Annotated in this window: 48 protein-coding genes, 3 tRNA genes and 5 pseudogenes (1 of these 56 running past the window's edge); 14 read left to right on the top strand and 42 right to left on the bottom strand. The window is 59.9% G+C overall.

Going from position 1 to position 57,671, the window contains the following annotated elements:
• Window positions 1-2,714: the 3' portion of a conjugative transfer ATPase gene (locus HBO10_RS28365; RefSeq protein WP_010567730.1), read on the top strand. 40 nt of this gene lie to the left of the window's left edge; only the last 2,714 of its 2,754 coding nucleotides appear in the window; its start codon lies off the left edge, out of view; it ends in the stop codon at window positions 2,712-2,714.
• A 41-nt stretch (window positions 2,715-2,755) separates the two neighbouring features.
• Here the strand turns inward: HBO10_RS28365 and HBO10_RS28360 are convergent, their stop codons facing one another.
• A complete protein-coding gene (locus HBO10_RS28360; RefSeq protein WP_034128270.1) occupies window positions 2,756-3,013 on the bottom strand; it encodes a LasR-specific antiactivator QslA in 258 nt (85 codons plus the stop codon).
• Between the two features lie 167 nt (window positions 3,014-3,180).
• Between HBO10_RS28360 and HBO10_RS28355 the strand changes: the two genes are divergently transcribed.
• The 5 genes from HBO10_RS28355 to HBO10_RS28335 all read left to right on the top strand — a co-directional run bounded on the left by HBO10_RS28355 (window position 3,181) and on the right by HBO10_RS28335 (window position 7,752).
• Window positions 3,181-3,435 (top strand): helix-turn-helix transcriptional regulator, encoded by a 255-nt coding sequence (locus HBO10_RS28355; RefSeq protein WP_010567732.1) that lies wholly within the window; start codon window positions 3,181-3,183, stop codon window positions 3,433-3,435.
• A gap of 117 nt (window positions 3,436-3,552) precedes the next feature.
• The gene (locus HBO10_RS28350) at window positions 3,553-4,509 is read left to right on the top strand and encodes a TIGR03756 family integrating conjugative element protein (protein ID WP_034115542.1); all 957 of its coding nucleotides are present in this window, start codon (window positions 3,553-3,555) and stop codon (window positions 4,507-4,509) included.
• On the top strand, window positions 4,506-5,888 hold the full coding sequence (locus tag HBO10_RS28345; protein WP_034115543.1) for an integrating conjugative element protein: 1,383 nt from the start codon (window positions 4,506-4,508) through the stop codon (window positions 5,886-5,888). The genes HBO10_RS28350 and HBO10_RS28345 overlap by 4 nt, the downstream gene beginning before the upstream one ends.
• A 3-nt stretch (window positions 5,889-5,891) precedes the next feature.
• A complete protein-coding gene (locus HBO10_RS28340) occupies window positions 5,892-6,200 on the top strand; it encodes a hypothetical protein (RefSeq protein WP_034115544.1) in 309 nt (102 codons plus the stop codon).
• A gap of 10 nt (window positions 6,201-6,210) precedes the next feature.
• A complete protein-coding gene (locus HBO10_RS28335) occupies window positions 6,211-7,752 on the top strand; it encodes a conjugal transfer protein TraG N-terminal domain-containing protein (protein ID WP_010567736.1) in 1,542 nt (513 codons plus the stop codon).
• Here the strand turns inward: HBO10_RS28335 and HBO10_RS28330 are convergent.
• Complete coding sequence (locus HBO10_RS28330; protein WP_010567737.1) at window positions 7,741-8,139, bottom strand: DUF3742 family protein; 399 nt, start codon at window positions 8,137-8,139, stop codon at window positions 7,741-7,743. The two genes, HBO10_RS28335 and HBO10_RS28330, sit on opposite strands and share 12 nt — an antisense overlap.
• Window positions 8,140-8,594: 455 nt before the next feature.
• Here HBO10_RS28330 and HBO10_RS28325 point away from each other — a divergent pair, with 455 nt between their 5' ends.
• Together HBO10_RS28325 and HBO10_RS28320 are read left to right on the top strand one after the other, a co-directional pair.
• Window positions 8,595-8,924 (top strand): hypothetical protein, encoded by a 330-nt coding sequence (locus HBO10_RS28325; RefSeq protein ID WP_010567738.1) that lies wholly within the window; start codon window positions 8,595-8,597, stop codon window positions 8,922-8,924.
• A gap of 132 nt (window positions 8,925-9,056) precedes the next feature.
• Window positions 9,057-10,019: a zincin-like metallopeptidase domain-containing protein gene (locus HBO10_RS28320; protein WP_010567739.1), complete on the top strand. Its 963-nt coding sequence runs from the start codon at window positions 9,057-9,059 to the stop codon at window positions 10,017-10,019.
• A 132-nt stretch (window positions 10,020-10,151) separates the two neighbouring features.
• Here the strand turns inward: HBO10_RS28320 and HBO10_RS28315 are convergent, their stop codons facing one another.
• Complete coding sequence (locus tag HBO10_RS28315; RefSeq protein WP_034113511.1) at window positions 10,152-10,349, bottom strand: hypothetical protein; 198 nt, start codon at window positions 10,347-10,349, stop codon at window positions 10,152-10,154.
• Between the two features lie 224 nt (window positions 10,350-10,573).
• Here HBO10_RS28315 and mobH point away from each other — a divergent pair, with 224 nt between their 5' ends.
• Window positions 10,574-12,298, top strand: coding sequence for a MobH family relaxase (gene mobH / locus HBO10_RS28310; RefSeq protein ID WP_034128271.1), 1,725 nt, complete (start codon window positions 10,574-10,576; stop codon window positions 12,296-12,298).
• A gap of 582 nt (window positions 12,299-12,880) precedes the next feature.
• Complete coding sequence (locus tag HBO10_RS28305; protein ID WP_169922178.1) at window positions 12,881-13,498, top strand: hypothetical protein; 618 nt, start codon at window positions 12,881-12,883, stop codon at window positions 13,496-13,498.
• Here HBO10_RS28305 and HBO10_RS28300 read toward each other — a convergent pair.
• From HBO10_RS28300 to HBO10_RS28230, 14 genes and pseudogenes are all read right to left on the bottom strand, one after another.
• A protein-coding gene (locus tag HBO10_RS28300) for an IS3 family transposase (RefSeq protein WP_152612702.1) occupies window positions 13,429-14,591 on the bottom strand; the annotation gives its coding sequence in 2 pieces (ribosomal slippage) (window positions 13,429-14,336 and window positions 14,336-14,591; 1,164 coding nt in all). The two genes, HBO10_RS28305 and HBO10_RS28300, sit on opposite strands and share 70 nt — an antisense overlap.
• 219 nt (window positions 14,592-14,810) lie before the next feature.
• Window positions 14,811-15,011: pseudogene (locus HBO10_RS31080) on the bottom strand (PDZ domain-containing protein); the annotation flags it as partial.
• 82 nt (window positions 15,012-15,093) lie between these two features.
• Window positions 15,094-15,582 (bottom strand): phosphate-starvation-inducible PsiE family protein, encoded by a 489-nt coding sequence (locus HBO10_RS28290; RefSeq protein ID WP_004152114.1) that lies wholly within the window; start codon window positions 15,580-15,582, stop codon window positions 15,094-15,096.
• Window positions 15,583-15,705: 123 nt separating this feature from the next.
• Complete coding sequence (locus HBO10_RS28280) at window positions 15,706-16,623, bottom strand: GGDEF domain-containing protein (protein ID WP_176707302.1); 918 nt, start codon at window positions 16,621-16,623, stop codon at window positions 15,706-15,708.
• Window positions 16,620-18,326 (bottom strand): cation:proton antiporter, encoded by a 1,707-nt coding sequence (locus HBO10_RS28275; RefSeq protein WP_034113490.1) that lies wholly within the window; start codon window positions 18,324-18,326, stop codon window positions 16,620-16,622. Before HBO10_RS28275 ends, HBO10_RS28280 begins: the two co-directional genes overlap by 4 nt.
• A 3-nt stretch (window positions 18,327-18,329) precedes the next feature.
• A complete protein-coding gene (gene trx-GI / locus HBO10_RS28270) occupies window positions 18,330-18,770 on the bottom strand; it encodes a heat resistance system thioredoxin Trx-GI (RefSeq protein WP_000787151.1) in 441 nt (146 codons plus the stop codon).
• On the bottom strand, window positions 18,760-19,905 hold the full coding sequence (locus HBO10_RS28265) for a hypothetical protein (RefSeq protein WP_029611654.1): 1,146 nt from the start codon (window positions 19,903-19,905) through the stop codon (window positions 18,760-18,762). Before HBO10_RS28265 ends, trx-GI begins: the two co-directional genes overlap by 11 nt.
• A gap of 98 nt (window positions 19,906-20,003) precedes the next feature.
• On the bottom strand, window positions 20,004-20,615 hold the full coding sequence (locus tag HBO10_RS28260) for a DUF308 domain-containing protein (RefSeq protein WP_000993372.1): 612 nt from the start codon (window positions 20,613-20,615) through the stop codon (window positions 20,004-20,006).
• A gap of 85 nt (window positions 20,616-20,700) precedes the next feature.
• The gene (locus HBO10_RS28255) at window positions 20,701-21,588 is read right to left on the bottom strand and encodes a YfdX family protein (RefSeq protein WP_016782891.1); all 888 of its coding nucleotides are present in this window, start codon (window positions 21,586-21,588) and stop codon (window positions 20,701-20,703) included.
• A gap of 102 nt (window positions 21,589-21,690) precedes the next feature.
• Complete coding sequence (gene yfdX1, locus HBO10_RS28250) at window positions 21,691-22,599, bottom strand: heat resistance protein YfdX1 (protein ID WP_016782890.1); 909 nt, start codon at window positions 22,597-22,599, stop codon at window positions 21,691-21,693.
• 21 nt (window positions 22,600-22,620) lie between these two features.
• Window positions 22,621-23,079, bottom strand: a complete 459-nt coding sequence (gene hsp20-GI, locus HBO10_RS28245; protein WP_016782889.1) for a small heat shock protein sHSP20-GI — start codon at window positions 23,077-23,079, stop codon at window positions 22,621-22,623.
• Between the two features lie 146 nt (window positions 23,080-23,225).
• Window positions 23,226-26,075: a heat shock survival AAA family ATPase ClpK gene (gene clpK, locus HBO10_RS28240; RefSeq protein ID WP_034126244.1), complete on the bottom strand. Its 2,850-nt coding sequence runs from the start codon at window positions 26,073-26,075 to the stop codon at window positions 23,226-23,228.
• Between the two features lie 105 nt (window positions 26,076-26,180).
• Window positions 26,181-26,750, bottom strand: coding sequence for a small heat shock protein sHSP20 (hsp20, locus tag HBO10_RS28235; protein ID WP_034126243.1), 570 nt, complete (start codon window positions 26,748-26,750; stop codon window positions 26,181-26,183).
• A gap of 43 nt (window positions 26,751-26,793) precedes the next feature.
• Entirely contained in the window at window positions 26,794-27,066 is a 273-nt protein-coding gene (locus HBO10_RS28230) for a helix-turn-helix domain-containing protein (protein WP_034126242.1), read from the bottom strand.
• Window positions 27,067-27,371: 305 nt separating this feature from the next.
• On the opposite strand from HBO10_RS28230, the gene HBO10_RS28225 reads away from it, so the two are divergent.
• Together HBO10_RS28225 and HBO10_RS28220 are read left to right on the top strand one after the other, a co-directional pair.
• Entirely contained in the window at window positions 27,372-27,635 is a 264-nt protein-coding gene (locus tag HBO10_RS28225) for a transposase (protein ID WP_001446199.1), read from the top strand.
• Window positions 27,592-27,744: pseudogene (locus HBO10_RS28220) on the top strand (transposase domain-containing protein); the annotation flags it as partial. The gene HBO10_RS28225 and the pseudogene HBO10_RS28220, both read left to right, overlap by 44 nt.
• A gap of 293 nt (window positions 27,745-28,037) precedes the next feature.
• Here HBO10_RS28220 and HBO10_RS28215 read toward each other — a convergent pair.
• The 23 genes and pseudogenes from HBO10_RS28215 to leuC all read right to left on the bottom strand — a co-directional run.
• Window positions 28,038-28,136: pseudogene (locus tag HBO10_RS28215) on the bottom strand (ATP-binding protein); the annotation flags it as partial.
• A 91-nt stretch (window positions 28,137-28,227) separates the two neighbouring features.
• Window positions 28,228-28,557: pseudogene (locus HBO10_RS28210) on the bottom strand (Tn7-like element transposition protein TnsE); the annotation flags it as partial.
• Between the two features lie 514 nt (window positions 28,558-29,071).
• A pseudogene (locus HBO10_RS28205) lies at window positions 29,072-29,433 on the bottom strand (transposase); the annotation flags it as partial.
• A 509-nt stretch (window positions 29,434-29,942) separates the two neighbouring features.
• Window positions 29,943-31,256, bottom strand: a complete 1,314-nt coding sequence (locus tag HBO10_RS28200; RefSeq protein ID WP_010567522.1) for an integrase arm-type DNA-binding domain-containing protein — start codon at window positions 31,254-31,256, stop codon at window positions 29,943-29,945.
• Between the two features lie 233 nt (window positions 31,257-31,489).
• A tRNA-Asp gene (locus HBO10_RS28195) sits at window positions 31,490-31,566 on the bottom strand.
• Window positions 31,567-31,671: 105 nt separating this feature from the next.
• Window positions 31,672-31,748, bottom strand: a tRNA-Asp gene (locus HBO10_RS28190).
• Between the two features lie 55 nt (window positions 31,749-31,803).
• A tRNA-Val gene (locus tag HBO10_RS28185) sits at window positions 31,804-31,879 on the bottom strand.
• Between the two features lie 107 nt (window positions 31,880-31,986).
• A complete protein-coding gene (locus HBO10_RS28180; RefSeq protein ID WP_003192533.1) occupies window positions 31,987-32,751 on the bottom strand; it encodes an SDR family oxidoreductase in 765 nt (254 codons plus the stop codon).
• 11 nt (window positions 32,752-32,762) lie between these two features.
• Window positions 32,763-33,974: an O-succinylhomoserine sulfhydrylase gene (locus tag HBO10_RS28175; RefSeq protein WP_014719150.1), complete on the bottom strand. Its 1,212-nt coding sequence runs from the start codon at window positions 33,972-33,974 to the stop codon at window positions 32,763-32,765.
• A gap of 65 nt (window positions 33,975-34,039) precedes the next feature.
• Entirely contained in the window at window positions 34,040-35,545 is a 1,506-nt protein-coding gene (gene purF, locus HBO10_RS28170; protein ID WP_003192537.1) for an amidophosphoribosyltransferase, read from the bottom strand.
• Window positions 35,546-35,586: 41 nt separating this feature from the next.
• On the bottom strand, window positions 35,587-36,144 hold the full coding sequence (locus tag HBO10_RS28165) for a CvpA family protein (protein ID WP_003192538.1): 558 nt from the start codon (window positions 36,142-36,144) through the stop codon (window positions 35,587-35,589).
• Window positions 36,145-36,386: 242 nt separating this feature from the next.
• Entirely contained in the window at window positions 36,387-37,055 is a 669-nt protein-coding gene (locus HBO10_RS28160; RefSeq protein WP_034126240.1) for an SPOR domain-containing protein, read from the bottom strand.
• Window positions 37,039-38,346: a bifunctional tetrahydrofolate synthase/dihydrofolate synthase gene (gene folC, locus HBO10_RS28155; protein ID WP_034126239.1), complete on the bottom strand. Its 1,308-nt coding sequence runs from the start codon at window positions 38,344-38,346 to the stop codon at window positions 37,039-37,041. The genes HBO10_RS28160 and folC overlap by 17 nt, the downstream gene beginning before the upstream one ends.
• Entirely contained in the window at window positions 38,343-39,263 is a 921-nt protein-coding gene (gene accD / locus HBO10_RS28150) for an acetyl-CoA carboxylase, carboxyltransferase subunit beta (RefSeq protein ID WP_003192545.1), read from the bottom strand. The genes folC and accD overlap by 4 nt, the downstream gene beginning before the upstream one ends.
• A 245-nt stretch (window positions 39,264-39,508) precedes the next feature.
• On the bottom strand, window positions 39,509-40,141 hold the full coding sequence (locus HBO10_RS28145; protein ID WP_034126238.1) for a phosphoribosylanthranilate isomerase: 633 nt from the start codon (window positions 40,139-40,141) through the stop codon (window positions 39,509-39,511).
• Between the two features lie 63 nt (window positions 40,142-40,204).
• The gene (gene truA / locus HBO10_RS28140) at window positions 40,205-41,029 is read right to left on the bottom strand and encodes a tRNA pseudouridine(38-40) synthase TruA (RefSeq protein ID WP_003192549.1); all 825 of its coding nucleotides are present in this window, start codon (window positions 41,027-41,029) and stop codon (window positions 40,205-40,207) included.
• Window positions 41,030-41,271: 242 nt separating this feature from the next.
• Window positions 41,272-43,791, bottom strand: a complete 2,520-nt coding sequence (locus HBO10_RS28135; protein WP_034126237.1) for a FimV/HubP family polar landmark protein — start codon at window positions 43,789-43,791, stop codon at window positions 41,272-41,274.
• Window positions 43,792-43,952: 161 nt separating this feature from the next.
• The gene (locus tag HBO10_RS28130) at window positions 43,953-44,963 is read right to left on the bottom strand and encodes an aspartate-semialdehyde dehydrogenase (protein WP_034126236.1); all 1,011 of its coding nucleotides are present in this window, start codon (window positions 44,961-44,963) and stop codon (window positions 43,953-43,955) included.
• Window positions 44,964-45,190: 227 nt separating this feature from the next.
• Entirely contained in the window at window positions 45,191-46,303 is a 1,113-nt protein-coding gene (asd, locus tag HBO10_RS28125; protein ID WP_003192554.1) for an aspartate-semialdehyde dehydrogenase, read from the bottom strand.
• Between the two features lie 64 nt (window positions 46,304-46,367).
• The gene (leuB, locus tag HBO10_RS28120) at window positions 46,368-47,450 is read right to left on the bottom strand and encodes a 3-isopropylmalate dehydrogenase (RefSeq protein ID WP_003192555.1); all 1,083 of its coding nucleotides are present in this window, start codon (window positions 47,448-47,450) and stop codon (window positions 46,368-46,370) included.
• 53 nt (window positions 47,451-47,503) lie between these two features.
• Window positions 47,504-48,268, bottom strand: a complete 765-nt coding sequence (locus tag HBO10_RS28115; RefSeq protein WP_034126235.1) for a class I SAM-dependent methyltransferase — start codon at window positions 48,266-48,268, stop codon at window positions 47,504-47,506.
• Between the two features lie 144 nt (window positions 48,269-48,412).
• On the bottom strand, window positions 48,413-49,057 hold the full coding sequence (gene leuD, locus HBO10_RS28110) for a 3-isopropylmalate dehydratase small subunit (RefSeq protein ID WP_014719160.1): 645 nt from the start codon (window positions 49,055-49,057) through the stop codon (window positions 48,413-48,415).
• Between the two features lie 10 nt (window positions 49,058-49,067).
• Window positions 49,068-50,486, bottom strand: coding sequence for a 3-isopropylmalate dehydratase large subunit (gene leuC, locus HBO10_RS28105; protein WP_034126234.1), 1,419 nt, complete (start codon window positions 50,484-50,486; stop codon window positions 49,068-49,070).
• A 140-nt stretch (window positions 50,487-50,626) separates the two neighbouring features.
• On the opposite strand from leuC, the gene HBO10_RS28100 reads away from it, so the two are divergent.
• Together HBO10_RS28100 and HBO10_RS28095 are read left to right on the top strand one after the other, a co-directional pair.
• Complete coding sequence (locus HBO10_RS28100) at window positions 50,627-51,517, top strand: LysR family transcriptional regulator (RefSeq protein WP_034126233.1); 891 nt, start codon at window positions 50,627-50,629, stop codon at window positions 51,515-51,517.
• Between the two features lie 66 nt (window positions 51,518-51,583).
• Window positions 51,584-54,862: an EAL domain-containing protein gene (locus HBO10_RS28095; protein WP_034126232.1), complete on the top strand. Its 3,279-nt coding sequence runs from the start codon at window positions 51,584-51,586 to the stop codon at window positions 54,860-54,862.
• Between the two features lie 86 nt (window positions 54,863-54,948).
• On the opposite strand, the gene HBO10_RS28090 is transcribed toward HBO10_RS28095, so the two are convergent.
• Window positions 54,949-55,881 (bottom strand): hypothetical protein, encoded by a 933-nt coding sequence (locus HBO10_RS28090; protein WP_080757714.1) that lies wholly within the window; start codon window positions 55,879-55,881, stop codon window positions 54,949-54,951.
• 88 nt (window positions 55,882-55,969) lie between these two features.
• On the bottom strand, window positions 55,970-57,484 hold the full coding sequence (locus HBO10_RS28085; protein WP_169922177.1) for a hypothetical protein: 1,515 nt from the start codon (window positions 57,482-57,484) through the stop codon (window positions 55,970-55,972).
• Window positions 57,485-57,671: the final 187 nt, after the last annotated feature.

The following is a 57,671-nucleotide window of genomic DNA, read 5'->3' as shown; positions in this document are numbered from 1 at the left end:
AAGCCTGGCGCCACCCATTGCGCCCTCGCGCCACCTTGGCCGATGAAGCTGCACTCTATGCGCATAACCCCAGCTTCACCGATCACCTGCCATGGGTCGAATACCTCGACACCGAGCAGTGTTTTCTACTGGATGACAACCGCTCGGTGGGTGCCGTGTTCGAGTTGCTGCCCATTGGCACTGAAGGGCGCGAACCCGATTGGTTGATGGCCGCCCGCGATGCCCTCGAGGATGCCCTGCAGGATAGCTTTGACGAGCTGGACCAAGCGCCGTGGGTGGCGCAGTTTTTCTGTCAGGACGACAACGACTTCTCCCCCTACCTCAATCGGCTCACTAGCTATATTCAGGACAGCGCGCGAGGCACCGTCTTCACCGAGGCGTATTTGCAACTCAGCCGCCGTCATCTGAAGGCCATCGCCAAGCCGGGTGGGCTGTTTGAGGACAAGGTGGTGACGCGCCTGCCCTGGCGTGGCAACAACCGCCGGGTGCGCCTGGTGGTTTATCGCTGGCTCGGGTCTGGCGATGAGGAGACGGGACTCAGCCCGGTGCAATCCCTGCAACAGGCTTGCGAACGTATCGGTGCTTCGTTGCAGGCGTGCGGGGTGCAATCGACACGAGTCGATGGCCGAGGCCTATATGCCTGGTTAGTGCCCTGGTTCAATCCAACCCCCAAGCTCACCGATGAATCGCCCGAGGAGTTCTATCGCCGCGTGGCCTACCCGGAGTCGGGCAACGATGAGTCGCTGGAACTGCCCTTCGATCACGATTTCGCCGAGCGGTTGTTCTTCAATGAGCCGCGTTCGGATGTGCCGCACGGATTCTGGTTTTTCGACGATCAACCCCATCGGGTGATGGTGGTGGACAAACTGCGGCGGGCGCCACTGATTGGCCAACTCACTGGCGAAACCCGCAAGGGTGACGCGGTGAATGCGCTGTTCGACCAGTTACCCGAAGGTACGGTGATGAGCCTGACCCTGGTGGTCAAACCGCAGGATGTGCTCGAAGAGCAGTTGAACCGCCTAGCGCGCAAAGCCATCGGTGAAAACCTGGCCTCGACCCAAACCCGCCAGGATGTCGAAGAGGCTCGCGCGATCATCGGCCGCCAGCACAAGCTGTACCGTGGCACCCTGGCGTTCTACGTGCGCGGTCACGATGAACAGCAGTTGCACCAGCGCTCGGTCAGCCTGGCCAGCGCGCTGCTGGGTGCGGGGCTGCAACCAGTACGTGAAGGCGACGAGGTCGCCGCCTGCAACAGCTACCTGCGCTGGTTGCCAATGGCGTACAACCCGGCCTGCGACACGCGCAACTGGTACACCCGCCTGATGTTCGCCCAGCACCTGGCGAATCTGGTTCCGGTGTGGGGCCGCAGCACGGGCACCGGCCACCCGGGCATAACCCTGTTCAATCGTGGTGGCTCGCCGTTGAGTTTTGATCCGTTGTCACGTCTGGACCGGGCCATGAACGGTCATCTGCTGTTGTTCGGCCCCACCGGTGCCGGCAAGTCGGCCACCCTGGTCACCCTGTTGATGCAGGTCATGGCCGTGTACCGCCCTCGCCTGTATATCGTCGAGGCCGGCAACTCATTCGGTTTGCAGGGCGACTACTTCGCGACACAGGGCCTGTCGGTCAACAAGGTCCAATTGAAACCTGGCGCCTCGGTCAGTCTCGCCCCGTTCGCCGATGCCTGGCGCCTGGTCGAGCAGCCGGATCAGGTGGCGAGTCTGTCGATCGATGAGCTGGACGATGAGGCGGTAGCCAGTCGCGAAGACCAGCGCGATGTTCTCGGCGAATTGGAAATCACCGCTCGCCTGATGATCACCGGTGGCGAGGCCAAGGAAGAAGCCCGCCTGAGTCGAGCCGATCGTAGCTTGATCCGCGAATGCATCCTGGATGCGGCGCAAACGTGTGTCGCGGCGGGTCGCCAGGTACTGACCCGTGACGTGCGCGACGCCTTGCTGCACGTCGCCGCTGACACGCACTTGCCGGAGAAGCGTCGTGAGCGTGCCCAGGAAATGGGCGAGTCCATCGACCTGTTTTGCCAGGGTTTCGAAGGGGAACTGTTCGATCGCGAGGGCACGCCTTGGCCCGAGAGCGATGTGACCATTGTCGACCTGGCCACCTATGCTCGCGAAGGCTACGAAGCCCAGATGTCCATTAGCTACATCAGCCTGATGAACACCGTGAACAACCTTGCCGAGCGCGACCAGTACCTGGGTCGACCGATCGTCATGGTCACCGACGAGGGCCATATCATCACCAAGAACCCGCTGCTGGCGCCATTCGTGGTCAAGGGCACGAAGATGTGGCGCAAACTCGGTGCCTGGTTCTGGCTCGCCACACAGAACCTGGCCGACTTCCCCACGGCCGCGCAGACCATGCTCAACATGATCGAATGGTGGATTTGTTTGAACATGCCGCCCGCGGAAATCGAAGAAATCGCACGGTTCAAGAAACTCACGCCGGCACAGAAAGCCTTGTTGCTCTCCGCCAGCAAGGAGCCGGGAAAATACACTGAGGGGGTCGTGCTATCGAAGAAGCTCGAAACGCTGTTTCGGGCCGTGCCGCCAAGTCTTTATCTCGCCCTGGCCATGACGGAGCCCGAGGAAAAAGCCGAGCGCTGGACACTGATGCAGGAGAACGGCTGCTCTGAGTTGGAAGCGGCGTATCGGGTAGCGGAACTGATCGATAGAGCGCGAGGAATAGAACTCGCATAGGGGAATCTATTCAGGCCTCTCGCTCTAAAGCGAGTGATCGGTTATTGCGGTACGCCCCGGAGCCGCTGCTGAATCCTCAACAAGAATCCGGCTTCGAAGGCATCCTGGCAGTCACCGACAGGAAAGGTCTTGCGGGTTTGCGCCAGCTCCCACCACAGGGGAATCTCGCCGGGCGTATCAAGCCAAGCCTGAGCACATTGCACGCCACGTTCGATCATCGAGGCAAACTCGTTGCTCCATGGTGTCAGAAGACTTGGGCAACCATCCGCCGCAGGAATTGAAATGTAGTTTTCGTCCATACACACCCTAGATTTCTGATTTATTGTTAGACGCGGAGTACAGCCTCGAAAATCCTAACGAAGCCAAATGAAAGCTCGATAACAGGCATGAGCATCAAATAGCCTAGATATGCCAATGTAGACTATATCCCGTGGATTGAGAGTCCCTCAAGGCGCAATTTGCGCGCATGACTCAAGACTACGAACAGCTTCGTCTGCATCTGGCGGAAAACATCCGCTTGATGCGACGCGTGAAAAACCTTACCCAAGAGCAACTTGCGCTCATGGCCGAGGTGGATCGCACCTACGTCAGTCAAATCGAACGATGCACGGGCAATCCGTCGCTGATGGTCCTGTGCAAACTCGCCAATATTCTCGAAATCACGACGGATCAGCTCCTCACTGAGTCAGACACCCTTCGCCGTGCATTGAGCATCGAATAGCTACCTCGTCGCCCTGCAAATCCTTGTAAACCGACAACGCCAGCTTCAGCTTTATCACTGACGGTGTACGTTCAATCATCGAACGTGTCCAGGCCATTAGCCCAAAGAGCCTGGATCATGCCTGTCGTATGCCCATCAATTGCGCCCCAGAAGTTACGACCTTTGGCACTGAGCCTCCTGCTGGCGTGCGGGCCAAGCGTGGCGCTGGATACCGGCAGCATCACGTCCTCGGTGTTGTCGCCAAATTGCCTCGCCTACAGGGTCGTCGGCATTTGTTTCTGGCTGCTCTGCACGCCCTTCGGCTGCAAAGTCAAAACCTCGACCAAGGTGCGTCATTTCATTCCTGAGCTGGTGGTCTCGAGCTACGCCACTACGGGCAATAATCCATGGTCCGAGATGGCCACCCTCTCCTCTCCCATTGGCGGTGCGGAAGGTGGCGGCAACCTGATCACGCCGAACAGCCACCGCGACAACCTGCCTCGCTTCAAAAACGTTGATGGCATCGGTCATCCAGGTGGCTGGGCCGCCACTCAACTGGCCTCGCATTCCGGCTACGCCTGCGCCAGCGGCGCTACTGCGTTCATGCCCTACTACCTGAGCACCCTGGACTCGCTGGCCTGGCGCCATGGCATACCGGAAAGTCTTTACCCCGAGTCGCTCATGCCGGGGATCCGTGAAATCGGTCGGCAGGCCTTGGGAAACATGTGGGGCAACGTCTATCCCCGGCAGGGTTTTCTGGTACAGCCCGACGATTTCAAGGCGGCCGCGGTGATGGCGCAACGGGCCGGCGATGTCATCACCCGTAACGGGCAACCACATGTGTACTTGCCGCTCACACCCGCACCACGCGACGGCTACTGGCCGCCGGGTCCGATCGTTGAAAACGATGCTTCAACCCACAAATGGCAGTTGCTCTCCCCCCAGATTCAGCCCACGTGTGCCATCTTCCCCAGCGATCCGGTGCAGAGCGCTGATGGCGGCTACGCCTGGGCGCTGTGGCGCCCCTATAGCTGTTGCAAACGTGAGGGACAGACCTTCCTGTTCAGCATCGACTTCGAAGGTGGTGTTTCATGAGTCGGCTTCTCGCACGACCATGGCTGGGCCCGATGAGTCTGTTGCTCTGCGGACTGCTCTCCATTGCCACGCATGCCCACGCCGCCGAGGGCGATTACCGCCTGGGTACTCACGGCGAAGTGCTCGACGACCGGGTGATGTACACCATTGGTGGCGGCTCGGCAGTCGGCTCACCGAGCTCGCTCTACCGACCCAGTGGTCTCGGTGTCGGCGGGTCCTGGCGAGCGAACATGATGTGCGGAAACATGAGCCTCACCAATACCCTGCAAAACCAGCTGAACGGTGCCACTGAGGGTTTCCAGCAGATCATGGGCAGCGTTGTGCAGAACGCGACCCAAGCGGTGATGTCGCTGCCAGCGTTGATCATCCAGCGCGCCAACCCCGGCCTTTATGAGTTGTTGAGCAACGGGGTGATGCAGGGCCGTATCGACTTCGATCGCTCCAAACTGACCTGCCAAGCCATGGCCGAGAAAATGGCGGACAAGGTCGGCCAAGCCGGCTGGGGTGCGCTGGCCAAGAACCAGGAGATGCAGAGTAATCTGGAGCAAACCGGCGGTGATGCAGTGGCCACGGTGAAAAATACCGAGTCCCAAAACGGCAACAATGGGGTGTCCTGGGTCGGCGGTTCGAAGGCTGGTGGGAATGGGCAGACACCCATTCGGGTGACCTCCGACGTAGTGCGCGCGGGCTACAACTTGCTGCATAACCGGACGGTGGCTGACAGTACGTCGATCAGTAGCAGCGACTGTTTGGGTGGAGCCATTTGCCAGACATGGGCTTCGCCCCAGGAGGAATCCGAATGGGCCGTTCGGGTGTTGGGCGAGAGCGAAGTCGCGACCTGCGACAGCTGCGAAACCCTGCGTGCTGCCGCTGGCAGCGGATTGACGCCGCTGATCCAGGAGGCCTACAGCGAACGCCTCAAGGCCCTGCAAGGGCTGCTGTCCGGTTCACTGTCGCCTACCCCTGACAATCTGGCTAAAGCCTCAAGCCCAATACTTCCAGTGACCCGTGGCGTGATCGAAGCCTTGCGCGACGATCCCGACCAGGATCTGCTGGCGCGACGCCTGGCCAGTGAAACGGCCTTGTCCAGCGTGCTCGACAAAGCGTTGCTGCTACTGCGCACCCTGCTGGCAGGCAGTCACGAACCGAACATCGCTTCAGCCGAGCCGGCCCAGACCGCCTTGACGAAAAATATCGACGCCCTGGAGCGCGAAATACGTCTGCTACAAACCGAGCTGCAGGTCCGGCAGATGCTCGCAACCAATACCGCCAGCCTGGTGCTCGATCGACATGCGGGTGGTGCCGATGCTTCGCGTACCGTCGAGCAAGGCGACCCTGAGCCGGGCCGACTCAATGATGCTGACGCTAGGCGCAAGTGAGCCATGAAACGCTCACCGCTATTCACTCTGCTTTCAGGTCTGAGGATTGCCGCGGTGATGATCCTGACCGCCGCACTGGTCGCCTGGATCGGCCGCACTGCGCTGGGTAGTTTCGAGGTCTGGCAGCAGGCATTCGAATCGGCACGACCTTATCTGCGGTGGTGGCGCGCCCTGCTCTACGCCGCCCTCTTTGCGCTCTGGTGGGATCTGCTTCGGCGCTACCGACATCGACCACAGCATCGACTGCGCGTGAAACGCATTGGAGCGTTAGGGCTCGTGCTCTTTACCTGCGTCGAACTCACCCGACTGTGAGGTCACCACCATGCTCATGAGCACCAACAGCTACCTGGAGTTTTACCTCTCTCTGCTGGCCTGGATCATCAACAACGGCCTCTGGAGTGTCCTGTCCGACACCGGGCTATTCGCCGCGCCCTTTGGCGCAATTATCTTGCAGGAATGGTTGTCTGCCCGTCAGCAAGGCGCGGATGAAGGCAACAAGGGACTGCTCTCGGTGCCGCGGATCGAGAACCGGTTGTGGCTGGCCTATATCGTCGTCTTGTTCGGTTGCGCGCCCGTCTTTCCGCTGAGCCTCGCCTCAATGGCGTTCGATGATGCGGCGAGTCAGCGCTGCGGCGTGAGTGTCGCCAAACCGACGGAAACCGCCTGGGGGACCACCTTCAATACTATCGGCGAACGCTCCGCCAACGTACCGATCTGGTGGTTTCTGGTGCATGCCTTGAGCAAAGGGGTAACCGCGGCGGCCACCGCCTCCATCCCCTGCGCACCGGATATCCGACAAATGCGCATGGAGATCGACAGCTCGCGCATCGACAGTCAGGTACTGCTGCAGGAAGTTGCCGACTTCACTCGCGATTGCTATGGTTATTCCCGTTCTCGGCTATTCACCAACCGTCCGCAGTTGGACAAGGCACAAAGTTATGACGCGTCCTGGATCGGCTCAAACTATTTTTTTGACACACCCGGTTACTACGATACGGATCGTTCACGCACACCGCGAGTCAGCTGGCCGTATGACGAAAGCCGAGATGTTTCCTTACCTCGGCTGGAGAATGGCGCGGGCTATCCCACCTGCAAGCAGTGGTGGAGCGATAGCGGTGTTGGCTTGCGCGAACGTTTGATCCAGCAAGTCGATCCTTCGCTGCTGACTCAGCTGAAAGGTTGGTTGACTGGCCGTTCGAGCAACGAGATCGAGGATGCCACCCTGCGCGAACTGGTCAGCCCGCGCCAGCAATCGATGTCCATGTCGCCCGGACAGGTCTACCAGGACTATGGCTCCAGTGCTCGCGGCGGGTCGATCAATCAGGGGCTCAATAATCTCGCCACCAATACCGGGCTAGCCCTTGGCTCCTTCAGCAACTTCCCGGCGATGAATGCGTTACGCGCCGCTCTACCGATGGTGCAGGCTTTCCTGATCATGGGTGTCATCATCAGCTTGCCGCTGATTCTGTTGGTCAGTACCTACCAGTTGAAGACCGTCATGACGGTGACGTTTGCGCTGTTCACCTTGCACATGCTGAGCTTCTGGTGGGAACTAGCCCGCTGGGTCGACTCCAGCATGCTCGACACCTTGTACAACCAAGTTTCGGCTTCCAATCAAGTGCTGTTATCGCTGCCCACATCCGGCTTCATGGAGGGAACCGTCACGGCACAGGTGATCGAGTATGTGATGGGGGCGATGTTCATCGTGCTACCGATGCTGTTTCTAGGGGCCATGAGCTGGGCAGGATATTCAGTCGGCAACGGGATTCAAGGCATGTTGGCGAACGGTAGCAAAGCCGCAAGTGATTCAGCGAGCAAAGGTACGGATCAAATATTGGGGGCTACTAAGCGCTCAATTAGATGACTTGCTGTCGCCTATATAATGCCCATTGTCATCGAAGTCACCAATGTAGAGATCAGCACCCAAGTAGTCTGGCCCTGGACTTTCCTCTTGATGATCGGAACCAACAAAAGCCCTGAACCATATCAAAGTGATGACAGCCAACATCATCATAAAAAAAGTAACCAGCCAAACGCTGACAAGGAGCAAACCTCCGATCAATGCCAGCTTGGCAATCAGAAAGCTCCCGCGAACGAGTAATTTACCCGCAGGCATACCTGCCGTCACCGCACGCTCCGCCAGGTGGGACTCAAACGCTTTCAATTTGCGATAACCACGCTTTACCGACATGCCACAGGCGTACGCCCAGCGGAGGGCACGTGAATTCTGAACAGGGTTCTGAGTCGGCATGTTCTCGCCCTCTTCTGAGCGTTTTCATGATTGAGACAGGAGTAACAGCCTACTACTGAAAACTGTCCGTGCTTGACCGTTTATCAGCTTGCCCAGCCAAAAAATCTTCACTGGAAGATAGAAGACGAACATCAGGGCACAGCTTTTCTTCGGAGGTTGACCCGTATAAATCGCTACGCTAAATACAAGGTACGGATCGCTGTTATCGACAGCACCTTCCCAGGCAGCCAGAACCTTCAAGGCTACGTCACTTCGGTGATGGTTCTTCCCCAAGTGCGATGAGCGTTCGGTGGCTCGCACGGTCACCGTTTCTACGGTGATGAACGCCTACTGCTCTTTTGAGCGTCTTCCGAGCTCCGCTCGCCAGGCAAACCTTCTTGTTTTTCTTCAACCCACCGCGGGGAAATTCTCTCCCGCACGGGCAGGTTTCTTCGCGTTTTCAACGGAGGCACACCATGTCCGACCCACTTACGCCGGAAGCACTGAACACCCTACAGTTACCCATTGTGTTCACGCCTGGCGCGTGGCAACGCGCAGTACTGCTCGAGCGCTCAGGTCATCCTGAGAAGCTGCAGGTCGATCGCCTGAGCAACGTATTGCGCGCAGCCTTCGAGGCTCACCTGGCCCATCCACACGAGCCCTATGTGCTGTTCGAGGTAGCCCACATCGCGTCAACCGGTCATCCACGCCAAAACCCGTTGCTGCAACTAAACCTTAGCCTGCTCCTCGAGCCAGACCAGCCTAACGCCTTACTGATAGCGCTCGCAGAAGAGCATCAGCGCTAAGTGCATATGGCCGTACTCGGCACCCACATCCACAGTCGGAGCGCTTGCAAGACCTGCATCAATCCAACCCATCACCCACCGGGGAACCCTCCCCGACGGGCAAGGCGTTCCTCCGTTGTTGAGGAACATGCCATGCGCGATATCTACCAAGACGTGACTGACAAAATCGTTACCGCGTTAGACCAAGGCGTTGCTCCCTGGATCAAACCCTGGTCCTCAAGTGGCTCAGCTTACGTCGGCAATCATCAACCCTACCCCATCAACGCCATCACGCTTCGTCCCTATTCGGGTATCAACTTGCCACTGCTCTGGGCCGAAGCCAGGTTGCAGGGATTCACTCAAGATCGTTGGCTGACCTTCAACCAAGCCAGAAAGGCCGGTGGGCACATCCGTAAGGGTGAGCACAGCACCCTGGCGGTACTCTACAAGCCGATGGAGCGCGAGGAACAGACCGAGTCAGGCCAACCCGTACTCGATGAACACGGTCAGCCCAAGGTCGCTAACTTTGGCATTCTCAGGACGCATTTTCTATTCAACATCGAGCAAACAGAGGGGCTCGAAACGCTCAATGAAACCCTGCTCGAGACAGAACCGACCGATCCCTTCCTGGCCAACAGCGTTGCGGAAAATCTGCTGCTCAGTTCCGGGGCGAAAATCGTTCATCGATCTGCCGACGAAGCCTTTTACCACCCGATCAGGGATCTCATCCAACTGCCGACAAAAGCGCAATTTCACGATGAAGGTGGGTATTACGCCACCGCACTTCACGAGCTGACGCACTGGACCGGGCATCGCACTCGGTTGCAGCGCGAAGGCGTGACGTCAGTCTGTCCGTTTGGCTCGCCAGGCTACGCGTTTGAGGAGTTGATCGCGGAAATGGGCGCGGCGTTTTTATGTGCCTACTCCGGTATACAGGGAGAGCTTCGGCACGAGGGCTACATCGACTCCTGGCTCGGTCTGCTCAAGGCAGACAAGCGCGCGATCTTTCGCGCCAGTGGTCACGCCCGAAGCGCATCGGAGTATGTACTCGACTTGGAGCAGCAACTGAAGCAAGCGGTCATGGATGACTCGCCTTGCATGAACGATGGAGCTTAATCGATACCTCACCGTTGCAAACGCTTCAAAGGGCCTGACACGAGTTGGGCCCTTTTTTATGCTCAGAAGAAAGGCTCCATGCCGCGGGACTCTGGCGCAAAGAACAAGAGAGGCGCGCACACCAGCAGCCTGTCATTCCGCATCCAGGTTCTGCGCCAGAAAATCCACCAGCTCGAGTGGTCTCCGGCTGTCGATCACCTTGTAGATCAGATCGCGCTTACTGCGTGGCAACTTCTTGACCACGCTCCTCGCCGAGGCCCTGACGGCTTCGTCTGTCCCATGGATACGTGCCGCAAGGAGCAGCACCAGCGTGGCGTCAGTCAGATTCATGGCAAGCCCCGAGAAAATTCGCACCGCAGTGTACCGACTCTTGTCTTTTCCGTACCAGCCCTCCAACAAAATGATGCCCAGCCGTATCAATATTCCGATTGCGGCACAAAGGGACACGAGCCAAAAGGACAGGTAAGGGTTGGAAGGGAATGGGGATTCAAGGGTAAGAGCCCTATCCGAAAAGGCTAAAGGGCCACTGACCCTGTCACTTCCCGGAGGTCACGATGCTCAGTCTGTTTCGCCACAAAAAGCAGAAGCCTCCTCCACCACCGACCGTCAACGTCGCCGACGGTTACCTGCCCATCGAGTCGGTCCACAGCTTGTTAGCCGCGGAGCACCGCCGCCAGTTGCTCGATCGCATCTGGCAGTACACCGCCCTCTCCCACGCCCAATTCACCCAGCTCTACTTAAATCCGATCCGTCGCTACGCCGAACAGGTCCAGCAACTCCCGGCCAGCGAGACGCACCACCATGCGTATCTCGGCGGCATGCTCGACCATGGCCTGGAGCTGGTCGCTTGCAGTTTGAAACTGCGTCAGTCGTATCTGCTTCCCACTGGCGCCGCGCCCGAAGACCAGGCCGCTCAGACCGACGCTTGGTCCGCTGGCATCGCCTATGGCGCCCTGCTCCATGACATCGGCAAGATCGCCGTGGACCTGCAGGTCGAATGCCAGGATGGCCGGCTTTGGCATCCTTGGCAGGGTCCCCTGGATCAGCCCTACCGTTTTCGTTACATCAAAGGTCGTGACTACCACCTGCACGGTGCCGCCGCAGGCTTGCTCTATACCCAAATTCTCGACCGCCCGATCCTGGACTGGCTCAGTGGATTTCCGTCGCTGTGGGCCAGTCTGCTGTATGTCCTGGCCGGTCAGTATGAACATGCTGGTGTGCTGGGCGAACTGGTGATTCAAGCCGACCGAGTCTCCACCACACAGAACATTGGCGGCAACCCAAGCAAGGCGCTACAAGCGCCGATTCATTCGCTGCAACATCACTTGATCAGCGGACTGCGTCATCTGGTTCAGCACGAGCTGAAACTCAACCAGCCGGGTGCCGCGGGTTGGTTGACTCAAGACACACTGTGGCTGGTCAGCAAGACGGTCACGGACAAGCTGCGAGCCTATCTGCTGTCGCAATCGATTGAGGGCATTCCCTCATCCAACATCGCTGTGTTCGACGAGCTGCAATCGCATGGGCTGGTCGAGTCGACCCCGGAAGGCAAAGCCATCTGGACCGCTATTGTCGCGCAGGGAAACTGGCAGCAGAGCTTTACCTTTCTGCGCCTTCAACCGGCGTTGATTTGGGGGAGCGAAGAGCGGCCTGAGGCTTTCCGCGGAATGGTGAGCGTTGCAGTCGATGAGCACCCGACTGACGCACCAGTATCATCACCAGCACCCAAGGCAGGCGGAACAGGATCGCATCAAAAACAATCGATGGAAGATCCAATGGCGATGGAAGATGCCGACTACCTCGGAACGTTGCTGGATATGTTCGAAATGGGAGAAGCCGAGGTGCGTGATACGCCGTCAGAAAATGCTCTCGAAGTCTCAGCCCCCCCTTTGGACAACCCAGGTCAGGCTTTCCTGAATTGGGTCAAGGAAGGCATCCAGAACCACAAGCTGATCATCAACGACAGCAAGGCTAAAATCCACACGGTGAGCGGCACCGTGCTATTGGTCACACCAGGTCTCTTCCAACGCTACGCGCGGGAGTTTCCTGGTATCTCACAGGAATCCGATCAAGAGATTGAAGAATGGCGTTGGGTGCAGAAGCAGTTCGAAAAACTGAAGGTCCACAGGAAACGGGACGATGGCTTGAACATCTGGATCTGTCAGGTCGAAGGTCCTCGGAAGAAAGCAAGACTCAAAGGTTATTTGCTAGAAAAGCCGGAACTGCTGTTCGAAACGATGCCTGCCGACAATCCTTTTCTTAAGGTCGAAAAAGCTTAAATTTCCGTAGCATCCCATTGGAGCTCGACACGCAGAATCGACTCTGGGGTGCACTCGCCACTGAACCGCTCTCTTGCCGCTCCCCGGCGGCTCATAGCGTTCGATGATGGATTGGATGCAGTGAACACCGAAAACCCCACCCTGTCAGACCTTTCCGCTCCACTCGGACTGTATTCGTCCGGGACGTTTGGGACAGAAGCGCCTGCATAGCGTGCGACCTCAAGCTGGAGCACACCTGAACGGTTCATAACCAGCTTGCTACGTGCAGACTGTTGTTTCGCAAGATTCCCTGCAGCTCGACTGAAGTCCCGCCATTATCTCTAAGCACGTCGCAAACCGATGCAGCAAACCCCGCGATAACGCGCAGACCCTCTTATTGAAACAACTACTACCACCGATTGGTAACGATCCAGTGGGCTGTCAGGGTAACGCGTTTTCATATGAAGCCGAGTTGATATGATCACTCCTAGGTCGTCACACTGTCCCCACAGTGTGCCCGCGCACTCAAGACCCCGGATTGCTTTACCTCATGGATTGAACAACGTCCGTCATCACGGACAGTACGGATAGTTGAGAGGCATAATGAGAGAGTCAACCAACACCATGACCTCAGGAGAGGGCGAACGCAACGCGCAACGCGGATTCGTTCAACAGTATCAATCCGGCGCAGCAGCCATCTATGCCGCGTTAGATAAAGACCAGTTGAATTGGGTTGGTCTAGCTGATCGTAGCGCAGGTATTGCTGACGATCTCGTACTAGGCCTTCCGGGAAAGGCAGTTGGTCACCAATTCAAGACCTCCACGTTCCCCAAAGCTTTCCAGATTGAAGCCCTGCTGCTTGGCGCAGAAGGCATGTTGCTGAAGCTGGTGACCGCATGGACGAGTCTGCGCCAATCCCATGGTGAGGCCTTGACAGAAGTTCGCTTCGTTACCAACGACATACCCACCACCAATGATCACTTGTTAAGCGACAAGGACGATCACAGCGCTGCTTTCTTGCGAGAGTTCGAGCTTTACCACAGCCGCACCTTATCCGAATGGAAAGCCACCCGCTGGCAGCCCTTCATTGACAAGCTTGCGGCGGCGTCGAAACTCCCTGTCGCGGATTTCGAGACGTTCCTATGTAGTGGTCAACTAATCCCGGACACGACGTTAAGTTTTTCCTCGGCCCGAGCCGGCGCCAGCCCACCGTTGAATTGATGAGGCCGAATCCAGTTGTACCGATGCATCAAAAAATGGCTGATGTCGCGCTGTGCTTCCTGTGCAGTTCTGTAGCCTAAGGTTGGTATCCATTCAGTTTTCAAACTCCGGAATACTCGTTCCATCGGTGCGTTGTCCCAACAATTTCCCCGGCGACTCATGCTCTGACCTATGCGATATCGCCACAACCGCTGACGAAACAATCGACTTGCGTATTGCGACCCTTGATCAGAGTGGAATAGCAGACCAGAAGGCCTGCCACGCTGCTCGTAGGCCATATCCAGCGCCTTGATCACGAGTTCGGCGTCCGGCTTTTCCGACAGTGCCCAGCCCACTATCCGCCGAGTGCACAGATCCAAGACGACAGCCAGGTAATGCCATTTTCCTTGCGCCCAGATATAGGTGATATCGCCGCACCAGACTTGATTGGGAGCGGGAACATCAAACTCACGGTTCAAGGTATTCGGAATATCAAGTCGTTCTACTGTGGCTCGTTTGTAAGCGTGGGAGCCGGGTTGTTTGCTGACTAAATCAAGCTCGCGCATCAAGCTGCGCACTTTGAATCGACCGAGTTGCTCACCGTCTTCGCGCATCAACGACAAAATGCTGCGACTACCCGCAGCGCTGCGACTTTGCGAGAACAACTCACTGACGCGACTGCGCAGTCGAAGTCGTTCAACATCGGGCGTGCGGCGCCGCAGGCGCTGGGTGTAGTAACACGAGCGGGTAACATCAAACACCTTACACAGCCAATCAACCGGCTCATGGGCGCTCAATTGGTCAATCAGCGCGAACGCTCGTGATCTTCCGACATCAAGAGCGCGGTAGCCTTTTTTAGTATTGATTTCTCTCGCTCAAGCCGAGCAATCCGAGCTTCCAACTCCTGAATTTTTTGTTGTTCCGGAGTCAGCGCCTTGCTCTGCGGGGTAATGCCTTTATGTTCTTTCTGAATCTGGTCAACCCAGCGGCGCAATGCCGATTCACCAATGCCGAGTGACCGGCTGGCTTCGATGTAGCTGTAGTTTTGTTTGAGCACGAGGTCGGCGGCCTCGCGCTTGAATTCAGGGGTAAAGGAGCGGCGTTGTTTGGTCATCTGACACCTCGATCTGGCGAGCATTCTCGCCTAAATGGGTGTCCGGTTTCATTAGACCACTACAAACACCTTCTTTTAAAAACACAATCAAAAATGACACCCTTATATCCATTTAACCTAAACAGCCTTCCCCCCACTGCACTAGCTAGGGCTCGTAGTTCGGCGCAAGGCTGAAGTCGCTTGGCTGCTTCGCTGTGCAGATCCATGACCCACTTTCCATCAAACTCCCGGTTGTAGTTCCACAAGCATCTCGCGAGTCTTGCCGGCCCGCTCCACTAACAAGACCACAACATCTCCAACGTTCTTGTCGTCTAGCCGGGCCTGTAATGTGGTGACGTCGTCGACGGCGATACCGTCGATGCTGATAACGCGATCGCCGGGCACGATGCCGCCTGCGGTGACCTCGACGCCGACGAGCCCGAGCAGGGTCAGCACCAACAGCGCGGTTTGCAGGCGATTGAGCCAGCGATGCCGCGCGCCGACATTCTGCGCGTGGCGCAGATCACGACTGATCATCTGAGCTTTCCCCGGCTGTCCGGTCATCGCGCTCGCGCAGCAGCCAGTAAGTCGCCCCGAGGGCCAGTGTCGCGCCTGCGAGCGCCGCGACCTTGGCGGGGCCGGTCTCCGGGTCGAGGATCACGAATTTACGCGCCAGGGCGATCAGCCCGATCAGGATCACCGTCTTGACCTGGATGATGCTGTCGCGCCGCAAGGCCACCCGCACGATGGAATGCTTGAACTCCATGGCGATGAGCAGCGTCATGATCATGCCGAACACGGTCTGGAAGACCTTGTGATCGAGCGGATTGAACGCATCAATGATCAGCAGGCTGAAGACGATCGAGATCAGCTGCAGCAGCGAGACCACGATAATCACGGCAATGATTGCGGACAGCGCGAGCGCGATCACCTGTTCGAAGCGCTCGTAGAACGTCATCACTGCCCATTGGGCGCGAAATGTTTTGATCGGGTCTGCTTGCTTTTCCTTCATCGCCACTCCTCTCAATTCTGAAATACTTGTGCACCCACAACTTGGTTGCGCCCTTGTCTTTTTGCCTGGTAGAGCGCGCTGTCCGCCTGCTGCATCACCTGCTCGACAGAGTGCAAACGGGGGTCAAGGAGAGCCTCCCCCCATGCTGGCGCTATAGCTGATCGACACCTCTCCACACACCACCGCTGTCGCCGCAGTGTCCTGACGAAATCGCTCCGCCCATACTTGGGCGTCTTCTATCGATGCCGCTTCCAACAACACAGCGAATTCCTCCCCCCCAATCCGGGCAGCCATGTCGGTTGCGCGAACATGTTCCCTCAACCGTGAAGCAAAGTGCTTGAGCACCTCATCGCTGCATCCGTGTCCATAGGTGTCATTGATACGCTTGAAGTGATCGATGTCGCAGAGCACAAGTGCTGCTTGTATCTCGGGGCTGCGTTTGAGGCGCTCCCATTCCAGCTGTAATCGTTCGTTAAAAGCCCGCCGGTTCGACAAGCCGGTCAAGGGGTCGGTGATCGCCATACGCAGCAACTGCTGCTCCATTTCCTTGCGAGAAGAGATGTCGAGCAGAGTGCCGACTATCAGTTGCCTGCCCGCGCCACCCAGCCAACGGCCGCGATCCAGCACCCAAATCCAAACGCCAGATCGATGACGAACGCGGTACTCGCACTCCAATCGCTCCGACGGGTTTTCTTGGTAAGCGCGCACCTTTGCCAGAGCGACCGGCAAATCCTCCGGGTGAGTACGCGCTTGCCATGCGGCATGGGTGGCGCCAACCTCCTCGTCGGAGGTCAAGCCGAACATCGCCAGACTGCGGGCAGAAAGCCTGAAGCTGTCGGTAGCGATATCCCACTCCCAGAATCCCAGCCCTGCGCCCTCCAGGGCGATGGCGATCCGTTCCTTGTCATCGATTTGCGCTTGTTGGCGATGCTTCAGCTCGTCACGCCTCTGGCGATTGGTACGAACAAAACGCCATAGCGCAACCGCCATGCCAATATTGGCAAGTAGCGACACCATCAGCCAAATGGTCGGCCCGTTCATGGTCTATCCCCACCTGACTCACTGAGTGTCTGCCGTAATTCCTCGATCCGGTGGTCGACTTGGTCGGCGTTGATGCCCAACATCAACAGTACCTGCTCGGCCAGTCCCAGTCCCGCAGCCAGGTACAACGGGTACAGTCTGACATTGGGCAGATTACGCAAAAGCTGGGCATCCGTTACGCGCTCAGTGGCCACCACCACGGACAAGCTCAGGCGGCGGTCGAGAACCGCCTGAGCGATACGCAGGGCCGTCTGCGGACGGGCAAACGTCAGCACCACCAGGCGGGCATGGGCCAATCCGGCGGCGGCCAGGGTGTCGAGCCGACTGGCATCGCCATACGACACCGGCGCCCCCATCGCACGCCCCGCTTCGACCCGTTGGCGGTCCGATTCCAGCAGCAAATGCGGTATGCCTGCCAGGCGCAGCGTTCGGCTCAGCAGCAGCCCGACGTCATCCGCCCCACAGATGATCACATGGTCGCGTAACGACCGCGCCCGCTCGGCGACTTCGCCTTCTTCGGCCTGCGGTGGCTGACCGAGTGCGCCCGAGCGGCTGAAAGCCCGCGCCCATCGGTCATGGTGTCGGATCAGGAGCGGTGCCAACCCCATGCTCAACACCAGCGCCACCAGCATCGGTTGCACCATGGTGGCGGCGATCAGGTGCTGCTGCATGACCATGCCCAGGAGCAGCAGCGCAAACTCGCCGCCATGACCCAGCACGATGCCTGCGCGCCAGGCGTCGAGCGCCGACAGGCGGGTTGCGCGCAGCGCCAGAAAGTTCAGCCCCATCTTGAGAGGCACCAAGGCCAACAGCCAACCCAGTACCGCCAGCGGTGCGGCCACGATCTGCGCGGTGTCCAGCTGCAGGCCAATGGTCACGAAGAACAGGCCCGACAGCACATCACGAAAGGGCTTGAGGTGGCTTTCCATGTGGTGCCGGAAGTCGCTCTCGCCCAGGACCATGCCGGCGAGAAAGGCCCCCAGGGCGGCGGATACGCCGACGGCGTGAGCAGCAGCGGCTGCCGCCACGACCACGCACAAGGAGACCAGCACGAAGGATTCTTCGTGGCCCTGCCGCGCCACCCAGCCCAGCAGGCCATGCAACAGACGACGCGAGGCAACCGCCGCTGCCGCGAACAACACCAGCACGCCCAACACTTCGAGCAGCACGCTCTCGATCTTCGGCGAGTCGCCGCGCGCCCAGATCGCCAGCAGGGCCAGCAGGGGCACGCTGGCCAGGTCCTGAAAGACCAGCACGGCGATGGCACTGCGGCCGTGGCGGGTGGTGAGCTCGCCTTGGTCGGCCAGCTGTCGGCTGACCAGCGCCGTGGACGACATGGCCGCTGCGGCGCCGAGCAGTGCAGCGCTCTGAGCTGGCTGACCCAACCCGATCAGCACCAGGGTCAGTGGCGCGGCCACGACGACCATCTGCAAGCTGCCGGACGCCAGTACGGTCTTGCGAGTGAGCCAGAAGTGCCCCAGCGAGAATTCCAGTCCGACCATGAACAGCAGCAGGGCCACACCCAGTTCGGATATGAAAGTCAACGCCTCTCCCGGCGCGATCACACCGCTGACCGAGGGGCCCAGCAAGGCGCCGACGGCGAGGTAACCCAGCAAGGCGGGTACTCTGAACGCCGCCGTCGCCACCACCGCGAGGCTGCACGCCGCCAGCAGGATCAGGGTAGTGCCGAGCAAATCCTGCATCGGTCAGCGTCCCACCTGTGCAGAGGCCCAGCGCACGATGTCCTGCGAGCCCATGGCGCCTGCCTGGCGGGCGATCTCACGTCCGCCCTGGAACAGGGCGAGCGTCGGAATGCTGCGGATACCGAACTGCGCGGCCAGGTGGGGCTCAGCCTCGGTGTTCACCTTTGCCAGCCTGATCCCGGGTTCGAGCTGGCGCGCGGCTTGTTGAAACTGCGGCGCCATCATCTTGCACGGCCCGCACCAGGGCGCCCAGAAATCGACCAGCAGCGGCAGATCGCTGCGCTCCACGTGGCGCGAGAACGTCGCCGTCGTCAACTCGATGGGCTCGCCGGTGAACAAGGGCTGCTGGCAGCGGCCGCAGTTGGGACGATCCGCGAGCTTGGCGGCCGGCACGCTGTTGATGGACTGGCAATGTGGGCAGACGATGTGGAGTTCATTTTTCATGGTTCGCTTCCTTGGACTGCGGTGAGGTTGCCTCGCTTCGGATCACCGACATCGCCGACCAATTTACGCCTTTGATCCAATCGTTCCCGTCTTCGCTCACGCCGGCATCTTCCACGTGAGCCGCAATGAAGGCTTCGGCTTGAATGAGCCCCGCTCTGACAGCATCTATCTTATTAGGCATCCGCAGGATTTCAGCAGCGCAGCCTGCATCCAGCCCATCCACCCGGATAAGCAGAAAAATGCGGCGCCACAAGTGCGGCATACCCTTCATCAGGTCGAATGCAAATGCGAATTCGCTCGATCTGTCACCAATTTCCTCCTGTTCGGCGATTGCTGCTGGGTCGGGAAGCCGACTATCAGCCATGACGTCGGCCAGGCTGAGTGCGTCATCAGGCTGATAAAACTCGTAGAACTCTTCCTCTACCATGGCCTCCGCCATGTCCTGCGCATCCGCTTCGACCGGCGCATCCAGCGAAACGGCCTCGCCATATTGCCGGCTGTTTGCCACTTCGCGATCAATGACGGCAAAAAGATGCTTCAAAAGATCGAGGTAAGCGGCATTTTCTTCTGGAACGGATGTCCATACCGATTCAGCCAGAGCAATCGCTTCGTCCACCACGTCGTGCAGCGTCGGATAATCGCGAGGCAAATCACCGGCGGCATGCAGATAAGCCAACTCGCGTTGCGCAACGGCCTCAACCTTCGGCAGCAGCGTCTCGATTATCCCGCGTGCTTGCTGGACGACAGAGGCAGGTTGAGTGTCGATCCGCGCCTTGAGCTCGCGCAAGCGTTCACGACGCGCCTTACGCTTGATTTGATCCTGAGCGCTCAGCCGATCAAAGTGCTTCTTGGCCTGCCGGAACAACGCCTGCGCTAGCATGTGCGCGAGAGGCGTCAGATCGTTATGCGATGCAGTGACGCTGACGATTTTTTTGCCCGGCAAGTGCATGTGGCCACTGGCCGTTAAGCGAGATCCTTTTTTCGCGCGTTCGAGGACGATTTGAAGACGTACCGAATCTTCGGAGCGCTTTTCGATCAGCGGCTTGAGAGCGGGTTCAACCGCTTTTTCTACAGACATTCGCCAAGGTTCATGAAATTCTTTTTCGACGAGTCGATAGCTATATTGTATACGCATGCTCAAGCCCTTTAGGGTTGTCCGCCCAGGTGAGTGGACCCGGGTGATTGGATATGTTGATTTTCAAAGATGATCTTACGGTTTGGTTTTTCACGCCCTTACCGCTGACGCGCTTTGCGCAAACGCCAACTAAGAAGCAAAAGAGTCATACCGAAGATCGCAGCATGGAAACCCAATACCCAGCCCGCGGCCAGAAATGATTCGATCGGGCGGGTAAAAAACATCCATAGGATGATCGCACCGAGGAGCACGGAAAGCAGCCCGCTGAGGGCAAGCCAGATCTCGCCCTTGATTTCCCGGCGCAGACGAACGGCGGCGGATATCTCCAGCATACCGGTGAAAATTGCCCAGAATGCCACGCTTACCCACAAGAAATAGGCCAACGCCAAAGTGGCAGCCAGAGGGGCAACTACCACAACGACACCGGTGAGTATGCCGACGATGCCGCTGAACAACAGCCAGCCCCAGCGCTGCTTTTGTCGCATTTGCCGCACCGCTGCAACCAGGTTGAACGCACCATTGACCAAAGAAAATGCGCCGAACACTATCGTCATGGCGAACAAAGCCGAGTGTGGCATCCAGAATGCGAGGACTGCAAAAATCAACGCGAATATGCCGCGCAGCGCAAACAACCACCAATTTTGGGTCAGTGAACACACGGCATCGGCAGGGTTATCCGCATTCGAATCGGCGATGGTATTTGCATTCATGCGATATCTCCTTGATGGATCATGAGATCAGGAAAATCAAGCCTTCATGGCGAAGAGAGGGGCTATTCGCCCCTCTCTTGCGGTTTTAGAACAGCTTTGACAGTCTCGCCTTGATTTCATCGAGCCAGCCTTTTCCGCTCCCGCCTCCGGCCGTCTTTTCCTTGACTTTCTTGAGTTCAGAGTACAGGGGCTCAAAGTCCTTCTTTTTGCCATAGCCCAGCAGTTCTGCCATTTCCAACTGCTGCCGGGCTTCGTTTAACAAGTCCTGCAGGCGTTCACCGGACGCCTCGCTGCGCTGGCCATCTTCTGTCAAGGTCTCGGCGCGCTTGACGAGCAGTTTGGCGCGCAGGATGGGCAGCGGGATGACGCTGAGTGTCTCGACGAGCGTGCCGAGCGCCAACTGCAGCGCGGCCTTGGCCTCTTCGATCTTGCCCTGATCGATCAGCGGCACGACGGATTTCACGGCTGCCGGGTAAGTCGCCAGAGGGATGTTGGTGACCGCAATCACGATTTCGCTGGCCAGCAATGCCAACACGCGACGAGCGCGTTGCACCTCGCCATGTTTGAGGGCATCCAGCGCCTCGTCAGTCATCGCCTCAACGGTTTCCGTGTTGGCGAACAAGTCGTGCACGATGGTGCGCACATCAACGGGGGCCAGGGCGAGCGTGGGTTCGCGTGCAACGATCAGCTCCAGCTTTCCCGTCACTTCGGCCAGCGTTGCCAGTGCTCGCGCGGATTCTTTTTCGTCCAGGGCCGCCAGCGCTGATTTGGTCAGCGCCAAGGCCGAGACGGCCTCATCGAGGACTTGTTTACGTTTGTCTGCCGCTTGCGAGTCCGTTTCCTTCTGAACCTCAGGCTGTACCTCCGTGACGACTTCAGGCTTGGGCTCTGGTCTGGCAGGAAGGCTGCTTACCGCGGCCTGTTCGTTCGTGCCTTCGTTGATCGCGTTGGGATTCGATGTTTGCTCATTCATGGTGATATGCCTCGTATGAGATAGTGAAAATAGGGGAATCTATTGGGGCCGACTGCGAATATCGCGAGACTGACCGATGGAGCAGTCGGCCCCTTCATCACCTCAAAACAGCTTTTGGATGCGCGTCTTCAACTCGTCGAACCATCCATTGCCGCTTTTGCCACCAGCCGACTTTTGCTCAATGGACTTCACCTGATCGAAGATGGGTTTGAAGTCCTCCTTCTTGCCATAACCCAGGATTTGCGCCAGCTCGATCTCCGTGCGCACGGACGACAGCAAGGTGCTGAGCTCCTCGTTCTGCTTGGCATCGCGCTTGTCAGTCTCGGCCAGCTTTTCAGCTTTTGCTATCGCGGCCTCGGCCCGTAGCACGGGCAGAGGGAGTACAACTTGGATGACCACCAGCGTGTTCAGTGCTCGGGCGAGCTCTGCTTTGGCTTCGTCGATCTTGCCGCTGTCGACGAGCCGTGCAGCCGACTTGATCGCTGCCGGGTACGTTGCCATGGGCAGGTTGTCGGTTTCGATCACGATTTCGCTGGCCAGATTGGCAACGATGGGCCGGGCCTTTTGCACCTCGCCATCACCCAACAACTCCCGAGACAACTTGACCGCTTTCTTTACCGATTCCACGTTGGCGTGGATATCATGGGTGATGACGCGTACATCGACCGGCGCCAAAGCAAGTTTGGCGTCGCGTGCCAATACCAGTTCCAGCTTTCCGGTGGCCAGTTCCAGCGCAGCGAGCGCCTCCTTGGTCTTATTTGCATCAAGGAGGGTCAAAGCCTCCTGGGTCTTGGTGAGCGCCGTGATGGCGTCCTGAGTGAGCTCGGAACGCTTTTTTTCGGCTTCCTGGGCGGCCTTGTCGTCTACTTGTGGCTGCGCCGCCTTGGGTGCGACAGAGGGCGCTGCAGCGCTTGGACTTGCCGCCGATTGGGCCAAAACCGGTCCACTCAGTCCGATGCAGACCGCCAGGGCAAGTGCGGAACGGATGTATTGGGGCTGTTTGATATTCATGATGTTGGACTCCAATTGAAGTTAATTGACTGAAATTTCAATCTGCTTCGGCTTGGCTTGCTCGGCCTTGACAAGCCGCACTTCCAGCACGCCGTCTTTCATCGAAGCCGTCACCTTGGTCGGATCAACGTTGTCAGGTAAGACAAAGCTGCGCACAAAGCGGCCATACGCACGTTCGATGCGGTGGAATTTCTTGCCCTGCTCCTCTTTTTCCAGTTTGCGCTCGCCGCTGATGGTGAGTACGCCGTTTTCCGCGCTGACGCGCACGGCATCCTTGGGGACCTCCGGCAGATCCAGCTTGAGGAGGAATGCGTTCTCATCCTCGCTGATGTCCACCATTGGTGCCCAGTCCGCCGTGGTCATGGCTTCGTTGCCGGTACGGGCGCCCTGTCGCTGGGGGGGCCGTCCCAACATCGTCGCCAGGCGGTTTTGCAATTCATCCAGTTCCCGGAAGGGGTCCCACGGAGTCAATGCAGACATATCGGTTCTCCTTGAACAATGCCGGCGAATTGGATGACGCACCGAACAGAGCCGCCGGCGCACTCTGAATAGCGCCTGCTACTTTTCGTTTCCATCAAGAACAAGTCCTTGGGTCAATTGAAGGATCACGACAGCCTCCCCATGACTCAAGATTCGCCGCCCGCTGACTTTTTCTTGCGCGCAGGCTTGCTCGCGTCGCTCGGCGGCGTCTCGGCCACGTTCGCGACATCGGGCTTCTCAGGCTCGGCCGGCTTTGCGGGTGGCTCCTGGCGCTCGAAGACCACCCGTTCGGCCTTGTCGTCCCAGCGTGCGCTGGCGTGATCGCCCTTGCCGATTCCGCCGCCGAGCATCTCGCGTGCCAGCGCGGTTTCCAGCTCGCTGCGGATCAGGCGCTTGAGTTCACGCGCACCGAACTCGGGCTTGTAGCCTTCCTCCGCGAAGTGGTCGATCAAGGTCTGATCGAAGGTCAGCGTCACGCCCTGGCTGGCGGCGTTGCGGGCCACACGATCGAGCTGCAGGCCGACGATATGGCGGATCTCCTCCTTGCCCAGCGCATGGAAGACGATGATCTCGTCGATGCGGTTGATGAACTCGGGGCGGAAGTGTCCGCGCAGCACGTCCATCACCTCGGACTTGGTCTTCTCGTATTCCTCGCCGGCGGCGCTACGGGCCTTCAGCCGACGCTGGATGATGTCCGAGCCCAAGTTCGAGGTGGCGATGATGATGGTATTGGTGAAATCCACCACCCGGCCCTTGCCGTCGGTGAGCCGCCCGTCGTCGAACACCTGCAGCAGGATGTTGTAGACGTCGGGGTGAGCCTTCTCGATCTCGTCCAGCAGCAACACGCTGTAGGGCTTGCGACGCACCTTCTCGGTGAGCTGGCCGCCCTCGTCATAGCCCACATAACCCGGAGGCGCGCCCACCAGGCGTGCCACGGTATGGCGTTCCCCGTACTCGGACATGTCGATGCGCAGCAGCGCACCTTCATCGCCATAGATGGACTCGGCCAGCGCCTTGGCGAGCTCGGTCTTGCCCACGCCGGTCGGCCCGAGGAACAGAAAAGTCGCCACCGGCTTGCCGCCTTCGCGCAGCCCCGCGCGCGACAACCGCACGGCATCGGCCACCGCGCGCACCGCTTCGTCCTGGCCCACCAGGCGCTCGTGCAGCCGCTGTTCCAGATGCAACAGCTTCTCGCGTTCTTCCACCGTCAGCTCGTTGACCGGAATGCCGGTCAGGCGCGAGACGATCTGCGCGACATGCTCGGCCTTGACTTCGGCGCTGCCCGAGGCGCGCTCGCGCTCCCAATCTTCGATGAGCTTCTTGAGTTCGGCCTCTTTTGCCTCGATGCGCTTGCCCAGCTCGGCGGCCTTGTCGTACTGCTTGCGCGAGGCCATGTAGTCCTGCTCACGCCGCAACTGGTGCAGTTCGGACTCCAGCTCTTGTACGGCCACTGGGCGAGCCGTGGCCGACAGCTTCACGCGTGCGGCCGCCTGGTCAAGCAGGTCGATGGCCTTGTCAGGCAAAAAGCGCGCGGTGATGTAGCGGTCCGACAACTCGGCGGCGGCGATGATCGCATCCTCGGTGATGCTGACCTTGTGGTGCGCCTCGAAGGTGTCGCGCAGGCCGCGCAGGATCATCATGGTCTGCGCTACCGTCGGCTCGGGCACCATCACCGGCTGGAAACGACGCTCCAGCGCGGCGTCCTTCTCGATGTACTTCTGATACTCGTTGAGCGTGGTGGCGCCGATCAGGTTCAGCTCGCCGCGCGCCATCATCGGCTTGAACACGTTGGCCACGTCCAGCCCGCCTTCGCCGCCACCCTGGCCGGCACCGACGATGGTGTGCACTTCATCGATGAAGAGAATCATCTCGCCCTGGTGCTCGGTCACTTCCTTGAGCACCTTCTGCACGCGCTCCTCGAACTCGCCGCGATACTTGGCGCCGGCCACCATGGCGTTGATGTTGAGTTCCACCAGACGCTTGTCGCGCAGCGTCTCGGGCACTTCGCCGGCGACCATCCGCTGCGCCAGTCCTTCGACAATGGCGGTCTTGCCGACGCCGGGCTCACCGATCAACACCGGGTTGTTTTTCTTGCGCCGGGCCAGCACCTCGATGGTGGTCTCGATCTCCTGCGCACGGCCGATGACCGGATCGAGCTTGCCCTCGCGCGCCATCTTGGTGAGGTCGCGCGAATACTTGTCGAGTTCTGGCGTGTTGGTCGGCGTCTCGGCGCGGCCATCCTCGGCGCCTTTGCCGACCACCTTGCTGACCTGTTGGCGCAGCGCCTGCGGCGTCAGGCCGTAGCGGCGTAGCAGGTTGGCGGCCAGCCCTTCGCCTTCCTCGGTCAGACCGATCAGGAAATGCTCCGGACCGACATAGGAATGGCCGAGTTCATTGGAGGCCACGAAGGCGCGGCTGAGCGCATCCTTCACGCGCGGCGACACGCCGATCTCGCCCTCGAACGGCTTGTCCCCGCGCTTGGCCTCGGACTCGATCTGCCGCTTGAGGTCATCGACCTTGATTTTGAACTGACCCAGGATGGTCTTGACCACGTCGCTGTCGGCCAGCGCCAGCAGCAGATGTTCGGTATCCACCTCGGAGCGGCCAAATTCGGCAGCGTGTTTGGCGGCCTCTTGCAGCAGGGCTTCCGACTGTTCGCTGATGCGGCTGGCCAGCCCACTGCCGCGCCGGCGCGGTGCACCCGAACCTGCGGCGGCGGGTTCGCCAAACACGGCATCGACCACGTCATCGGTATCGGCGGCAAAGGGCGTCGCGTCGTCGCCGATGCGGAAGAAGTCACTGCCGAGGAAGTCCTCGAACAGGCCGCTGCGCGAGCCGAACAAGGCTTCCAGCGGCGAGACGGTGCGCTTTTGCTGGCGCACCAGTTGGCGGTAATGGTCGTCGCACAACAGCATGGTGCTGTGACGCCCGTTGAGATTGGCTTCCACCCGCACGGTGGCGGGTTGGCCGCAGACCTGGCATTGTTTTCTGGCCATGCTGATGCTCCTGAGAAGGTTGACAAGGTTGAGGCGACGAGGCATCGCGAGCCGCGACACCTCGTCTCGTACCGGGTTTTTCTTGTGACGAACGAGCCGGCGACGTCAGCTGTTGATCGGGATCGAACGTCCCTGCTTCGGCGCGCTGACCTCGCGCTTGTCGATCGTGACCGTGAGCACCCCGTTCTTGAACGATGCCTTGATCGAATCCTGATTGGCGTCGTCAGGCAGGTTCAAGGCGCGGTGAAAGCTGCCGTAGGTGCGCTCCACACGGTGGAAGCCACCTTCCTTCTTCTCCTGTTCCTGGCGCTTCTCGCCACGCACCACCAGCACGTCGTTGTCGAGGGTGATCTGGATGTCCTTTTCCTCGACACCGGGCACTTCCAGGGCAATCTTGTACTGCTTGTCGGTTTCCTGGATGTCCAGGGCCGGCTTCAGCATGCCCGACCAATCGGATGGCAGCCGCGGCATGGCCAGCGCCGGAAAACCGAAGCCCCGGAACGCGTCATCGAACAGCCGGTCGATCTCGCGATGCAGTTGCAGGATCGGGCTGACTGGCCCGCTCGCCGCTGGCAGGTCATTGCGCTGCACCGGCAGGGAAGAGGCGGTCTGCTGCTCTTGCTGCTCGTTCTTGAACCAGTTCCAGGGAGCCAACTTCTTGAAATCGATGTCCATGTCATACCTCCAGAAAAATTGAAAAACGAGTTACTCAAGCCCTTTACCTGCTGCGACGGGCAGTGCGCCCAGGCGACACGGGCGGCTCGGATGACTTCTGCTGTTCACGCTTGCGCATCACCTCCTTCTTTGCTCCGGCTCGGGTCTGATCATTGATCCACTGATCGATTTCACTTTGACGAAACCGCCACGTCCCGCCCACCTTGAAAGCCGGAATTTCCCCGTGCGCGGCGAGCCGATAAAGCGTCCGCTTGCCGACTTTCAAGTACGCAGCCAATTCATCGAGCGTGAAAATCACCTGTAGGTGCGCTTTCATCTCACCCTCTCCAATCGCGTCGCTTTGCGGTTCCGGCCAAGGAAATCCTTGCAAGACTTTGCAAGATATTGCGCTTACCAGGACAAACTTCAAGAGTCAATGTACAGCGATCTCCCGCCCCATTGATGCAGGTCAACTGCTCAGGCCAACGTGCGGAATTGCCCAGTCGTCGCTGCGGATCGCGTTCCAGAGTCGGGCCGAAACACTTCCGTTGCCCCAGACAGCGTAGTTCAACAGTATCCGTCCGGCCAACACACCTTCCCGACACCGCCGCCGAAGGCCATGGCCCATCAAGCGGATTTTCCATGCCCCCTCAGCGCCGTACCTACAGCAAATCTTTCAAGGCCCAGGTCATTCAGGAGTGTTCTGAACCCGGTGCCTCCATCGCAAACATCGCCTTGGGCTACAGCCTCAATGCCAACCTCGTCCACAAATGGATTCGGCTGCATACCCAGAAAACCACGGCTATCCAGCCAGCGTTCATCCCGTTGCCTTCTCAAATGCTCGGCGCGGGATCGCATGCTCAAGTGCGCTGCTGCGATCATGAGTTTGATCCAGTCGGCCCGTAATAATGGGCACGATCCGTATGCCTATCTCAAGGATGTGCTGACACGGTTGCCGACGCAGCGGGCGAGTGAGATTGCAGAGCTGCTGCCGCATAGGTGGCATCCGGCATAGTCGCGCAAGACGGTTTGCCCGCACGCTTACGTTCAACAGCTCAAGCACCGTCCGCCCTTCGCGGGATCGTTGCCGCCAGAGCCACACGCCGAACTTTTCCACCTTGTCGTCGCCGGCCTGCGGTCAGTCAGGCAAGCCCAGGTGCTCGTTTTCCTGCTTGATCGCGTGGTCTCGGATCGCGTGCACCCGGGAAACGGCATCCACGAACTGCCACCATCTCTTAGCTTGGCGGGGTCAAGCCAGCCGGGATGCCCGGACGGTTACGCTGGTCCGCGCCCAGTTGCAGCACCAAGGTCGGCCGCAGTGATGAAGCGGGTCTTGATGCCGCACTGCGCCGCCCGATAGCGCAGTGCGATGGCCAGATGCGTCTTGCCGACTCCCAAGGGGCCTATATCGCCTTGGCACGGCTCCGGGCAGTTTCGGGGAGGCTGCACGCAGTGCGCGACAAGATGTATCGCAGCCGAACTGCGGTGTATTCTGCAATCAGCCTAGGGCCGCGCGTATCCGCTGCTTCCAGTCGAACACCCGGGCATGGTTGGCCCCAGGTGAGCTTTCTTTCGGGTGATGCACAGAGTGCAAAGGCTCACAGTACTTCGCCATGGTGCCTGGCCAACGCAACGAGCCTTTCACTGTCTCCCTCAAGATCCTGTCTATGCATTTTCCTGCCTCAACACCTGCTTTGAAGCCCATGATCCGCGTTGACATGGTCTTCCGGTTGTCTGAGGTATCTATTTCTAGAAGGTAGCGTTGATCGCCGTTTTGCCGCTTGAACCTTGCCAGCAGATAGCAGCGTGATTTTTCGTGATCAATCAGGGGGGCATAGAGAAAACGGAAAAAATCGTACGATAAGCCCTGCTGACAGCCTGCAAGCCCTTAGGTTGTGTAGTCGGTGTCCGAATGGGGTATGCCTCAACCTGGCGTCAGACCGGACGACCGAAGTACGTCAAGATAGGGGCTATTTCGGCTTTTCCTGACGTTTCCCTACAAACCTCTATGACTTCAACCTGACAGGCCACGGCTTCAGGCTGCTTGGTTGTCATTGGGTTTATCAAAACTTGAAGAAGGGGTTCGGGGAGCAATGGAACAGTAAACGCACTTAAGCCCAGTACCTGCCCGCAAACCAGCGCTCTGTCTGGGGAGTACGATAAAACCACCGTTTTATGAAACCGCTTTAACGAACATCAGGAAGGACCGTAAACATCCGAAAAGCGGTTCGATAAACTCGTTTCGACAATCAGAGTTCTCCAATCAACAGTCACATACGAGTAAAGCGAACTCTAATTCGTGCTTACGTTGGTTTTCGGTTCCATTGCTCCCCAAACCCCTAGTAGCCGCTGGGATGCACCTTGAGGGTTTGGCAAAGGCGCCGCACCGGGTAATGCGTCGAGTGCTTTTTGATGAAGGCGTACTTCAGTTGCACTCCTTGACAAAGTACGCGGCGGCCTTTTTTAAGATGTCTCGCTCTTCAGTCACGCGCTTGAGTTCTGCGCGAAGCTTGCGCAGTTCGGCTTGCTGCTCATCGTCTTGCTGACGCTGCTCTTGGGGTTTGCTGTAGAGCTTGATCCAGGCGTAGAGGCTGTGAACAGACATGCCCAGGCGCTGGGCAACATCGGCGACAGGATTGCCTTTCTCGGTCACTTGCTTGACCGCTTCGATCTTGAATTCTTCGGGGTAACGCTGACGACTCATGGCACCTCCTATTTGGGCCTCATTATGAGGCTTGGAGGTGTCTACGAAACCAGGGGCGATTCACACGTCCACCCGTGGTTGCTGCTGATGGTTGCGGCTCGCTGAGCGGGATCATGCTTGATCAGCCCTCTCCACGTCACGCCGCTGAAACTGCGTGATACCTAATACCTCTGCCGGCCTGAGAGATTGTCTGAATGGCCTCCGCAGCAACCGAGACTATCACCCGCCAATACCCATCCCCCGGTGCTCGCCTCTCGGACCTCCGATATGGGCAATGCAGTAGACGAACGCACTTGCCACTTCAGAGCATCGCCTTGGCACGGAGAGCCTCCGGACATGAGATCAGAACACAATTGCGCCTTCGGAATGGCAACGCTATCCAGATCCAAAATATCCGTGGGAGTATTTTTTAGACATGAAAAAGCCCAACCGGTGAAGATTGGGCTAAGTCATAGAATATGGCCGGGACGGAGTGATTCGAACACTCGACCCCCTAGCACCCGATACTATTAATCAGCCGACTCCCGCTGTGCACTCAGACACCCCATTGAAATTCGCCCGGTATGCGGCATGTATGCTTCGGGCGTAGGCGGAGAAACGCCGCCCTCTAGCGCATCTAATAAATCCGCCCAATATTGCATCATCCTACGTCTCGGCTCGACGTATTCTGCATGATTGTATGCAGCCCGAATTTGGTTGGTATCAGCGTGTGAAAGCTGCGCCTCAATCCACTCTTCTACAAAGCCAACCTCATTAAGCGCCGTGGAGATGGTAGCCCTGATGCCATGACCGGTGAGCCTTCCTTTGTAACCCATACGGCTAATCGCGGTGTTAAGGGTATTTTCACTGATCATTTCCTGCGATTCGTATCGGTGAACCAGCAGGTACCGCGCACCGCGCGCCCTTAGCTGCATTAGCCGCTGCACAATTGCAATTGCTTGGGTAGACAGTGGAATTACATAAGGTGGGATCTCATTCCCCTGGGTTCGAACACGACTCCGGAGTTGCTTGACACCCTCCGGCGGCACCAGCCAGATCCCCTTGTCGAGGTCGAATTGGTCTGGCGTCGCCGCACGTAGCTCTCCTGTACGCACCCCTGTCAACAGCAATAGACGGATACCAAGTCGTGTCGCTTCTGCACACCCATAGTTGGTTACGGTCCTTAGCAGTCCTGGAAGTTCATTTACCTGGAGGAAAGGATTATGGCGAACTGGCCGCGGCGTCTCGGCAACGATATCAAGATCTGCTGCTGGGTTCACATCAAGGAGCCCTTCCGCCATGGCAAAACGGAAGATCTGGTTGAGCCAGGTGCGCACCTTTCGAGCAGAGACCAGCGCCCCTCTGCGCTCAATTCGCCTAATGAGCTCCAGCACGTCACCACGAGAAATATCTGAGATCGGAAGATCGCCCAAACACGGCAGCATGTCCTTCTTCAGGTATTTGCTCGCTTGCCCTGCACTGCCCCTCTTACTTTTCGTCAGCTTTTTACTTCGGAACTCATGCCAGCGACCAGCAACCGCTTCAAACGTGTTGTTGGCGGCGTGAGAGGCTTTTTGGCGCTCGGCGCGACGATGTGAGCGGGGATCGATATTGTTGGCCACCAGCGCGCGTGCAGCCTCTCTCCGCTGGCGAGCCTCCTTGAGACTGACGTCGGGATAGATGCCAAGGGAAATACGCAATTGCTTGTCATGCCAATAGAAGCGGAAATGCCAGCGCTTCGAACCCGTCGTGGGCACTTGCAGAGATAAGCCATCCCCATCAGTTAACGTGTAAGGCTTGCTGGCGGGCTTGGCTTGCTTGATCGCTGTATCTGTCAGAGCCATCAGACACCTCCTTTTGCATCAAGGAGGGGAATACAACCCAGCGGTAGACGGACCAATAAGAAAATTGATGCGCAAGGAATCGTAAAAGGCTGTGCCAGCGGTGTACTTAAATGTGTACTTAAAAACCGTGGCTGGAGATGGATTCCAATGGAATTCAGAAAACGAAAAAAGCGGCTCAAGGCCGCTATTTCCGTAGCTTCCAGGCGTTCAGTGGGCCTTAGTGGAAGCAAATATGGCGCAGCGGACGGGACTCGAACCCGCGACCCCCGGCGTGACAGGCCGGTATTCTAACCGACTGAACTACCGCTGCGTATCGCTTGGCTGATTGAGCATGAACCCTCAACCACCTTTAAACATCTGATCGATCAGCCTTGGCTGTTCAATCTCAAGCCCGACATATCGAACCTGGAAAATATGGCGCAGCGGACGGGACTCGAACCCGCGACCCCCGGCGTGACAGGCCGGTATTCTAACCGACTGAACTACCGCTGCGCGTCGGTGCAACCTTTAACGTTGCGTCTTGCCCTAGGGCAAAACTCTCAAGAAGTGGTGGGTGATGACGGGATCGAACCGCCGACCCTCTGCTTGTAAGGCAGATGCTCTCCCAGCTGAGCTAATCACCCTTTGCTTCGTTGAGGCCGCGAAATTTACGCAGGTAGCGGACCTAAGTCAATAGCCTGCTTGAAGTTTTTCTGAAAAAGACGAAATGACTTCAAGACGGCTACCCGCCCTACTCGCTGTAAATCATCTTCTTGCTCATGCCACCGTCCACCACGAACTCTTGCCCGGTGACGAACCCGGCCTGGCGTGACAGCAACCAGGCCACCATCGCCGCCACGTCCTCCACCGTCCCCACCCTGCCCGCCGGATGCTGGGCATGATCGGCGTCGGTGAGCGGCTCTGCACGCCGCGCAGCCGGATCACGTGCGTCGATCCAGCCAGGGCTGACCGCATTGACCCGCACTTCCGGCCCAAGGCTCATGGCCAGGGCGTGGGTCAGGGCCAACAGCCCACCTTTGCTGGCCGCATAGGCTTCGGTGTCAGGCTCGGATTGACGCGCCCGGGTCGAGGCCAGGTTGACGATGGCACCGCCATGGGCACGCAGGTAAGGCGCGCAGTGCTTGGCCAGCAGCATCGGCCCACTGAGGTTGACCGCCAGCACCCGATTCCAGTACGCCAGGTCCAGGCTTTCCAGGGTGATATTGCGTGGGTCGGCCACCGCCGCGTTGCACACCAACGCATCCAGGCGCCCGAACTGCCCCAGCACCTCGGCGACACCCTGGGCCACTTGCTTCTCGTCGGCCACGTCCATGGTGATAAACCAGGCATTGTCGCCCAGCACCTTGGACACCTTGGCACCGCGCTCGCGGTCCAGGTCGGTCAGCACCACCTGCCAGCCTTCGCTGATCAGCCACGCGGCAATCCCGAGGCCAATGCCCCGCGCCGCACCCGTCACCAGCGCCACGCGCCCGTTACTGGCCGCTGCGGCCTCCATGGACCACTCGATCACAAGGCCGCCAGCCCACGGGCCAGGTCTGCCTGCAAGTCAGCGACATCTTCCAGGCCCACCGCAATGCGGATCAGGCTGTCACGGATGCCGGCCGCTTCACGCTCCTGCGGCGCCAGGCGCCCGTGGGAGGTAGTGCTCGGGTGGGTGATGGTGGTCTTGCTGTCACCCAGGTTGGCGGTAATGGAGATCAAGCGCGTCGCGTCGATGAAGCGCCAGGCGCCGTCTTTGCCGCCCTTCACTTCAAAACTCACAACTGCACCGAAACCGCGCTGCTGGCGCTGGGCCAAGGCGTGTTGCGGGTGACTCTTGAGGCCGGCGTAATGCACCTTCTCGATACCGTCCTGCTGCTCCAGCCACTCGGCCAGGGCCTGGGCGTTGGCGCAATGGGCTTTCATGCGCAGGCTGAGGGTTTCCAGGCCTTTGAGGAAGATCCAGGCGTTGAACGGGCTGAGGGTCGGGCCGGCGGTGCGCAGGAAGCCCACCACTTCCTTCATCTGCTCGCTGCGACCGGCCACCACGCCGCCCATGCAACGGCCCTGGCCGTCGATGAACTTGGTTGCCGAGTGAACCACAATGTCCGCACCCAGCTTCAGCGGTTGCTGCAAGGCCGGGGTGCAGAAGCAGTTGTCCACCACCAGCATGGCGCCCTTGGCATGCGCGACTTCGGACAGCGCGGCGATGTCCACCAGCTCAGCGAGCGGGTTGGACGGCGATTCGACGAACAACAGCTTGGTATTGGCCTTGATGGCCGCCTCCCAACCGGACAGGTCCGCCAGGGGCACGTAATCGACTTCAATACCGAAACGCTTGAAGTACTTCTCGAACAGGCTGATGGTCGAGCCGAACACGCTGCGCGATACCAGCACATGGTCGCCGGCGCTGCACAGGCTCATCACCACGGCCAGGATGGCCGCCATGCCGGTGGCAGTCGCCACGGCCTGCTCGGCACCTTCCAGGGCCGCAATGCGCTCTTCGAACGCACGCACGGTCGGGTTGGTGTAGCGCGAATACACGTTGCCCGGCACTTCGCCAGCAAACCGCGCAGCGGCGTCGGCGGCAGTACGAAACACGTAGCTGGAGGTGAAGAACATCGGGTCGCCGTGCTCACCTTCCGGGGTACGGTGCTGGCCGGCGCGCACAGCCAGGGTATCGAAAGCTACGCCATCGAGGTCGCTGTCCAACCGACCGGCATCCCATTCCTGACTCATGCTGCGACTCCTTATTCAATTCTTTGTTTAAGATACAAAACCGGCCCCTCAGGGCCGGTGTTTACTCAGTTGTTATACAGGTCGATGATCGCGCTGACCGCCTGTGTCTTGATCTTCGACGAGTCGTTGCGCGCCTGCTCGATCTTGTTCAGGTAGGCCTCGTCGACATCGCCGGTCACGTACTTGCCGTCGAACACGGCGCAGTCGAACTGCTCGATCTTGATCTTGCCACCGCCAACCGCTTCGATCAGGTCCGGCAGGTCCTGGTAGATCAGCCAGTCGGCGCCGATCAGGTCGGCCACGTCCTGGGTCGAACGATTATGCGCGATCAGCTCATGGGCGCTCGGCATGTCGATACCGTACACGTTCGGGTAACGCACCGCAGGCGCAGCGGAACAGAAGTACACGTTCTTCGCCCCGGCTTCGCGGGCCATCTGGATGATCTGCTTGCAGGTGGTGCCCCGCACGATGGAGTCATCTACCAGCATTACGTTCTTGCCGCGGAACTCAAGCTCGATGGCGTTGAGCTTCTGGCGTACCGATTTCTTGCGTGCAGCCTGGCCGGGCATGATGAAGGTACGGCCGATGTAGCGGTTCTTCACGAAGCCTTCGCGGAACTTGACGCCCAGGTGGTTGGCCAGTTCCAGCGCAGCGGTACGGCTGGTATCCGGGATCGGGATGACCACATCGATATCGTGCTCGGGACGCTCGCGCAGGATCTTCTCGGCCAGCTTCTCGCCCATGCGCAGGCGCGCCTTGTAGACCGAGACGCCGTCGATGATCGAATCCGGACGCGCCAGGTAGACGTGTTCGAAGATGCACGGGGTGAGTTTCGGCGCTACGGCGCACTGACGGGTGTGCAGCTTGCCGTCTTCAGTGATGTAGACAGCCTCGCCCGGCGCCAAGTCGCGGATCAGGGTGAAGCCCAGCACGTCCAGGGACACGCTTTCGGAAGCGATCATGTACTCGACGCCTTCGTCGGTGTGACGCTGGCCGAACACGATCGGGCGAATGCCGTGGGGGTCGCGGAAACCAACGATGCCGTAACCGGTGATCATCGCCACCACCGCATAACCACCGACGCAACGGTTGTGCACGTCGATCACGGCGGCGAACACGTCTTCTTCGGTCGGCTGCAGCTTGCCACGCTGGGCCAGCTCGTGGGCGAACACGTTGAGCAGCACTTCCGAATCGGAGCTGGTGTTGACGTGGCGCAGGTCAGATTCGTAGATCTCCTTGGCCAGTTGTTCAACGTTGGTCAGGTTACCGTTGTGCGCCAAGGTGATGCCGTAAGGCGAGTTGACGTAGAACGGTTGAGCTTCGGCCGAGGTCGAGCTACCGGCAGTCGGGTAGCGCACATGGCCAATGCCCATGTGCCCGACGAGGCGCTGCATGTGACGCTGATGGAACACGTCACGCACCAGGCCATTGTCCTTGCGCAGGAATAACCGGCCGTCGTGGCTGGTCACAATACCGGCAGCGTCCTGGCCGCGGTGCTGGAGGACGGTTAGCGCGTCATACAGCGCCTGATTGACGTTCGACTTACCGACGATACCGACGATGCCACACATGCGACGCAACCCCTACTTAATGAATCTTGACTGAACACAGCTTACTGAGGCGTTTTGGCCGGTAAGAGGTGCTCCTTGAACGGAAGATCAGCGGGTACGCTGATTCCGCTGGCCAGCCACTGACTGCTCCACCCCAGGATGAGGTTCTTGGACCAGTCTGCAACCAATAGAAATTTTGGCACGAGTACCGACTCCTGCCACCACGAATCCTGCTGTACCGGCCCCAGGCTCAACAGCCCGACCGCCACGACCACCAGCAACGCGCCACGCGCAGCCCCGAAGGCCATGCCGAGAAATCGATCGGTCCCGGAGAGGCCGGTGACACGTATCAACTCGCCAATAAGATAATTGACCATTGCCCCCACCAACAGCGTGGCGATGAACATGATGGCGCAGCCCGCGATGACGCGAGCCGAAGGTGTCTCTATGTACCCGGCCAGGTAGACCGACAGTGAACCACCGAACATCCAGGCTACGACTCCTGCGATGATCCAGGTCAGCAACGACAGTGCTTCTTTTACGAAGCCGCGGCTCAGACTGATCAAAGCGGAGATGGCGACGATTGCAACGATCGCCCAATCAACCCAGGTAAATGGCACAGTGCAGCCTACGTACGGATAAGGCGGCGCATTTTAGCAGAGCGCCGGGCTATCGGTAAGCGGTGATTGCGGGTGCTTTGCAAATCAATAGATTGTGACGGGCCAATCGCATTTCAACCCCAGCACAAACCAATGTGGGAGCTGGCTTGCCTGCGATGAGGGCGGCACGCTCGACATCGTTGTCGATTGAACCACCGCCATCGCAGGCAAGCCAGCTCCCACATTTAGAGCATATTGCCCGTTCAGCCGCGCTCGGGCTGGAAACGCACCACAAACCCGTTGAGGTTCTGCTGACGACCCAGCAAATCGCGCAGGCGATCTGCCTCCGCACGCTCGATCAGCGGCCCGACAAACACACGATTCTTGCCGTCAGCGCTGCGGATATAAGCGTTATACCCCTGGGCACGCAGCCTTTTCTGCAAGGCGTCGGCACTTTCGCGATTGGCCAGGCTGGCCAGCTGGATCGACCAACTGATCGGCAGGCCATTAGGGTCGATGCGACTCTGCCCCACATCCGGCTTGCCAGGCGCTGCAGGCTGCGGCGCTACCGGCTTGGGCGCTGGCGCCGGTGCAGCCGGTTTGGCGGCGACAGCCGGGGCTGGCGTTGGCTTGACCACCGGCACACTTGGCTGCACCGGCATCGAAGGGGCCTGTGAAGGCGCCTGCTGTGTGACGACCTCCTCCTCGACGGGCACAGGCTCTTCCGGCAACACCTGAGGCTCAGGCACGACCACCGGTTCGACCTGAACCTGCGGCACCACCGGCGCCTGGGGCGCAGCGGGAGCTTCAACCACCACCTGGCGCTGTTCGTCCTGGCGGGAAAACAGCATCGGCAAAAAGATTACCGCCAACGCCACCAGCACCAGGGCCCCGACCATTCGCTGCTTGTATGCGCTATCCAGTAATGCCATGTGCAGCTTCCTCCGTGGAGCGCCGGGCCAGCCATTCAAGCGCCTCGGCAACACAATAAAATGATCCGAACAACAGGATTTCGTCCTCGGCCGTCGCTACCGCACACTGCGCCTCCAGGGCTGCAGTGACGCTTGCATACGACGTCACCGGCGCGCCAAGGTTCTGCAAGGCAGTTTCCAACTCAACCGCAGGACGGCTGCGTGGAGTGTCCAGCGGCGCAACGGCCCAAGACTGGACGCTGCCCAGCAGTGGCGCAACCACGCCGTCTAGGTCCTTGTCGACCAACAACCCGAACACCGCCAGGCGACGCCCCACCGGCGGCGTACGCGCCAGACGCTCAGCCAGGTACTGCGCAGCATGGGGGTTATGGCCTACATCCAACATCAGGCTCAGGCGCTTGCCTTGCCAGTCGAAGGTTCGGCGATCGAGGCGCCCCACCACTTTCGTTGCCAGCAAGGTCGCGGCGATCTGCGCGGCGTCCCACGGCAGGTCCAGCAGCAAATAGGCTTGCAGCGCGAGCGCGGCGTTTTCCATCGGCAGGTTCAGCAACGGCAAATCAAGCAGCTCTACCCGTTGGCCACGTGCATCCTGCCCACGCCATTGCCAATGGGTGTGGCCGATGTCCAGGGTGAACTCGCGACCCCGCAGGTAGAACGGGCAATCCAGTTCGCGCGCCCTGTCGAGCAAGGGTTGCGGCGGGTCCAGGTCACCACACAGCGCCGGACGGCCCTGGCGGAAGATCCCGGCCTTTTCAAAAGACACCGATTCGCGGGTATTGCCCAGGTAATCGGCATGATCGACACCAATGCTGGTTACCAGGGCCAGGTCGGCATCCACCACGTTGACAGTATCCAGGCGCCCGCCGAGGCCGACTTCCAGCACGACCACATCCAGTTGCGCACGCTCGAACAGCCAGAACGCCGCCAGGGTGCCCATCTCGAAATAGGTCAGGGAAATGTCGCCACGCCCGGCTTCCAGGGCTGCGAAGGCTTCGCACAGCTGGGCATCAGTGGCTTCGACGCCATTGAGCTGCACCCGCTCGTTGTAGCGCAGCAGGTGCGGCGAACTGTACACGCCGACTTTGAGGCCCTGGGCCTGCAACAGCGCGGCGACAAAGGCACAGGTGGAGCCTTTGCCGTTGGTGCCGGTCACCGTGATCACACGCGGTGCCGGCTGGCCCAACCCGAGGCGGGCCGCTACCTGTTGCGAGCGCTCCAGGCCCATGTCGATGGCGGACGGATGCAACTGCTCAAGGTAGGCGAGCCATTCGCCCAGGGTACGTTGGGTCATAGGTTTGCTGGCACCGGCGGCACGACGATCGGCTCGACCTTAGGCGCGATGTACACAGGCGTCGGCAAGCCCATCATTTGCGCGAGCAGGCTGCCCAGGCGCGGGCGCAGTTCGCCACGCGGAATGATCAGGTCGATCGCACCGTGCTCCAGCAGGAACTCGCTGCGCTGGAAGCCTTCCGGCAGTTTTTCCCGCACGGTCTGCTCGATTACGCGCGGGCCGGCAAAACCGATCAGGGCTTTAGGCTCGCCAACGATCACATCGCCCAACATCGCCAGGCTGGCGGAGACGCCGCCGTAGACCGGGTCGGTCAGTACGGAGATGAACGGAATGCCTTCTTCACGCAGACGCGCCAGTACCGCCGAGGTCTTGGCCATTTGCATCAGGGAAATCAGGGCTTCCTGCATACGCGCACCACCGGAGGCGGCGAAGCAGATCATCGGGCAACGGTTTTCCAGGGCATAGTTGGCAGCGCGAACAAAGCGCTCACCGACGATGGCACCCATGGAACCGCCCATGAAGGAGAATTCGAAGGCCGAGACTACTACCGGCATGCCCAGCAGCTTGCCGCTGACCGAAATCAGCGCGTCTTTTTCGCCAGTCTGCTTCTGTGCGCCGACCAGGCGGTCCTTGTACTTCTTGCTGTCGCGGAACTTGAGACGGTCAACCGGCTCCAGGTCGGCACCCAGCTCATTACGGCCATCGGCATCCAGGAAGATGTCGATACGAGCGCGTGCGCCAATACGCATGTGGTGGTTGCACTTGGGGCAAACGTCCAGGGTCTTTTCCAGCTCCGGGCGATACAGCACCGCGTCGCAGGATGGGCATTTGTGCCACAGACCTTCAGGAACCGAGCTTTTCTTCACCTCGGAACGCATGATCGAAGGGATCAGTTTGTCTACTAACCAGTTGCTCATGCTTTCTTTTCTCCAGTACCGGTGGCTCGAACACAGCCCCGCGTATGCCCTTGAGCTAAATTCATATGTGGCGATGACACAGGCGGGACGGGGTCAGACGTTGGACCTGCCATTTCCCGCCCGTATCCTCAGCCTTCCAGACAACCTGCCAGCGCAGGGTTGCCACTTCGTTTCCGGGCCACCCACAGGTGGCGCCGGGCTGTTTTACACAGTGGTAGTTATGGACGGCGGCAGACTGCCAGCCGTCACATCCCACCCCTGCTGTTGCGCACGGCCTGCATGAACGCGCGAATCTTGCTCGGGTCCTTGATCCCCTTGCCCTGCTCCACCCCACCGCTGACGTCCACGGCATACGGCCGGACCTGTTCGATGGCTGCCTGGACATTCGCTGGAGTGAGCCCACCCGCGAGAATGACCGGCTTGCTCAACCCCTCGGGAATCAGCGTCCAGTCGAACGCCTCGCCCGTGCCACCGGGTACGCCTTCGACGTAAGTGTCCAACAGAATCCCGCGAGCGCCGGTATAAGCGGCGCAGGCTGCGGCGATATCGTCCCCAGCCTTGACTCGCAACGCCTTGATGTACGGGCGCTGATAGCTTTCGCATTCCTCTGGCGATTCGTCGCCATGGAACTGCAACATATCCAGCGGCACCGCATCCAGGGTTTCGTTGAGCTCGCAGCGGCTGGCGTTGACGAACAACCCCACGGTGGTCACGAAGGGCGGCAATGCAGCGATGATCGCCCGCGCCTGCAGCACATTCACCGCCCGTGGGCTCTTGGCATAAAACACCAGGCCAATGGCATCCGCCCCCGCTTCGACTGCCGCCAGCGCGTCTTCTATGCGGGTAATCCCGCAAATCTTGCTGCGAACGGCTGACATGTCGTAGGAACCTCAGGGTTGGACCGAGAAAGTCCCGGATGGTAACAAAAGCTTTTCCGGGCGTCAGCCGCCAAGTTCGCTGAAACCGGTGAGGAAGTGCGGCCCGATAAAGCGTTCCGGCAATTCGAACTCGTCGCGGTACTCCACATCCACCAGGTAAAGGCCGAACGGATGCGCCGTGACCCCGCCCGTGCGGCGAATGCGGCTTTCCAGCACTTCCTTGGCCCACTCCACCGGGCGCTCACCGGTGCCGATGGTCATCAGCACGCCAGCGATGTTGCGCACCATGTGATGCAGGAAGGCACCTGCACGGATATCCAGCACAATCATCTTGCCGTGGCGCGTCACCCGCAGGTGGTGGACTTCCTTGATCGGCGACTTGGCCTGGCACTGCCCGGCACGGAAGGCGCTGAAGTCATGCACCCCGACCAGATGCTGCGCGGCTTCGGCCATGCGCTCGGCATCCAGCGGGCGGTGGTTCCAGGTGATTTCTTCATTGAGGTGCGCCGGGCGGATCTGATCGTTGTAGATCACGTAGCGGTAACGGCGGGCGATGGCCTTGAAACGGGCGTGAAAATGCGCCGGCATGACCTTGGCCCAGCTGACACTGACATCATGGGGCAAATTGATATTAGCCCCCATCACCCACGCCTTCATCGAACGCTCGGCCTGGGTGTCGAAGTGCACCACTTGGCCACACGCGTGTACGCCAGCATCGGTACGCCCGGCACACATCAGCGACACCGGCGAGTTGGCGACTTTGGACAGGGCGTTTTCCAGGGTTTCCTGCACCGTCAACACCCCGGAGGCCTGACGCTGCCAGCCGCGATAGCGCGAGCCTTTGTATTCCACGCCCAGGGCGATGCGGTAAAAGCCTGCGGCCGCCATTTCGGCAGCCGCGTTATCTATATTTGCCAAGAACTGAGAGCCTGATGAGTTGCGCAAAGGCGGGCATTATAGGGCGTCAGGGTGCATGAGAGGGGGCTTTTAATCTGGGGTTTTTGTGGCGAGGGAGCTTGCTCCCGTTCGACAGCGCAGCTGGAGCCGGCTTTTCAGGGGCGCTACGCCCCCAGCGGGAGCAAGCTCCCTCGCCACAACAAGCCCGCTCCCACATTTTTCTGCCTCGGCCGTTAGATTCGGCCGAGCATTTCCTTGGCTTCGCCACGCTGGCCTTCGTTGCCTTCGGTCAGCACCTCGGACAGGATGTCTCGCGCGCCGTCAGCATCGCCCATGTCGATATAGGCCTGGGCCAGGTCGAGCTTGGTAGCCACTTCATCGGTGCCCGAGAGGAAGTCGAAATCCGGCTCATCCTCAGCACCCAGCGCGGCATCTTCAGCCGTGAAGGAAGGCTCGATCGGCGGATGTTCCAGGCTCTGGGACAATCGATCCAGTTCAGCGTTGACGTCATCCAGCTCCGACGCGAAGGCATCGGGCTTGGCCGCAGGGTTGCTCGGCTCGTCCGCCAGCGACAGGTCAAAGTCTTCCGGCAGGTTGAATTCGTCCAGCGCAGCCGGCGTCAGGGTCGGCGGCTCCACTGGCGGTACATCCTTGATCTGCTCTTCAAGGCCCGACAGGAAGTCGTCATCGGTTTGCGACGCGGGCGGGTCCAGCTGCAGGTCCAGGTCAAAGTCCGACAGGTCCTGTGCGTCGGCCTTGGGCTCGGTCTGTTGTTTGAGCAATGTTTCAAAGGTTTGCTGGTCTTGCGCGATCTCGGCCGGCGAGGCGGCTTCCAGGTCATCCAGGCTCAAGTCGAAATCGGTGTCGAAGGTGTCTGCCTGCGCAGCCGAGGCCGGCTTGTCGTCGAGCAGGTCCTTGACGTATTGCGCATCCAGGGCTGCGGCGGCCACTGCGGCACTGACACCCGCAGCCAACACGGCCATGGCCGGGAAGCGCGCCTTGAGCTGCTCGACCTGGGCATGGTTCTCACCGTTGGCCACCAACTGGCGCTCCTGGGTGACGAACCCGTCCTTGTTGTTCTGCAGGCCATAGACTTCCATCAGCTTCAAACGCAGGTCGCTGCGCTTGGGCTCGTGCTTGATGGCTTGTTCAAGCACATCCGCCGCCTGGTTCAGGTGGCCACGGTCAATATGGGATTGGGCCTGGGCCAGGGCGTCGCTGGAATTTTCCTGAGCCACGGCAACCGCCAACGGCGCCAGCACGGAGGCGACCGTCGGCGCCACAACCGTCTCGACCACCGGTGCTGGCGCGGGTGCGGCTGCTGGCGCAACTGCGGTGGCGAGCTTGACGCTCGGCGGCGGCACTTCAAGGCCCTCGAAGCTGTCAGGCGGCAGGTCTTGATCGATATTGGAAACGAACTCAGGCTCTTCGGCCAACGCCCGAGCCATGCGCAGATGCTTCTCTTCTTCGCGGCGAGCATTGCGATGGCGTGCCCACAGCAGCAAAAGCAGCAACACCACCAGCAGGGCCGCACCGCCAAGGATGCCGAGCACAATCGGGTTGGTCAGCAGATCATTGAACTTGCCTTCGGTACTGGCCGGCGCGGCAGCCGGCTTGACAGGTTCAGGCGCTGGCGCTGGCGTTGCAACAGGGGCCGCAGGCTCGGCTGCAGGCTCACCGGGCAACTGTGCGGGGATCGCGGCTGGCTCACCGGTTTGCGCCTGCAAACGAGCCAATTGGTCATTCTTCAGCTGGATCAGCTTCTGCAGCTTGTCCAGCTGGCTTTGCAGGTCGGCGGCACGGCTTTTCAGTTCTTCGTTGTCGCGCCGCGTGGTGTCGAGCTCTTCCTGGGCCATCGCCAGCTTGTCGCTCAGGGCGCGGCTGTCCCCAGCTGCGCCTTTGCCACCTTTCTTGGCGGCTTGCGCCGATACCAGGCTCAAATTGTCTTTGGCCTGGGTGCTCGACGGCGCATTGCCGGCCTGGGTGCGCCGGGTTGCATCCAACTGCGGCTTACCAGCCACTTGCCCCTGAGGACTACGCTGGCGCTGGCGCCAGGCGGCGTTCTGCGCACTCACTTCGGCAATCGCTTGCGGCTGGGCCAGGGCTGTACTTTGGGTGATATCCGGCAGGCGTAGCACCTGGCCGGTTTTCAGGCGGTTGATGTTGCCGTCGACAAAGGCATCCGGGTTAAGCGCCTGGATAGCCAGCATCGTTTGCTGGACCGAGGCGCCATGACGGTTCTTCGCGGCAATTTCCCACAAGGTATCGTGGGGCGTGGTGGTGTGCCGGGCAAGCGTGCCAGTGGCAGGCGCAGAGCTGGCCGGCGCGCTGGCAGTCGGTGCCGGCTGGTCAAACTTGGCCGGGTCGAGCAGCACACTGTAGTCACGCATCAAGCGGCCATTGGGCCATTGCACCTGCATCAGGAAACGCACGTAGGAATCGGGCAGCGGCTTGCTGGAGGTCACACGTACCACGCTGCGACCTTCGGGGTTGATCACCGGCGTGAACGTCAGGTCATCGAGAAACGCCTGGCGGTCGACACCCGCATCCACGAAGGCCTGGGCCGAAGCCAGGCTGGGGGTGATCTCGGACGCCGTGAGGCCGCCCACATCGCGCAATTCGATTTCCACCGACAGCGGCTGGTTCAACTTCGACTTGAGGGTCATCTCCCCAAGTTGCAGCGCCTGCGCCATACCGGAGGACAGCGCCGAGGCGGCCGCTATTGCTAACACCAGTTTGCGAACTTGAACCATAGCCTCATCCTTTGTTTGAACACTTCCCGCTCTGCGAGAAGGTTGGTAACCGCTGCCATAAGGCATGGCGAGCCGATAGGTCACCGACGCGCTTGTGTTTCACTTGGGACCAAGCATAGCGCCTGGCTAGAATCAATCTACAAATTGCCGCCAAGTATCTTTTACACAAGGTCTTTTATCAACAACTGCGCCAGTTCCACGGCGTTCAGGGCCGAGCCTTTGCGTACGTTATCTGACGTCAACCAAAGATTTAGTTCCGCCGGGTCGTCGATACCTGCGCGAACTCGCCCGACGTACACCACGTCCTGGCCGACGGCATCGCCTACGGCGGTGGGGTAATCGCCCTCCTCGACCAGCTCGATTCCCGGCGCAGCGTCGAGGGCGCGGTTCACCGCGGCCAGGTCGACCGGCGCGGCCAGTTGCAGCGACACAGTCAGGCTATCGCCGAAAAACACCGGGGCTTGAACGCAAGTGGCGGAAATCTTTAGTAAAGGGGTTTCCAGCACCGCACGCAGTTCGTGTACGAGGCGCTTCTCCAGGGCGGTATGGCCTTGGACGTCTGGCGTGCCGACTTGCGCCAGCAGGTTGAACGCCACTTGCCGATCGAAGAACGCTGGCTCCAAAGGACGCACGTTCAGCAGTTCGGCAGTCTGGCGCGCCAACTCGCTGACGGCCTCGCGGCCCTGGGCAGAGATGGCCAGGTTGGCGGTGACGCTCACGCGCTGGATGTCCACTACATTGCGCAACGGTGCCAGCACCACCGCGAGGTAGGTGGCACAAGGGCTCGGGCTGCCGAGCTGGAAAGGCTTTTTCAACGCGCCCAGCACATGGGAGTTGGCCTGCGGCACCACTTGCGGCGCCTGCTCGGCGGGCAATGCGCCAGACAAGTCGATCACCGCGCAGCCAGCGGCGGTGGCACGCGGGGCGAAGCTCAGGGTCACCGCGGGGCCTGCAGCGAAGAACGCCAACTGCACCTTGCTGAAATCAAACGTGTCGACCTCTTTGACCCGCACGTTCTTGCCCCGAAACGGCACCGAAGCCCCCGCCGAGTTGCTGCCCGCCAGCAGGTACAAGGTGCCCACCGGGAACTCCAGCTCTTCGAGAATCTGCACCAGGGTTTCGCCAACGGTACCGGTAGCGCCGATCACGGCGATTTCAAAGGTCTGGGTCATGGGATTGCCTCGGGCATTACGGGGGAGCGGCACTTTACCGGGTGGTAGAGGGTGAGGCAATTACAGCCCCCCTGATCGTTCCCGCGCTCTGCGTGGGAACGCCCCTCTAAAGCAGACGCAGAGCGTCCAGAGCTGCATTCCCACGCAGAGCGTGGGAACGATCACAAGGGCAACAAAAAACCCGCGCCTGTCACCAGAACGCGGGTTTCTGTTATTGCCTCAAGCGATCAACGCTCCAGCAAAATTCGCAACATGCGACGCAACGGCTCAGCCGCGCCCCACAGCAGTTGGTCGCCAACGGTGAACGCGCCAAGGAACTGGCTGCCCATGTTCAGCTTGCGCAGGCGGCCCACCGGCACATTCAGGGTGCCGGTGACCTTGGTCGGGCTCAGCTCCTGCATGCTGATATCGCGGTTGTTCGGCACCAGCTTGACCCAAGGGTTGTGCTGGCTGATCAGCCCTTCGATATCGGCGATCGGCACATCTTTGTTCAACTTGATGGTCAGCGCCTGGCTGTGGCAACGCATGGCGCCAATGCGCACGCAGATGCCGTCCACCGGGATCGGGTTCTTGAAACGCCCCAGGATCTTGTTGGTTTCGGCCTGGGCCTTCCACTCTTCGCGACTCTGACCGTTAGGCAGTTCCTTGTCGATCCACGGGATCAGGCTACCGGCCAATGGCACGCCGAAGTTCTCGGTCGGGTAAGCATCGCTGCGCATGGCCTCGGCCACACGGCGGTCGATATCGAGGATCGCACTGGCCGGGTCAGCCAGTTGATCGGCGACAGCGGCGTGGGTCGCGCCCATCTGCTTGATCAGTTCACGCATGTTCTGCGCGCCGGCACCGGAGGCCGCCTGATAGGTCATCGCGCTCATCCACTCCACCAGGCCCGCTTCGAACAGGCCGCCCAGGCCCATCAGCATCAGGCTGACGGTGCAGTTGCCGCCCACGTAGTTCTTGGTACCGGCGTCCAGTTGCTGGTCGATGACCTTGCGGTTGACCGGGTCGAGGATGATCACCGCGTCGTCCTGCATGCGCAGGCTCGAAGCGGCGTCGATCCAGTAACCCTGCCAGCCGGCTTCGCGCAGCTTGGGGAAGACTTCGCTGGTGTAGTCGCCACCCTGGCAGGTCAGGATCACGTCGAGGCTCTTCAACTCTTCAATGCTGTAGGCATCCTTGAGCGGGGCAATATCCTTGCCCACGGACGGCCCTTGGCCACCTACGTTCGAAGTGGTGAAAAACACCGGCTCAATAAGATCGAAATCCTGCTCTTCCAGCATCCGCTGCATGAGCACGGAACCGACCATACCGCGCCAACCGATCAGACCTACACGTTTCATCGCAACTACACCTTGTTAAAAAGTGGGCCGCCTTGCAGCAACAACTGCAAGCGGGCCCGAGAGATTACAGATTCCGCAGCGCGGCGACTACTGCGTCGCCCATTTCTTGCGTCCCGACCTTGGTGCAACCCTGGGACCAGATATCGCCGGTGCGCAAGCCCTGATCCAGCACCAGGCTGACGGCCTTCTCGATTGCGTCCGCCGCATCGCCCAGGTTGAAGCTGTAGCGCAGCATCATCGACACCGACAAAATCGTCGCCAGCGGGTTGGCAATGCCCTGTCCCGCGATGTCTGGCGCCGAACCGTGGCACGGCTCGTACATACCTTTGTTGTTGGTGTCCAGGGACGCCGACGGCAGCATGCCGATGGAACCGGTGAGCATCGACGCCTGGTCGGACAGGATGTCGCCGAACAGGTTATCGGTGACAATCACGTCGAACTGCTTGGGTGCGCGCACCAGTTGCATGGCGGCGTTGTCGACGTACATGTGGCTCAGTTCGACGTCCGGATAATCCTTGGCGACTTCTTCGACGATTTCACGCCACAGTTGGCTGGAAGCCAGCACATTGGCCTTGTCCACCGAGCAGACTTTTTTGCCGCGCACGCGCGCCATGTCGAAACCGACACGGGCGATACGGCGGATTTCGCTCTCGCTGTATGGCAGCGTGTCATAGGCCTGACGCTCACCATTTTCCAACTCGCGCACGCCCCGTGGCGAGCCGAAGTAGATACCGCCGGTCAGCTCACGCACGATGAGGATATCCAGGCCCGCTACCACTTCCGGCTTGAGGCTCGACGCGTCAGCCAGTTGCGGGTAGAGGATGGCCGGGCGCAGGTTACCGAACAGGCCAAGTTGCGCACGAATCTTCAGCAAGCCGCGCTCAGGGCGGATGTCACGCTCGATCTTGTCCCATTTCGGCCCACCCACGGCGCCGAGCAGTACCGCATCGGCAGCCCGGGCGCGGTCGAGGGTCTCGTCAGCCAGCGGCACGCCGTGCTTGTCGATGGCAGCGCCGCCGATCACGTCGTGGCTCAGCTCGAAGCCCAGGCTGTACTTGCTGTTGGCAAGCTCAAGGACCTTGACCGCTTCGGCCATGATTTCCGGCCCAATACCGTCGCCAGGGAGAATCAGAATCTGCTTGCTCATGCGTTCCTCATTTCATCAAGCGACCCGCCCGTGGGCAGGTCGGGAAAAATCAATCAGCGTTCGGCGAAGACCACCAGCACATCGGTGCTGAAGGTGCCGTCGGCTTGAACTTCGTAATAATCACGTACTTCCTGGCCCATCGCCTTTTGCAGCTCAAGGATTGCTGCACGCAGTACCTCTGGCGTGCGCATGCGTTCAACCCACGAGGTGTACTCCAGGCGCAAGCGCTGGCGACTGCTGTTGCGCACGTGCAGGCCAGCCTCACTCAACTGGCGCATCCACTCGGCGCCGGAATAGTCACGTACATGGCTGGTGTCGCGCAGCACTTCGACGGTTTGCAGGTAAGTGTCCAACAGCGGGCTGCCCGGTGACAAGACATCCACAAATGCCGCCACGCCACCCGGCTTGAGCACACGGCGCACTTCACGCAGGGCCAGGCCGAGGTCGCTCCAGTGATGGGCCGAATAACGGCTGAACACGAAGTCGAATTCGCCATCGGCGAACGGCAGGCGCTCGGCGGCGCCGTGCACGGTGCGGATGTTGTCCAGGTTGCGGTCTTTGGCGGCGGCGGCCACCACGTCGAGCATAGGCTGGGACAAGTCGTAGGCCACCACTTCTTTGACCAGAGGCGCTACATGGAAGCTGACATGACCGGCACCGCAGCCCAGGTCCAGCAGGCGTGCAGCGCCCTGCCCGGCCAGTTCGGCCTGTAGCAGTGCGAATTCGGTGCCCTGGGCGTGTACGGCGCTGCTCAGGTAGGCTGAGGCTTGCTCGCCGAATTGTTTTTGCACGACTTGGGTGTGGGCGGTGGTGGTCATGGTGGCTTTCCTTGGGGTTTGTGGTGGTTGCACTGGCGCTATCGCAGGCAAGCCAGCTCCCACCGTTGACCGAGGTGCTCAGGCGAACCTCGATCCCTGTGGGAGCAGGCTTGCCCGCGATGGGGCCCGCACGGTTACCGCAAATCAGGCATCGCGAAACAGCCAGGGCTGGCTCGCCCGGTGCCGGGTTTCAAACGCAGCAATCGCATCGCCGTCCTGCAAGGTCAGGCCGATGTCGTCCAGGCCGTTGATCAGGCAGTGCTTACGGAAGGCATCCACTTCAAAGTGGTACACCTTGCCATCCGGGCGGGTCACGGTTTGCGCGGCCAGGTCCACCGTCAGTTGGTAGCCGACATTGGCCTCCACTTGCTGGAACAACTCGTCCACTTCTGCGTCGCTCAAGATGATCGGCAACAGGCCGTTCTTGAAGCTGTTGTTGAAGAAGATATCGGCGTAGCTCGGCGCGATGATGCTCCGAAAGCCGTACTCTTCCAGGGCCCACGGCGCGTGTTCACGGCTGGAGCCGCAACCGAAGTTTTCCCGGGCCAGCAACACGCTGGCACCTTGGTAACGCTCGGCGTTGAGCACAAAGTCCTTGTTCAGGGGGCGCTTGGAGTTGTCCTGGTAGGCGTAGCCCACGTCCAGGTAGCGCCACTCATCGAACAGGTTGGGGCCGAAACCGGTGCGCTTGATCGACTTCAGGAATTGCTTTGGGATGATCTGGTCGGTGTCCACATTGGCACGGTCCAACGGCGCTACAAGGCCTGTGTGTTGGGTAAAAGCTCTCATCGGGTTTTCCTCAGATCAATTCGCGAACGTCGATGAAACGACCGTTGACGGCAGCAGCGGCGGCCATGGCCGGGCTCACCAGGTGGGTACGCCCACCCGCGCCCTGACGCCCTTCGAAGTTACGGTTGGAGGTCGATGCGCAATGCTCGCCCGACTCCAGGCGGTCCGGGTTCATCGCCAGGCACATCGAGCAGCCCGGCTCCCGCCATTCAAAACCGGCTTCGAGGAAGATCTTGTCCAGCCCTTCGGCTTCCGCCTGGGCTTTAACCAGCCCGGAACCTGGCACCACAATGGCTTGTTTGATGGTCGAGGCCACCTTGCGGCCCTTGGCGATCACCGCTGCGGCGCGCAGGTCTTCGATCCGCGAGTTGGTGCAGGAACCGATAAACACACGGTCCAACTGGATGTCGGTGATCGCCTGGTTGGCAGTCAACCCCATGTATTTCAAGGCGCGCTCGATGGAGCCACGCTTGACCAGGTCGGCCTCTTTGGCCGGGTCCGGCACGTTCTGGTCGACGGCCAGGACCATTTCGGGCGAAGTGCCCCAGCTGACTTGCGGCTTGATCTGCGTAGCGTCGAGTTCGACCACGGTGTCGAACACCGCATCGGCGTCGGAGACCAGGTCTTTCCACGCTTCGACGGCGGCATCCCAATCGGCGCCTTGCGGCGCGAACGGGCGACCCTTGACGTATTCGACGGTTTTTTCGTCCGCCGCCACCATGCCCACGCGGGCACCGGCTTCGATGGACATGTTGCAGATGGTCATGCGGCCTTCAATGGACAGGTCGCGGATAGCACTGCCGGCGAACTCGATGGCATGGCCGTTGCCGCCGGCGGTGCCGATCTTGCCGATCACGGCGAGCACGATGTCTTTGGCGGTCACGCCAAACGGCAATTGGCCTTCGACGCGTACCAGCATGTTCTTCATTTTCTTGGCCACCAGGCACTGGGTGGCAAACACGTGCTCCACCTCGGAAGTACCGATGCCGTGGGCCAGGGCGCCGAACGCACCATGGGTGGAGGTATGAGAGTCACCGCAGACCACGGTCATGCCCGGCAAGGTGGCGCCCTGCTCCGGGCCGATGACGTGGACGATGCCTTGGCGCACGTCGTTCATCTTGAATTCGGTGATGCCGTATTCGTCGCAATAATCGTCGAGGGTCTGCACCTGCAAACGCGAAACCTGGTCGGCAATGGCTTCGATGCCGCCCTTGCGCTCAGGAGTGGTCGGCACGTTGTGGTCCGGAGTGGCGATGATGGAGTCGACGCGCCAAGGCTTGCGCCCGGCCAGTCGCAGGCCTTCGAACGCTTGGGGCGAGGTCACTTCATGGATGATGTGACGGTCGATGTAGATCAGCGACGATCCATCATCGCGACGTTTCACTTCGTGGGAATCCCAAAGCTTGTCGTAAAGCGTTTTGCCGGCCATCAGTCGGTCCTCATCAGCGGTGCTTCTATACGCCGGGCTTTTCAATAACCCTTTGGCTTGTGAGGCTGATGGTATGGCGCTACATTAAATAACTCAAATTCATATTTTTTATGCTTTGGATTACCAACTGGAATAGCACCATGGACCTGGCCAACCTCAACGCCTTTATCGCCATCGCCGAGACCGGCAGCTTCTCCGGCGCCGGCGAACGCCTGCACCTGACCCAGCCGGCCATCAGCAAGCGCATCGCCGGTCTGGAACAACAATTGAAGGTACGGCTGTTCGACCGCCTGGGCCGCGAAGTCGGCTTGACCGAGGCCGGGCGGGCCTTGCTGCCCCGCGCCTATCAAATCCTCAACGTGCTGGACGACACCCGCCGGGCCCTGACCAACCTCACCGGCGAAGTCAGCGGGCGCCTCACTCTGGCCACTAGCCACCATATCGGTCTGCATCGCCTACCGCCGATCCTGCGCACCTTCACCCGGCAATATCCGAAGGTGGCGTTGGATATTCAGTTTCTGGATTCAGAAGTGGCCTACGAAGAAATCCTCCATGGCCGTGCGGAAGTCGCGGTAATCACCCTGGCGCCTGAGCCCCACAACCTGGTACGTGCAACCCGGGTGTGGGACGACCCACTGGATTTTGTGGTGGCGCCGGAACACAGCCTGATCAGCAACGGTTCCGTCAGCCTGGGCGATATCGCCGGGCATCCGGCCGTGTTTCCCGGTGGCAACACCTTTACCCACCATATTGTCAGCCGCCTGTTCGAGGCCCAGGGCCTGACGCCCAACATAGCGATGAGCACTAACTACCTGGAAACCATCAAGATGATGGTCTCCATCGGCCTGGCCTGGAGCGTGTTGCCGCGCACCATGCTTGACGATCAGGTGGCAAGTATCGCTTTGCCGGGCATACAGCTCAGTCGCCAGCTAGGCTATATCGTGCACACCGAAAGGACGCTGTCGAACGCTGCGCGGGCTTTCATGAGCCTGTTGGATGCACAGGTCGATCTGCCAGGGTTACCGGCATGACACCGTGCGGGCCAGGGGTTTAGGTCAAACCGCGCGGTTTTCTCAATGAGCCAAGGCCCTTTGATAATGCGCAACCCCCTTGACCCGATTCCCCCCCTGCCCCGCATCTACGCCCTGGACCCTCAAGCGGCGGAACAAAGCTGGGACAGTGCCCCGCAGCTGCTCGCGGCCCTCAATGCCGCGCGGCTGGGTGCCTGGTGCTGGGAAATCGACACAGGAAGAATCAGTTGGTCACGGGGCACCCAGGCGCTATTCGGCTTTGACCCGCGCCAGCCTCTGCCCAAGGACCTCGATTACCTAGACCTGCTGGCCCCGCAAGACAGTGCGCGGGTGGTGCGCGGCTTTCATGCGGTGCTCGCCGGAGAGCCCTTCGACCGCGCCATGCACCACCGCATCCAATGGCCCGATGGCAGCCTGCACTGGCTGGAAATCAGCGGCAACCTGGCCCCCGACAAAGCCGGACGGCGACGCATGATCGGGGTGATCCGCGAGATCACCCACCAACGCGACCGTGAACATGCCCTCAGCCATTCGGAAAAGCGCTTCGCCACCCTGTTCCACCTGTGCCCGAACATGGTACTGCTGACGCGCCAGGCCGACGGCTTGATCAGCGAAGCCAACCAGTATTTCGAAATGCTGTTCGGCTGGCCGGTGGCCGATGCCATCGGCCGCACCACCCTGGAACTGGGCCTGTGGCGCCACCCGGAACAGCGGGCGCTGCTGGTCAAGGCCACGCAACGCAAAGGCGAACCCATCACCATGGAAGTGCAGTTCTGCGCCAGCAACGGCCAGATTCATGACGGCACCCTCAGCGCACAAAAGGTGGAACTGGACGGCGAGGCGTACCTGATCAGCACCTTTCTGGACATCACCGAACGCAAAAACGCCGAGCAAGCGCTCAAGGAAAGCCAGGAACGCCTGGACCTGGCCCTGGATTCCGCGCAACTGGGCACCTGGGATTGGCACATCCCCAGCGGCATGCTCTACGGCTCGGCGCGAGCCGCCCAGCTACACGGGCTGGAGCCCGCGCCGTTCCATGAGTCTTTCGAGGCGTTTTTTGAAGGCATGTCCGATGAGGACCGGGAGGGCATGCGCCATGCTTACCGCAGTTTGCGCGAAGGCCCGGACGGCAACTATCAGCTGACCTACCGCGTGCAAATGGAAGACGGCAGCCCGCGCTACCTGGAGAGCCGCGCACGCCTGTATCGCGATGAGTCAGGCAAGCCCCTGCGCATGGCCGGCACCTTGCTGGATATCACCGACCAGGTCGAGCGCGAGCAACGGCTGACCGCCTCGGAAGAAAAGTTCGCCAGCCTGTTCCAGGCCAGCCCCGACCCGATCTGCGTGACCTGCCTGGACAGCGGCGCCTTTATCGAGATCAACCCGGCGTTTACCCAGACGTTTGGCTGGACAGCCGCCGAAGTGCTCGACAAAAGCGCGGAACAAATCGGCTTGTGGGACGACTCCAGCAAGCGCCTGCAGCGCATCGAGCAGGTGATACGCGAACAGGCCCTGAGCAATGTGGCTATCGTGGTGCATCACAAGGACGGCCAAAGCCTGACCTGCATGATTTCCAGCCGCTTGATCAAGGTCAGTGACCAGCCGTGCATCGTCACCACGCTGCGCGATATTACCCAACAGCAACGCTCGGAAGCCGCACTCAAGGCCAGTGAAGAGAAGTTCGCCAAGGCGTTCCATTCCAGCCCCGATGCGATATCCATCACCGAACGCGACACCGGCCGTTACGTGGAGGTCAACGACGGTTTTTGCCGCCTGACCGGTTACCGCACCGAAGAAGCCATCGGCCTGACGCTGTACCAGATCGGCATCTGGGCCGATGAAAACCAACGCGCCGCACTGTTGGCCGAGTTGCACATCAAGGGGCGCATTCACCACCTGGAAATGCTCTGGCGCAACAAGCGTGGCGAGGTTCTGGCGGTGGAGGTCTCGGTGGAGCCGATCACCTTGAATGAAACCCCCTGCCTGCTGCTGACCGCGCGGGATGTGAGCCTATTGAAGAACGCCCAGGCGCAGATCCGGCACCTGGCCTATCACGACCCGCTGACCAACCTGCCGAACCGGGCACTGCTGATGGACCGCCTGAGCCAGCAGATCGCCCTGCTCAAGCGCCACAACCTGCGCGGCGCCCTGCTGTTTCTGGACCTGGATCACTTCAAGCACATCAACGACTCCCTCGGCCACCCCGTTGGCGACACCGTGCTGAAAATCGTCACCGCGCGCCTGGAAGCCAGCGTGCGCACGGAGGACACCGTGGCGCGCCTGGGCGGCGACGAGTTTGTGGTATTGCTCAGCGGCCTGGAGGGCACCCGCCAGACGGTCAGCAGCCAGGTGCAAGCGCTGGCCGATACCCTGCGCGAATTGCTCTCGGAACCCATGTTCCTTGACGGTCACCGGTTGCAGGTCACGCCCAGCATCGGCGTGGCGCTGATCCCCGACCACGGCACCACACCCGCCGATCTGCTCAAGCGTGCCGACATCGCCCTGTACCGCGCCAAGGACTCCGGGCGCAACACCACGCAGATGTTCCACAACAGCATGCAAAAAACCGCCAGCGAGCGCCTGCGCATGGAAACCGACTTGCGCCTGGCTTTGTCACGCGGCGAATTCAGCGTGCATTACCAGCCCCAGGTGGATGCGCGAGGCAACAGGATAATCGGCGCCGAAGCCCTGGTGCGCTGGCAGCATCCACAATTGGGCGCGCAGTCGCCGGCGGAATTTATCAAGGTATTGGAAGACAGCGGCCTGATCCTGGAGGTCGGCACCTGGATTCTCGATGAAGCCTGCGGCGCCTTTGCCCAGTTGATTGCCGACGGCCTGGTGGACCCGCTCAATTTCAGCCTGTGCGTGAATATCAGCCCGCGGCAGTTTCGCCAGAACGACTTTGTGGAACGGGTGGAGCACAGCCTCAAGCAACACGGCCTGCCGTTCAGCCTGCTGAAACTGGAAATCACCGAAGGCATCGTGATCCAGAACCTGGACGACACCGTGATGAAGATGCGCCGCCTTAAAAAACTCGGCGTGAGCTTTGCGATGGATGATTTCGGCACCGGCTACTCATCCCTGACCTATCTCAAGCGCTTGCCGGTGGACGCACTGAAGATCGATCAGTCGTTCGTGCGCGATGCGACCCACGACCCCAATGACGCAGAAATCATCCGCGCCATTGTGGCCATGGCGCGCAGCCTGAACCTGGAAGTCATCGCCGAGGGGGTGGAAACCCTGGAACAGCTGGCGTTCCTGCAAAAGCTGGGCTGCCATTTGTTCCAGGGGTATTTACACAGCCGGCCATTGCCGATCGAGGGTTTCAGGCGGTTGCTGGAATAGGGTCGCGCCTGATCACGCGAGGTTGCAAAAGATGCAGCCAAGCGCCACTGCCGTCAATGGAGCCGCCCGCCTGGCTGCCTGTTCAATTACATAAGCGCTACAGCATCGCCGTAGGTAGGGGCCGAGCCTCGGCGCCCCCACAACTCTTCACGACCATTGATAACCGCTACCGAATGCTTATCCCGATTGCACATACCCACTTGCCCACCGGCGAGCGCACTGACGGGCACCCTTCTCATGTGTTTCCTCAACCCCAGGCGCAGAAACCCTTCCCCCGGCCCCCACTCATCCTCCCCATTGTTCAGGCTGCGAATGGCAGCATGAAAACTCCTGCTCGCCGTACCATCGTTGTCTTCCATCTGCGCGCGCTTGGCGCTGACGGCAAAAAGAAACTGCGCATCCTTGAGCATCTCTTTATCGGGACCTATAAACCGCGAACCTTGTGCTGCTTGTGCCAACTCCGAGTCGGTCAATCTCAGCTGAAAATCGTCGCGCATGACCACCCGATAACCGCCAGGCTCTTTTCTCACCGAGTGAAAAATGTCCGTTGGGCTTTGACCAAATCGGTACATGGCTGCCTTGATGGCCGATACGGTAACGCAGTTGCCATCTGGCCCTTGGCGAAAGCCACTCCAGATATTCTCCGGCTTAGCCCCATTACGCTTTATCGAAAGACCCGGAATATTTGCGGCGACCTCAGGCTTTGGTGGCAGCGGTTCAGGTATGACCCGAGGCGGAACCTCAGGCAGAACCCTGGGCTGAGGAGGAGTATCAGGAACTGTCGTATCTTTTTTACCGGACAACAGAGAAATCAGCTGTGAAAAAAAAGACGCAAATAGCCCCGACAATGTAGTGACTAATTCCGTATTAGTACCAATGCTATTTTTACCTGTCTCGACAGTCCGGCAATTAATTGGAGTGCACTGAAGAGCACCACTAACGGGCTTTAACGTATCTGCAGGTGCCACCTGACGGACATCTATCACGCGCGCAATATTATTAATCGAATAGCACGACACAAGTTTCTCCTTAAACAGTACTTCTCCGAGTGGTATGCCTCGGAGAAGCCCCCTGTTTTATTCAAGCGTTCTTATGAGCCAGCGGGTTTCAAGATCTGGATGAAAGTCGAGCATTGAAGCGCCAGTTTTTGTCGAATTTATTCTCAGCAGGACCTGGGCTGGTCAAATCAGGAACAAACTTATCGGGCTGTGGCGCGGGTGTAGGTATCGGGTTGGTATCCGGATTCGGGCCTGGCTGTGGCATCGGGTTCGATTCCGGCTTCGGCCCCGGCTGTGGCACGGGGTTCGATTCCGGCTTCGGCCCCGGCTGTGGCACGGGGTTCGATTCCGGCTTTGGACCGGGCTGCGGCACGGGGTTCGATTCCGGCTTTGGACCCGGCTGCGGCACCGGGTTCGATTCCGGCTTTGGACCGGGCTGCGGCACCGGGTTCGATTCCGGCTTTGGACCCGGCTGTGGCACGGGGTTCGATTCAGGCTTCGGACCGGGCTGTGGCACGGGGTTCGATCCCGGCTTCGGACCCGGCTGGGGCACGGGGTTTGATTCCGGCCTTGGACCCGGCTGGGGCACGGGGTTCGATTCCGGCCTTGGACCCGGCTGTGGCACGGGGTTCGATTCCGGCTTTGGACCCGGCTGCGGCACCGGGTTCGATTCCGGCTTTGGACCGGGCTGCGGCACGGGGTTCGATTCCGGCTTCGGACCTTGCCTGGGATTTAAGTCCGGGGTTGGCCCGTCCTTTGTATCAGGGCAGTGACAGTGAGCGACATTGATGTTCACATGCACATTTGCTTCAGCATCATTAGTGACACTCACTGAAGGCATCGGCACTGACGGCTTCACTGGATGATCGTTTCTACCCGGTTTCGGCGTCAATCCGCCGTGATCTATTAACACCCCCGGACCTTTTGCATCCGGCCTCACCGGTTGATCAGTCGTACCTGGCTTCACCTGCTGGTCTTTTGCATTCGGCTTCACCGCTTGATCAGTCGTACCTGGCTTCACGAGCTGGTCTTTTGCATCCGGCTTCACCGCTTGATCCGTCGTACCTGGCTTCACCGGCTGGTCTTTTGCATTCGGCTTCACCGACTGATCAGTCGTACCTGGCTTCACGGGCTGGTCTTTTGCATCCGGCTTCACCGCTTGATCAGTTGTACCTGGCTTCACCGGCTGGTCTTTTGCATCCGGCTTCACCGACTGATCAGTCGTACCTGGCTTCACCGGCTGGTCTTTTGCATCCGGCTTCACCGACTGATCAGTCGTACCTGGTTTCACCGGCTGGTCTTTTGCATTCAGCTTCACCGCTTGATCAGTTGTAGCTGGCTTCACGGGCTGGTCTTTTGCCTCCAGATCAGGCGTAACACTTTTCCCCAAAAGCATCTCCCGCATGGATTTGAAGAACTGCTCGAGCATGTCAAATACTCTGGTGAGCGCCGTCGCACTCACCATGACCTCACTGTTTTCATTGCGTGCAGATGCGGGGTTGAGGTTGAAATGGCTCGTCGGAGGTTTAGGTTGCATGTCGACTTTCAACGGGGTCGGCAACTGCCCGCTCAGAGGTGATGTATCAACTTTGACAAAGGGCGAATTATTGACAGATAAAGACATTCATAAACTCCTTAATCGGCGCCACCTGACTCCGTTAAATGGCCAGGGAAGCAATAGCCTGGCGGTTGCAGGAGCTGAGTGCAACACGGTTATTGAATTGAAGCAGGAGCCTCATGTTGCAAGCCCATCAGCTGAGTGAATACCTCGATCGGACACAGCCAGTTAAATCGCTTGCGTGGTCGGATGT

Source organism: Pseudomonas sp. WS 5503 (assembly GCF_012985385.1).
Taxonomy (GTDB): domain Bacteria; phylum Pseudomonadota; class Gammaproteobacteria; order Pseudomonadales; family Pseudomonadaceae; genus Aquipseudomonas; species Aquipseudomonas paracarnis.
Note: the sequence above shows the minus strand (reverse complement) of the source record. Positions and strands in the feature narration are given on the sequence as shown.

What these genes read in the sequence shown, in the direction of transcription:
- HBO10_RS28360 (WP_034128270.1), bottom strand. Translation starts at nt 3,013, where the DNA reads ATGGACGAAAACTACATTTCAATTCCTGCGGCGGATGGTTGCCCAAGT.
- HBO10_RS28355 (WP_010567732.1), top strand. Translation starts at nt 3,181, where the DNA reads ATGACTCAAGACTACGAACAGCTTCGTCTGCATCTGGCGGAAAACATC.
- HBO10_RS28350 (WP_034115542.1), top strand. Translation starts at nt 3,553, where the DNA reads ATGCCTGTCGTATGCCCATCAATTGCGCCCCAGAAGTTACGACCTTTG.
- HBO10_RS28345 (WP_034115543.1), top strand. Translation starts at nt 4,506, where the DNA reads ATGAGTCGGCTTCTCGCACGACCATGGCTGGGCCCGATGAGTCTGTTG.
- HBO10_RS28340 (WP_034115544.1), top strand. Translation starts at nt 5,892, where the DNA reads ATGAAACGCTCACCGCTATTCACTCTGCTTTCAGGTCTGAGGATTGCC.
- HBO10_RS28335 (WP_010567736.1), top strand. Translation starts at nt 6,211, where the DNA reads ATGCTCATGAGCACCAACAGCTACCTGGAGTTTTACCTCTCTCTGCTG.
- HBO10_RS28330 (WP_010567737.1), bottom strand. Translation starts at nt 8,139, where the DNA reads ATGCCGACTCAGAACCCTGTTCAGAATTCACGTGCCCTCCGCTGGGCG.
- HBO10_RS28325 (WP_010567738.1), top strand. Translation starts at nt 8,595, where the DNA reads ATGTCCGACCCACTTACGCCGGAAGCACTGAACACCCTACAGTTACCC.
- HBO10_RS28320 (WP_010567739.1), top strand. Translation starts at nt 9,057, where the DNA reads ATGCGCGATATCTACCAAGACGTGACTGACAAAATCGTTACCGCGTTA.
- HBO10_RS28315 (WP_034113511.1), bottom strand. Translation starts at nt 10,349, where the DNA reads ATGAATCTGACTGACGCCACGCTGGTGCTGCTCCTTGCGGCACGTATC.
- mobH (WP_034128271.1), top strand. Translation starts at nt 10,574, where the DNA reads ATGCTCAGTCTGTTTCGCCACAAAAAGCAGAAGCCTCCTCCACCACCG.
- HBO10_RS28305 (WP_169922178.1), top strand. Translation starts at nt 12,881, where the DNA reads ATGAGAGAGTCAACCAACACCATGACCTCAGGAGAGGGCGAACGCAAC.
- HBO10_RS28290 (WP_004152114.1), bottom strand. Translation starts at nt 15,582, where the DNA reads ATGAAGGAAAAGCAAGCAGACCCGATCAAAACATTTCGCGCCCAATGG.
- HBO10_RS28280 (WP_176707302.1), bottom strand. Translation starts at nt 16,623, where the DNA reads ATGAACGGGCCGACCATTTGGCTGATGGTGTCGCTACTTGCCAATATT.
- HBO10_RS28275 (WP_034113490.1), bottom strand. Translation starts at nt 18,326, where the DNA reads ATGCAGGATTTGCTCGGCACTACCCTGATCCTGCTGGCGGCGTGCAGC.
- trx-GI (WP_000787151.1), bottom strand. Translation starts at nt 18,770, where the DNA reads ATGAAAAATGAACTCCACATCGTCTGCCCACATTGCCAGTCCATCAAC.
- HBO10_RS28265 (WP_029611654.1), bottom strand. Translation starts at nt 19,905, where the DNA reads ATGCGTATACAATATAGCTATCGACTCGTCGAAAAAGAATTTCATGAA.
- HBO10_RS28260 (WP_000993372.1), bottom strand. Translation starts at nt 20,615, where the DNA reads ATGAATGCAAATACCATCGCCGATTCGAATGCGGATAACCCTGCCGAT.
- HBO10_RS28255 (WP_016782891.1), bottom strand. Translation starts at nt 21,588, where the DNA reads ATGAATGAGCAAACATCGAATCCCAACGCGATCAACGAAGGCACGAAC.
- yfdX1 (WP_016782890.1), bottom strand. Translation starts at nt 22,599, where the DNA reads ATGAATATCAAACAGCCCCAATACATCCGTTCCGCACTTGCCCTGGCG.
- hsp20-GI (WP_016782889.1), bottom strand. Translation starts at nt 23,079, where the DNA reads ATGTCTGCATTGACTCCGTGGGACCCCTTCCGGGAACTGGATGAATTG.
- clpK (WP_034126244.1), bottom strand. Translation starts at nt 26,075, where the DNA reads ATGGCCAGAAAACAATGCCAGGTCTGCGGCCAACCCGCCACCGTGCGG.
- hsp20 (WP_034126243.1), bottom strand. Translation starts at nt 26,750, where the DNA reads ATGGACATCGATTTCAAGAAGTTGGCTCCCTGGAACTGGTTCAAGAAC.
- HBO10_RS28230 (WP_034126242.1), bottom strand. Translation starts at nt 27,066, where the DNA reads ATGAAAGCGCACCTACAGGTGATTTTCACGCTCGATGAATTGGCTGCG.
- HBO10_RS28225 (WP_001446199.1), top strand. Translation starts at nt 27,372, where the DNA reads ATGCCCCCTCAGCGCCGTACCTACAGCAAATCTTTCAAGGCCCAGGTC.
- HBO10_RS28200 (WP_010567522.1), bottom strand. Translation starts at nt 31,256, where the DNA reads ATGGCTCTGACAGATACAGCGATCAAGCAAGCCAAGCCCGCCAGCAAG.
- HBO10_RS28180 (WP_003192533.1), bottom strand. Translation starts at nt 32,751, where the DNA reads ATGGAGGCCGCAGCGGCCAGTAACGGGCGCGTGGCGCTGGTGACGGGT.
- HBO10_RS28175 (WP_014719150.1), bottom strand. Translation starts at nt 33,974, where the DNA reads ATGAGTCAGGAATGGGATGCCGGTCGGTTGGACAGCGACCTCGATGGC.
- purF (WP_003192537.1), bottom strand. Translation starts at nt 35,545, where the DNA reads ATGTGTGGCATCGTCGGTATCGTCGGTAAGTCGAACGTCAATCAGGCG.
- HBO10_RS28160 (WP_034126240.1), bottom strand. Translation starts at nt 37,055, where the DNA reads ATGGCATTACTGGATAGCGCATACAAGCAGCGAATGGTCGGGGCCCTG.
- folC (WP_034126239.1), bottom strand. Translation starts at nt 38,346, where the DNA reads ATGACCCAACGTACCCTGGGCGAATGGCTCGCCTACCTTGAGCAGTTG.
- accD (WP_003192545.1), bottom strand. Translation starts at nt 39,263, where the DNA reads ATGAGCAACTGGTTAGTAGACAAACTGATCCCTTCGATCATGCGTTCC.
- HBO10_RS28145 (WP_034126238.1), bottom strand. Translation starts at nt 40,141, where the DNA reads ATGTCAGCCGTTCGCAGCAAGATTTGCGGGATTACCCGCATAGAAGAC.
- truA (WP_003192549.1), bottom strand. Translation starts at nt 41,029, where the DNA reads ATGGCGGCCGCAGGCTTTTACCGCATCGCCCTGGGCGTGGAATACAAA.
- HBO10_RS28135 (WP_034126237.1), bottom strand. Translation starts at nt 43,791, where the DNA reads ATGGTTCAAGTTCGCAAACTGGTGTTAGCAATAGCGGCCGCCTCGGCG.
- HBO10_RS28130 (WP_034126236.1), bottom strand. Translation starts at nt 44,963, where the DNA reads ATGACCCAGACCTTTGAAATCGCCGTGATCGGCGCTACCGGTACCGTT.
- asd (WP_003192554.1), bottom strand. Translation starts at nt 46,303, where the DNA reads ATGAAACGTGTAGGTCTGATCGGTTGGCGCGGTATGGTCGGTTCCGTG.
- leuB (WP_003192555.1), bottom strand. Translation starts at nt 47,450, where the DNA reads ATGAGCAAGCAGATTCTGATTCTCCCTGGCGACGGTATTGGGCCGGAA.
- HBO10_RS28115 (WP_034126235.1), bottom strand. Translation starts at nt 48,268, where the DNA reads ATGACCACCACCGCCCACACCCAAGTCGTGCAAAAACAATTCGGCGAG.
- leuD (WP_014719160.1), bottom strand. Translation starts at nt 49,057, where the DNA reads ATGAGAGCTTTTACCCAACACACAGGCCTTGTAGCGCCGTTGGACCGT.
- leuC (WP_034126234.1), bottom strand. Translation starts at nt 50,486, where the DNA reads ATGGCCGGCAAAACGCTTTACGACAAGCTTTGGGATTCCCACGAAGTG.
- HBO10_RS28100 (WP_034126233.1), top strand. Translation starts at nt 50,627, where the DNA reads ATGGACCTGGCCAACCTCAACGCCTTTATCGCCATCGCCGAGACCGGC.
- HBO10_RS28095 (WP_034126232.1), top strand. Translation starts at nt 51,584, where the DNA reads ATGCGCAACCCCCTTGACCCGATTCCCCCCCTGCCCCGCATCTACGCC.
- HBO10_RS28085 (WP_169922177.1), bottom strand. Translation starts at nt 57,484, where the DNA reads ATGTCTTTATCTGTCAATAATTCGCCCTTTGTCAAAGTTGATACATCA.